Below are 57,671 nucleotides of genomic sequence, written 5' to 3'. Positions count from 1 at the left end.
GTTCGGAGATATAGGACAAGGCTTTGTGCTGTTTTTAGCAGGCTTGTTTGCTTGGCTTAAGCTTAAGAAAAATTTCGGACAGATGTTATCGTTGATAGGCCTTTCGTCAATTTGCTTTGGTTTTGTTTACGGAAGCTTTTTCGGATATGAGGATATTATTCACGGTGTTCTTATACCTATGAAAAATATAAATACAATGCTTTTCGGCGCAGTTGGGATAGGCGTAGTTATAATTGTCGCAGGAATGACAGTAAATGTTATAAACTGTATATTGAAAAAAGAGTACGCCAAAGCATTCTTCTCTTCAAACGGAATTGCCGGAATAGTGTTTTATACTTCACTCCTTGCAGGAGTTGCGCTGACACTTTTTATGGGAATAAATGTGTTTAGCTTAGCGTATATTTTAGGTCTTATAGTTTTACCGGTGCTTTTATTTGTATTGTGTGAACCCTTTGACCATATGATAAAGCACAAAACAGCATTTAAGCCTGAAAGCTGGGGAGATTTTCTTATTGAAGCATTTTTCGAGCTCTTTGAGATAGTGCTCAGCTTCGTAACAAATACAATATCGTTTATAAGAATAGGAGCCTTTGCTCTGTCCCACGCAGGTATGATGATGATTGTTCTTTCTCTTGCAGGAGCAGGGGAAGGACCCGGAAATATTCTGGTAATTATTTTAGGAAATGCTTTTGTTATGTGTATTGAGGGCTTAATAGTCGGAATACAGACTTTAAGACTTGAATTTTATGAAATGTTCTCTCGCTTCTATGAAGGTAACGGAGACGAATTTACACCTGTGAAAATACAATATTAAAAAAATCGGAGGAAAAAAATCATGTTAATTTATTTAGTAATAGCAGTACTTGTAGCTCTTCTTTTTGCACCCGTTGTTCCCCTTGTATCAAAAACCCTTAACGGTAAAAAGGCAAAATTATCTTTACTTTGTAATCTTGCTTCATTTTTCTCACTTTGTATAATACTTACTGTTGTAGTATTTGACGGCTCTGTATTTGCAGCAGAGGGTGAAGCTGTGGTAAAGGCTCTTGACCCCAGCGCAGGAATGGGCTTTCTTGCTTGCGGAATAGTTATGGCAGGCGCAACATTAGGCGCAGGTATAGCTGTTTCTTCTGCAGCTTCTGCCGCTATCGGCGCAACAGGTGAAAATCCCAAGAACTTTGCAAAATCTCTTATGTTCGTTGCTTTGGGAGAGAGTATTCCTCTTTATGCGCTTTTAGTTGTATTTATGATTATTGATAAACTTTAATTTTATAATTCGTAATTTTAAAAACGGAGGTGAAGCTTTATGAGATTTTTCCTTATAAGTGATAACGTAGATACGCAAGTAGGCTTAAGACTTGCAGGTATAGACGGTGTAGTTGTGCATGAAAGCCAAGAGGTAGAAGAGGCAATAGCAAACGCTCTTGAGGATAGCAGCATAGGTGTTATTTTAATAACTCAAAAATTAGTATCACTTTGCCAGAAAACAGTTTATGACATAAAGCTTCATAGACATATACCCCTTATAGTTGAAATTCCCGACCGTCACGGCGGCGGCCGTTCCGAAAGTGCAATATCGGAATATGTAAGAGAAGCAATCGGAATTAACATAGGGTAGAGAATAAAGAGAAGGGACAAAACAGCTGTTTTTAAGGCTGATTATCGGTAGTCATAATGAATGATAAAATTTTAGATAGCTTTCTTGAAAACGTAATTAAAGAAGCGCAGGAAATGTATAAGCTTAATATAACAGAGCTTGACAAACTCCGTGAAAAAAAGGTTGGAAAAGCAGAGGACGAAATTCTTAAAGGCGTTTATGATAAGATACAGTCTAATATTAACGATATAAAGCATAATGCCAGCCGTGAAATTTCAAATAAAACGGCACAGACAAGGCGAGAGCTCTTACAAAGACGTGAAGAAATAACGAAACAAGTTTTCGAAAAGCTTGAAATAAAGCTTGGAGAATTTGTAAACAGCTCGGAATACGATGTTTTTTTAAAGAAAATATTCTCTGATTACAAGAGTGAAAATCCCGTTGTTTACTGTCGTGAATGCGATGTGGAAAAAATCAAAAAAATGGGTTTTGAAAAAGTATATGCTGATGACAGCATAAAAATAGGCGGAGTTATTGTAGAAAAAAGTCAAGCGGTAAGAGTTAATCAGACTCTTGATGTAAGACTTGAAGAGCAATATGAATACTTTAATCTTATGTCAGGTATAAGTATTGTGTAGTCAGTACCGTACGAGAAAGGCGGAGCTTGAACAGCTATGAGCAAATTGACAATTTATAATATAAACGGTCCGGTTGTTACGGTTAATAATGCAAAAGAGCTTGCAGTGTCGGAAATGGTTTATGTTGGTAACGAGCGTCTTATAGGCGAGGTTATAAACGTAAAAGGCGATACTGCAGTTGTTCAGGTGTATGAAAATACAACCGGTGTTTATCCGGGAGAGCCTGTATACAGCACGGGAGCTCCTATGTCGGTTAAATTAGGACCGGGTATAGTTTCGAATATTTATGACGGAATTCAAAGACCTCTTAAAAAAATAGAAGAGGTTTCGGGAGAGTTTATTGCAAGAGGAATAAATGTTCCCGCTATCGACGAGCAAAAACTATGGGACGTAACTGTAACTGCTAAAGAAGGAGATTTTCTTAAAAGCGGAGAGGTATATGCAACAACAGTTGAAAGCTCTGCGATAGTTCATAAATGTCTTGTTCCCTCAGGTGTTAGCGGACAGGTTACTTATGCGGCGCCCAGTGGAAAATATAAAGTAGATGATATTGTTTTAAAAATAGGTGAGAGGGAACTCTCACTATGTCAGGTGTGTCCCATACGTGTTGGCAGACCTATTGAAAAAAGAATGTCTGTTGACCGTCCGCTTATAACGGGACAAAGAGTTATAGACTCACTTTTTCCTATTGCCAAGGGAGGTACTGCCGCTATCCCGGGAGGATTTGGTACAGGAAAAACAATGACACAGCATCAGATAGCAAAATGGTCTGATGCAGACCTTATAGTTTATATCGGTTGCGGTGAACGTGGAAATGAGATGACACAGGTTTTAAAAGAATTTTCAGAGCTTGTAGACCCAAAATCCCAAAAGCCGTTGACTGACAGAACAGTTCTTATAGCAAATACATCAAATATGCCCGTTGCGGCAAGAGAAGCATCTATATATACAGGAATTACCATAGCTGAATATTATCGTGATATGGGATATCACGTTGCTATAATGGCAGACTCTACATCCCGTTGGGCAGAGGCACTTCGTGAAATTTCGGGACGTTTGGAGGAAATGCCTGCAGAAGAAGGATTTCCTGCCTATTTACCTTCACGTCTTTCTCAGTTTTATGAAAGAGCAGGTTATGTAAAAACTCTTTCGGGACAAGAGGGATCTGTTACAATTATAGGTGCTGTTTCTCCTCAAGGCGGAGATTTTTCCGAGCCTGTTACTCAAAATACAAAAAGATTTATACGCTGCTTCTGGGCTCTTGATAAACAGCTTGCTTATTCAAGACATTATCCCGCTATAAATTGGAACGGAAGCTACAGCGAATATGCACAGGAGCTTTCTGAGTATTACAGCAAAAACGTAAGCCCTGACTTTTTGAATTGTTGCGGAAAAATATCAGCTCTGCTTATTGAAGAAAGCAGATTGATGGAAATAGTTAAGCTTATAGGTTCTGACGTTTTACCTGATGACCAGAAGCTTACAATAGAAATTTCAAGAGTTATCCGTTTGGGCTTTTTACAGCAAAATGCTTATCATGCTACTGATACGTATGTGCCTCTTAAAAAGCAATATAAAATGATGAAGGTTATACTTCATCTTTACGAAAAAGCAAAAGAGGTTATAAGCTTATCTGTTCCCATTTCTCAAATCAAGCAAAGGGATTTATTTAATAAGCTGATAAAGCTGAAATTTGAAATAGGAAATGATGAGCTTGAGCGTTTTGATGAATATGAAAACGACATTGATTTAACAATAAGTAAAATTAAGGAAGCTAACGGAATCAATTAACAGGTTAAATCGTGTGAAAGGAAAAGCTTTATGAGTATAGAATATATGGGTTTATCCGGTATCAACGGACCCCTTGTAGTTATAGATAATGTTAAAGATGTAGCCTTTGAAGAAATTGCTCAGATAACTCTTGCAAACGGCGAAAAAAGAATGGGCAGAGTTATAGAAGTGTCAGAGGATAAAGCTGTAGTACAGGTTTTTGAAGGTACATCGGGAATGTCCCTTTCCAATAATAAAACAACCTTTAAAGGACACTCTCTTGAAATGCCCTTATCCAAAGAGCTTTTAGGGCGTGTTTTCGACGGAGCAGGCCGTCCTATTGACGGCTTGGGAGATATTTTTCCTGTTAAAAAGCAGGACGTAAACGGAAGTCCTATAAATCCTGTTTCAAGAGAATATCCCAAAAACTTTATTCAAACAGGAATATCATCAATTGACGGCTTGATTACTCTTATAAGAGGACAAAAGCTTCCTATTTTTTCGGGAAGCGGTATGTCCCATAATAAACTTGCAGCACAAATAGTACGTCAGGCTCAGATTGCAGGAAACAGCTCTGATTTTGCAGTTGTTTTCGGAGCTATGGGAGTTAAAAACGATATTGCGGATTTCTTTATAAAAAGCTTTGAAGAAACGGGTGTTTTGCAAAGGGTTGTTATGTTTATGAATATGGCAAATGACCCTATAATAGAGAGAATACTGACTCCGAGATGCGCCTTGACAGCCGCTGAATATTTGGCTTATGAGTGCAATATGCACATTCTTGTAATTTTAACCGATATGTCATCTTATGCGGAGGCTTTGAGAGAGCTTTCCTCTTCAAAGGGAGAAATATCGGGAAGAAAAGGCTTCCCCGGATATCTCTATTCCGATTTGGCAGGAATATACGAGAGAGCGGGAATGATAGAGGGTAAGGAAGGCTCTGTAACGCAAATCCCGATACTTACAATGCCAAATGACGATATAACTCACCCCATACCCGACCTTACAGGATATATAACAGAAGGTCAGATAGTGCTCGACAGAGGCTTTGACCAAAACGGAATATATCCAAGTGTTTCTGTTCTTTCCTCTCTTTCAAGACTTATGAAGGACGGAATAGGTGAAGGCTTTACAAGAGAGGACCATCCCTCAGTTTCAGCTCAGCTCTTTTCAGCCTATGCAAAGGTTCAGGAAGCAAGAGCACTGGCTTCGGTTATAGGTGAAGAGGAGCTTTCGGAAACGGATAAAATGTATATAGAATTCGGAAAACGTTTTGAAAACGAATTTCTAAAGCAAGGCTTTTATGAGGAAAGGTCTATCGAGAGAACCTTAGAATTAGGCTGGCAAATGCTTTCAATGCTTCCAAAGGAAGAATTAGACAGAATAGACTCGAAACTGCTTTCTAAATATTATAAAAACTAATTTATTGAAAGGAAAAGACGCATGGAGTATGGCATAGTTCCTACAAAAGGAAATTTACTTTCTGCTAAAAAATCATATAAGCTTGCCCTTTTGGGATATGAGCTTATGGATAAAAAGAAGAATATTCTTGTGCGTGAAATGATGGGCCTTTTAGACAGAGCAAGTGAGATACAAAAGAAAATCAATGAAACCTTTTTGAATGCATATAAGGCTTTGCAAACAGCAAATATTTCACACGGCATATGCGAAAAAATAGCCTATACAACAGCGGAAGAAAAGGATTTAAATTTAAAATTCCGCAGTGTAATGGGAGTAGAGCTTCCTATGGTAGAGCTTGAGAGAAAAAGGATAGAGCTTCCTTACGGTCTTGCTTCTACCGATGCTATGACAGACGATGCCTATTGTTCTTTTATAGAGGTAAAATATTTATGCGCCGATTTGGCACAGGTTGAAAATTCTGTTTACAGATTGGCAATGGCAATTAAAAAAACGCAAAAAAGAGCGAACGCATTAAAAAATATAATTATCCCCAAATATGAATACACAATAAAATATATAACCGATTCTCTCGAGGAAAAAGAGCGAGAGGAGTTTACAAGGCTTAAGGTTATAAAAAATCAAAAAATGAAAATTGAGGAGAAATAATATGAAATATAACACAGAGGCGTTGATACAGCAAGCTCTTGATTGCGGTTTTACTCATGCTGGAGAATTGAATATAGAGGCTCTTGTCTTTATGCCTGAGGTGCGTGAAATGTGCAGTGTTGACAGATGTCATATGTACGGCAAGAACTGGAAATGTCCTCCCGGTTGTGGTAGCATCGAACAGGCAGCGGAACAAGCGGCAAAGTATTCTTATGGAATAATAGTTCAGACTGTTGCAAAAATGGAAGATGATTTTGATTTTGAAACTATAGCTTCTGCCTCTGAAGAACATAAAAATAACTTTTATAAGCTTGTAGACGAGCTAAAAAAAGAATTTGACGATATACTTCCTATGGGTGCAGGAACCTGTACTCTGTGCGAAAAATGTACATATCCCGATGCTCCTTGCAGATTTCCTGATAAGTCTATTTCGTCTATGGAAGCGTACGGACTTTGGGTAAGTAAGGTTTGTGAGCTTTCAGACATTCCGTATAATTACGGAAAGCAGACAATAGCTTATACAAGCTGTTATCTACTTAAATAACAATTAAAATCCCGTCTGTCAAACAAAATGACAGACGGGATTTTTTGCATATACCTATTATAAAGTTTGTAAAATTTCAGGAATTTTTATTATTGCTTCGTCAAGCTTCAGAATGTTCTTGACACCTGCAGTAGCGCTGTCGGGACGGCCGCCGCCGTTTCCTTCAAATATAGGAGCAATTTCTTTGATTATTTTTCCTGCGTGTGCGCCTTTTTTAACTGCATCTGCACCGCATATAATCAAAAGTGTTGCTTTGCCGTCTACAGAGCTTGAAAGAGCAGCAACAACGTCAGGAGTTTTATCTTTGATTATATCTCCCATGTTACGTAAAACGTCAACCTTTGTGCCTGTCATGCTTGCAGAGATGAACTTGAATCCGTTTATTTCCTTAGCATTTTCAAAAATACCTTCTATGCGGATATTGGCAATCTTTGTTTGAAGCTCGTCAATTTCATTTGCCTTTTCTTTAAGCTCAGAAACAAAAGAAACAGCCTTGCTTTCAAGCTCGTCAGGGTTTTGAATTTTCAATGTCTGGCAAACATTGAAAATTGTCTGGGTACGGTTATTGAGAAGCTCAAATACACCTTCACCCGTAACCGCTTCAATTCTTCTTACACCCGAAGCAGTTGAGCTTTCGCTGATAATTTTAAACATACCTAACTGAGCTGTGTTTGAAACGTGAGTACCGCCGCAAAGCTCTTTTGAAAAATCATCAACACTTACAACTCTTACTTTGTCGGAATATTTTTCTCCGAACAGAGCCATAGCACCTTCGTTTTTAGCTTCGTCAATATCCATAACCTTTGTGATGACATCGGAAGCTTCAAATATTTTTTCGTTTATAAGAGCTTCAATAGCCTTGATTTCATCCTGAGAAACAGGGGAGAAATGAGTAAAGTCAAAGCGAAGTCTTTTTGAGTCAACAAGCTGACCTGCCTGATGTACGTGGTCGCCTACAATTTGTCTTAAAGCGGCTTGTAAAAGATGGGCTGCAGTATGATTTCTTGCAGTTGCTTTTCTTGTTTTTGCGCAAACCTCAGCAGTTGCTGTCTGATTTTGCTCAAGAACACCGCTTTTAACGGTACCTGAATGTAAAAATGCACCGCCTGAAGCTTTCTTTACAGCAGTAACTTCAAAAATACCGCTATCAGTTTTAATTTGACCGATGTCAGCAACCTGACCGCCGCTTTCAGCATAGAAAGGAGTGTTGTCAAGAACTATTATGCCTTCTTCACCCTCAGAAAGTGTTTCGCAAATATCGGAATTTTTAGCAATAGCAATAATTTTGCCGTTGTCAGATAGCTTTTCATATCCGGAGAAGGTGCTGTTAAGCGCTGTAAGCTCTGAAAGCTCTCCGTCACTCCAGGCTGCCCCCATTGAGCTTTGACGGCTTTCTCTTGCAGTATCACGCTGCTTTTGCATACAATCCTTAAAGCCTTGCTCGTCTACAAGAATTTTCTTTTCAGCCGCAATTTCAATAATAAGGTCAATAGGAAATCCGTAGGTATCATAAAGCTTGAAGGTATCTTCACCGGAAATTGTATTTTTACCGGCAACCATAAGCTTTGTAATGATTTCACTTAAAAGCTCCATTCCGTTGTCAATGGTTGCAGAAAATTTTTCTTCCTCGGAAAGAATAACCTTTTTAATATAATCTGCATTTTTTAACAGCTCGGGGAAAACGCCTTTGTTTTCATTTATAACAGTATCACATACTTCAAATAAGAAGGGCTTGTTTACACCCAAAAGTCTGCCGTGTCTTGCAGCACGTCTTAAAAGACGGCGTAATACATAGCCTCTGCCTGTATTACTGGGTAAAACACCGTCGCCAATCATCATAACGGTACTTCTGATATGGTCAGTAATAACACGCAAAGAAACGTCGGTTTTATCGTTTTGATGATACTCTGCTCCTGTTATTTTGGAGATATGCTTCATTATGTTTGCAACAGTATCAACCTCAAAAAGATTATCAACACCCTGCATAATACAAGCAAGACGCTCCAAGCCCATACCTGTATCAATATTGGGGTTTGCAAGGCGTGAATAATTGCCTTTTCCGTCGCTGTCAAACTGAGTGAAAACAAGGTTCCAGAACTCAACAAAACGGTCGCAATCACAGCCGACCTTACAATCGGGAGAGCCACAGCCTTTTTCTTCACCACGGTCAAAATAAAGCTCTGAGCAAGGGCCGCAAGGACCTTCGCCGTGCTCCCAGAAATTGTCCTCTTTGCCTAAACGAACTATTCTGTCAGGAGAAACGCCGACCTTTTTTGTCCAGATTTCAAAAGCTTCATCATCATCTTCGTAAATTGAAACCCAAATACGATCCACAGGAAGCTCCATAACCTTGGTAACAAATTCCCAAGCCCAAGCAGTAGCTTCGTTTTTAAAATAATCTCCAAAGGAGAAATTTCCTAACATTTCAAAGAATGTGCCGTGTCTTGCGGTTTTGCCGACACGTTCAATATCAGGAGTTCTGATACATTTCTGACAGGTAGTAACTCTCTTTCTGGGAGGAGTAAGCTCGCCTGTAAAATATTTTTTCATAGGTGCCATACCTGAATTGATAAGTAATAAGCTGTTGTCGTTTTTAGGTACAAGAGAAAAGCTGGGCATTCTTAAATGCTCTTTGCTTTCAAAAAACGAAAGATATTTTTCGCGGATTTCGTTTAATCCCATATACTGCATTGTCGTTTCACTATCCTTTTTAAGATAATTTAATCTATATTCAATTATTCTAACATATTAAATAAAAAAGGTCAAGATTTTATTGATAATAAAGGTAATATTATAAGCTCTTAAATCATATCATTTGAATATAGCACGAAAGGAATTAAAAAAATGCAAAGCTTTGAGCAAGCAACAGAGCTGTTGCCGTTGAATTTGAGAGAAGTTATAAATAAAACGGATATTCAAACTAAAAAGAATACCCGTGAAATAAGACTTAGGATAAATCAGCCACTAAGTCTGACCTTGGCGCAAAGAAGTGTTTTTATCAGTCAAAACGGAATAACAACAGATGTAAATAAAGGTATAAAAGTTAATAAAAGTGATATAGATGAAACCTTTTCTTTATTGTGCAGACACTGTCTTTACAGTACACAAGAGCAGATAAGACAAGGCTTTATTACAGCAAAAGGCGGTCACAGAGCAGGAATTTGCGGTACTGCAACGGTGAAAAACGGGCAGATAGAAGCAATCAGAGATATATCATCAATAAATATAAGAATAGCAAGACAGATTATAGGCTGTGCCGATAAAATATATAATGATTTTTTTAATAATGAAATTTCTTCAACTCTTATAGCCTCAGCACCCGCAGGAGGAAAAACAACAATATTGCGTGATCTTGCAAGAACCCTTTCCGAAAAAGGAAAGAGAGTATCTGTAATTGATGAAAGGGGAGAGCTGGGAGCAGTTTTTTGCGGAGTGGCGCAAAACAGATTGGGAGCATTATGCGATATATTGGACAATTACCCCAAAGCACAGGGAATTACATATGCAGTGCGTTGCCTTAATCCTCAGGCTATAATTTGCGATGAAATAGGCGCATATGAAGATTATGAGGCGGTTTCAGAGGCTTTTAAATCGGGAGTTCCGCTTATAATGAGTGTCCACGCTTCAAGCCTTGAGGAGCTGAAAAAAAGAAGAAATATATACAGGCTGATTGAAGAAGCGCTTATAAAAAATATTATAGTCTTAGAAGGGGAAAAGGCACCCGGAAAAATTAAAGAAAGCATAATTATATAAAAGGGAGTTGAAAGTATGCTTAAACTGATATGCGCCTGTGCAGTAGTCAGCGGTGCATTTATTATAGGGAATATTAAAGCGGGCGAGCTTTTGAAAAGAGAAAAAAGCTTGCTTATGTTTATATATGCAGTTTCAGAAATCAAAAGTGCTGTAAATTATTGTGCAACACCGATACAAGAGCTTTTTAAAATGCTTGATGAAAGGGAAGTTTACAAAAAAACAGGAATATTTAAGCTTGATTTTTCTCAATATGATAAAAAAACATCTCAGCTTTTTGAAGAAAAAATAAAGCTTTCAGCAAAACAGCTTTGTCTTAATAAGGATGATTTGCAAATTATTTGCAGCTTTTTTGAAAATCTTGAACAAAGCGACCGTGACGGCGCAATTGCTATATGTGAACGTACACTTTCAAACCTTGAAAAGAATCGTATACAGGCATATGAAAAATCTCTTATAAACGGCAGATTGTACAGAACCTTAGGCCTTTTTACAGGAGTGATTGCAGTATTACTTTTCATTTAAAATAAAGAAAACGGAGAATAAAAATGGAAGTAGATTTGATTTTTAAAATTGCAGCAATCGGAATTTTAGTGGCTGTTTTAAATCAGCTTCTTATCAGGTCGGGCAGGGAAGAACAGGCGATGCTGACAACCTTGGCAGGCTTAATTGTTGTAATGCTGATGGTAATAAATGAAATAAAGGTACTTTTTGACACTATAAAGTCAGTGTTCGGACTGTGAACAGCTTGATTTTACTGGTTGCAACAGGCGCATTTTTTGCATTACTTGCTCTTTTTGTCAAGGAACAAAAAAGAGAGTACGGAATACTTTTGTCAGTAGTAGCAGTAATTTTATTTTTAAGTGCTGTTTTAAAAGATGTTCAGCCTGTAATTACATATGCAAAAGAACTTTTTGAAAAATCGGGGGCAAAGCTTGAAAGCTTTGAGATTTTAACAAAGGTTACAGCAACGGCAATCCTTACGGAAATTTGTGTGGGAATATGCAGAGACTGTAATGAAAATGCTCTTTCGGTTAAGGTGGAAATGTGCGGACGTCTTGCAATGCTTGTTTTTTCTATGCCGCTGTTTAAAGCGGTTTTTGAAATAATAACAAGTATATAAGAGGAGAAACAATAATGAAAAGGATGTTAACTTTTATTGCGGTTTTACTTGTTTTTTGCGTTTTTGCCTTTGCTGTAAACGCAGAAAACGCAGATGATATCATAAAACGTCATTTGGAAGGCTCAGGAGCTTTAGATTCCTATGAGCAAATACCTGATAAAACTGCAGATGAAATAGAAAAGTATTTTGATAAAGAATTAACAGTAGAAAACGTTGAAAGCTTTTTGGATTTTAAAAAGTTTTTAAATTATATATTAAAAAGCTTTTTTAAAGTTTTTAAAAACGAAGCTGTAATATTGGGAGTAATAGTAAGCATAATATTGCTCAATAAGTTTTTTAAAAGCATTTGCAGTACATATTTCAGTACAACTACTCAGTACATAGTAGATATTGCTTGTGTGCTTACTTTGGTAGTGTCTGTTTCTGTAAATGTAACCTCTGCCGCTTCGGAAATTTCAAAAATGATAGAACAAATCACAACCTTTACACAAGCACTTATGCCAGTTATGGCAACGCTTACGGCATCTTCGGGAGAAGTTGCATCTTCTGCGGTTGTAAGCGTATTTTTGTTTATGGGCTGTCAGATTTGTGCTTATATAGCTTCACATCTTTTGCTTCCGTTGGTAAATATTTATTTTGCCTGCGTAATATTTGAAAGCCTTATTTTAGATGTTAATTTTTCTGCAATAGGAAATTTAATAAAAAAGATAATTTCAATAGCTATGGGTACTCTTTTAACAGGCTTTATTGCTATGATGTCGTTACAGTCAGTGCTTTCGGGTGCAGGGGACACTCTTGCAAAAAGAGGAGTAAAATTTGCAGTAGGAGCACTTTTACCTGTGGCGTCGGGAATGCTGTCTGAGGCTATGGAATCTGTCTTTTCCTGCGCAAACGTTGCCCGTTCAATGACCGGTGTTTTTGGAATTGTTGTAATTATTTTTATTGTTATAACCCCTGTGCTTTTGGTGCTGTCAAAATATCTTTTGTTTAAGTTTTCAGCCTTTGCAGGTACAATTTTGTCAGAAGGAAAGATTACAGCTTTTTTAGAAGGTTGTTCGGGAGTTTTTGCTCTTTTGCTTGCATTGACAATGGTTTGCTGTATAATTCTTATTTCTGCGTTTACCCTCGTTGTAATAACAATTCCAAAGTGAAAAAGGAAGTGTAAAAATGATAGCTTTTTTAAAGGAATGGATTGTAAGCGTAGCAATAATTTGTACGGCGGGCGGTATCTATATGATGCTTTGTCCCGACGGACACGCTAAAAGAGGAGTTAAGATGTGCGTTTCGTTAATTGTAATGATAGGAATTGTTGCCCCGTTTTTTAATAGTTTTGATATAGAAGCACTTGATAATATAATACCTGACACTGAAAACTCTCAGCAAACAGCAATAAATGCATCTGCTTCGGAGGTGGCTTTGGTATTAGAAAATGAAATAAGAAGCTATTTTACCTCGGAAGGTCTTTTATATAGCTATGTAAAGGTTACTTTAGATGCCAAGGAAGAAAGCTACTCAATAATAGATATAACCCTTTATTCTAAAAAAGAAGAAATGGAGAAAGCTAAAAAAATATTGACAGATACCTTGGAAATAAAAGAAACGCTCATAAATATCAAGGAGCTTGAATAATATGAATAGTGAGATTATTAAAAAAATATTTAATAAAAAAGCAGCCATTGTTTTAATAGTAGCAGGAATAGTGATTTTAGCTGTTACAGGGCTGTTTGATTCTTCTGAAAAAGCCAAAAAAGAAGAGGGTAATAACCAAGTAAATTTAAAAGAATACATAAGTGAACTTGAAGAACGCTTGAAAAAAGTTGTGGAAAGCATAGACGGAGCAGGAAAGAGCCGTGTTATGATAACTTTGAGTGAAAGCAGTGAAAAATCCTATGCAACAGAGGAAAAAAACATAACTGATAGCCAAAACGACGGAGAAAAATACAGTAAAGATTACGAAAAGAAATACGTGATAGTCAATAACAGCGCTTTGCTTATAAAGGAATTTGCACCGAAAATCTGTGGAGTTGCAGTGGTTTGTGAAGGCGGAGCAGATGCGACTGTAAGCGCAAATGTAACGCAGGCTGTTTCGGTGCTTTTGGGAATACCCATGAAGGATATTTTTGTTACAAAAGGGGCTTAAGGCTCTTAAATATAAAAAACGGAGGAAAAATATGAAATTCAGTAAAAAAAATCTATTTGTAGTAGGACTTACAGTGGTAGTGTGTGCAGCAGTCTATGTAAATTGGCGTATGACATCGCCAACAGTTCCAACGGGTACAGATGATGTTTCGTCACAAATTCAGGATGATAAGGTTTTAGGACAGGCACAATTGGTAGACAACCAAAATGTAACGGATAATACTTATTTTCAGCAGGCAAGAGTTGAACGTCAAAAGTCCAGAGAAGAAGCAGCAACAGTTTTAAAAGAGCTTTATGAGAACGAAAATTCAGATAAACAGCAAAAAACAACTGCTCAGGCAGGACTTTTGAAGATAGCCGGCGATATTGAAAAAGAAGCAACGATAGAAACTCTTGTAAAGGCAAAAGGCTTTACAGAATGCGTAGCGGTAATAGGAGATAATAGTGTCAACGTAATAGTTAAAACGTCGGGACTTAAGGAAAACGAAGCTACAATAATCAAAGAAATAGCAGAAAACGAAACAAAAATCACGGCGAATAACATTAAAATTATTGAAATAAAATGAGAACTTAACCAATCTACGCATTTAAAATGTGGGCTGGTACCCAGAATCACAATAAGAGCTGTAAAAACAAAATGTTTTTACAGCTCTTATACTATTTTATATATTCAAATTCTATTCCATATATAACAACTATGTCGTTGTCCTGAACGCCTGCTTTTTCAAGCTCATCAAATACTCCGAAGTTTTTAAGAACTCTTTGTAAATATTGCAACGACTCATAGTCAGTATAGTTGATGGAATTGACAACTCTCTTAAGCCAAGGTGCTTCCACAACATAGCAACCGTCTTCAAAGGTGATTTTAATTTCACCGTCTGTTGCGCTTGAAGGCGTGTATGGCTCATATTGAGTTTCATATACTGCAACGGGAGGAAGCTTGGAAAGCTTATCGTAAATAGCTTGAATAAGCTCGTTAATTCCTGTGTGTGCAGCTGCAGAAATGAAGAAAATTTCCATATCTTTTTCTTTTGCAAAAGCTTTTAATCTTTCAAGACTTTCTTCGTCTGCCAAAAAGTCTATTTTATTTGCAGCTATAATCTGAGGACGCTGAGAAAGCTCCTCACTATATAGTCTTAATTCTTCAAAGATTTTTTCTAAATCGTCCACAGGGTCTCTGCCCTCGCAGCCCGAAGCGTCAACAACGTGAACTAAAAGACGGCATCTGTCTATATGTCTTAAAAATTCGTGTCCTAAGCCTGCGCCTGCGCTTGCACCTTCGATTATTCCTGGAATATCCGCCATTACAAAGCTTTTTTCTTCGCCTGCTGTAACTACGCCTAAATTGGGAGTAAGAGTAGTGAAATGATAGTTGGCAATTTTAGGACGGGCAGCGCTTACAACAGAAAGTAATGTTGATTTTCCGACGTTGGGGAAGCCTACAAGACCTACGTCGGCAATAAGCTTAAGCTCGAGGGTAAGCTGCAATTCATCACCCTCTACACCGGCCTTTGCAAAACGTGGAATTTGCCTTGTGGAGCTTGCAAAATGCTGATTTCCTCTGCCGCCTCTACCGCCCTTGGCAATAGTAAAGGGGGTATTGTCAGAAATGTCTTTTATTATCTGACCTGTGTTTGCATCTTTAATAATTGTACCGATAGGTACTTTTATATAAAGATTTTCAGCTGATTTGCCTGTCATTTTTTTAGAACGTCCGTCTTCACCGTTTCTTGCTTCAAATTTCTTTTTGTAGCGAAAATCAAACAAAGTGTTAAGATTGTTATCTGCAACAAAAACAATATCTCCGCCTTTGCCGCCGTCTCCGCCGTCGGGACCGCCTGCGGCAACATATTTTTCACGGTGAAAAGAAACGCAACCGTTACCGCCGTTGCCGGCTTTAACCGTAATTGTAACTGTATCTACAAACATATAAATTTCATTCCTCCGAATAAACGGCTGTTAATATTATATACAGAAAAATCACTGTAAAACTAAACAGCTTTACAGTAAAGCATATTTTACAAAAAAACGGGGCAGACAATCGTCTGCCCCGATTATATAAGATACTACTGAGCTATAGAGTATACGCTAACTCTTTTCTTATCCTTGCCAACTCTTTCAAACTTAACCTTACCATCTAAAAGAGCAAACAATGTATCATCGGAGCCGATGCCGACATTATTGCCGGGATGGATTTTAGTACCTCTTTGTCTAACCAAAATGTTGCCTGCTAAAACGAACTGACCGTCAGCTCTTTTAACGCCAAGTCTTTTGGACTCGGAATCACGACCGTTTTTGGTAGAACCCATACCTTTCTTATGTGCCATTAGAATTACACCTCACAATAAACAAGTAATAATTGTTTTAAGTTACACCGACAAATTAAGCGTTGATAGCTTCAATTTGAATTTTGGTGTAGGGCTGTCTGTGTCCCTGACGTCTTCTGTATCCCTTTTTAGGCTTGTACTTGAAAATCTTGATTTTCTTTTCTTTGCCTGACTTGATAACTTTTGCTACAACAGTTGCGCCTGCAACGGTAGGTTCGCCGATTTTGAGACCATTGTCATCAGATACTGCAAGAATGCTGTCAAAGGTAACCTGTGAGTCGTTCTCGGCATTCAACTTTTCAATGAAAAGTATATCGCCTTCCTGTACCTTGTATTGCTTTCCGCCTGTTTGTAAAATTGCGTACAAAACAAAGCACCTCTCTTTCGATAAAACTCGCTATACGGGGTAGACAAATAGCTGTCATTTATGACCCTTAATATGCGGCTTTGCAATTATATCACATAAAAATCGTTATGTCAACTGTTTTTGAAATAATTTTTTATTTGTGAACAAATTGAAAAAAGTTTAAATTAGCTATTTATTTTATTTAATATATATGTTATAATATAAGTTATGTTTGATATATAGAGAAATGAAAGGTGGGAATAGGCATAGGGCTTTGTCAGAGAAATTTGAACAAGCTATGCTTAGAAAAAATGAAAGCTGTTATAACGGTTATAGGAAAAGATACAACAGGTATTATTGCTAAGGTAAGTCAGGAGTGCTACAAGCTTAACGTAAATATTCTTGATATTACACAAAAGGTGCTTGATGATACCTTTGCGATGATAATGATGGTAGATACAAAAAATATGACAGGTGAGTATACTGTGCTTGTTGACAATATGAATAATCTGGCAAAGGAAACAGGACTTGTAATTCACACAATGCATGAGGATATTTTTAACTCAATGCACAGAATATAGTTTTTAAACCCTATCGAAAGGAAATTTTCTTATGATAAATGCATACGATATACTTGAAACAATAAAAATGATTGACCAGGAAGACCTTGATATAAGAACAATAACCATGGGTATATCTTTGACAGATTGTTGTGACACTAATGTTTCAAAAGCTGCAACAAAAATATACGATAAAATTACATCTAAGGCGCAAAGACTTGTAAGAGTCGGAGAGCAAATCGAAAAGGAATACGGTATTCCCATTATTAACAAGAGAATTTCCGTTACTCCTATCTCAATTCTTGCAGACAGCTGTTATGACCAGGATATAACTCTGCTTGCAAAGGCTTTGGATAAAGCGGCAACAGAGCTGGGCGTTAATTTTATAGGCGGTTATTCGGCATTGGTACATAAAGGCTTTACAAAGGGTGATACTGCGCTTATTAACAGTATTCCCAAAGCGCTTGCTGAAACTCAGAATGTATGCTCAAGCGTAAATGTAGCCTCTACCAGAGCAGGAATCAATATGGATGCCGTTGCTATGATGGGTAAAATTATTAAGAAAACAGCAGAGCTTACTTGGGACAGGTCCTCAATAGGCTGTGCAAAGCTGGTAGTTTTTGCAAATGCTGTGGAGGATAATCCTTTTATGGCAGGAGCTTTTCACGGAATAGGTGAGCCTGAGTGCGTAATTAACGTAGGTGTATCAGGTCCCGGAGTCGTAAGAAGCGCAATAAAAAGAGCAGGAAGCTGTAATATAACAGAGGTTGCTGACATAATTAAGCGTACAGCTTTTAAAATTACAAGAATGGGACAGCTTGTGGCTCTTGAAGCTTCTCAAAGATTGGGTGTTCCATTTGGAATAGTTGATTTGTCATTGGCACCGACTCCTGCAGTAGGTGATTCTGTGGCATACATTCTTGAAGAAATGGGTCTTGAGCAGTGCGGCGGCTGCGGTACAACAGCTTGTCTTGCTCTTTTGAATGATGCAGTTAAAAAAGGCGGAGTAATGGCATCGTCTCATGTTGGCGGTCTTTCAGGTGCTTTTATTCCTGTTTCGGAAGATGCGGGAATGATTGCGGCGGCTTCAAACGGAAGCTTAACGCTTGAAAAGCTTGAAGCTATGACGGCGGTTTGCTCTGTAGGCCTTGATATGATAGCAGTTCCGGGCGATACCGAGGCAGATGTAATATCTGCACTTATTGCAGACGAAGCGGCTATCGGTGTTGTAAACAGTAAAACTACAGCGGTAAGAGTTATTCCTGCAATAGGTAAAAAAGTAGGGGATAGCGTAGAATTTGGCGGTCTTTTGGGAAGCGCCCCGATAATGCCGATATCTTCTGTTTCACCTGCTAAGTTTATCGGCAGAGGCGGAAGAATACCCGCACCCTTACAAAGTCTTAAGAATTAGTTTTAGTGAGGTAATTTGTTTGTCGGAGCTTTTGGTTGGAATTGACGTAGGCTCTACTACCGTAAAAGTAGTGCTTACTGATGAAAAAAACAATATTATACATAAAGACTATAAAAGGCATATGTCTGCAGTGAGAGAAAAAGTGTGTGAAATGCTGAACGATATTTCTGCGCTTTGTCAGAATAAGCAGCTTAAAGTAAGTCTTACAGGCTCGGGCGCATTAAGTCTTTCCAAAATTGCAGGTTTGCCCTTTGTGCAAGAGGTTTTTTCTTGTGCGAAGGCTGTGCGACTTTATTATCCGCAGACAGATGCGGCAATAGAGCTTGGCGGTGAAGATGCCAAAATAATCTTTTTCGGAAATTCCTTAGAAGAGAGAATGAACGGCTCTTGTGCAGGAGGTACAGGCTCTTTTATAGACCAGATGGCAACACTTCTGAATGTTACAACAGATAGATTTGATGAACTCTATAAAGAACACGAGAAAATATATGATATTGCTTCCAGATGCGGAGTTTTTGCTAAAAGTGATATTCAGCCTCTTTTAAATCAGGGTGCCAAAAAGGCAGACCTTGTGGCAAGTGTATATGCGGCAGTTGTAAACCAAACTATTGCAGGACTTGCACAGGGCAGAAAAATAAAAGGAAATGTAATTTTCTTAGGCGGACCTCTTTATTATATGAGCGGCTTAAGAGAACGCTTTAAAATTGCATTAAATCTTGATGATAAAAGTGCGATTTTCCCTGAAAACGCTCTTTATCTTGTAGCTATCGGTGCGGCGTTAAGTGCTGCACAAAATAAAAATAGCTGTACCTTTGAAGAGTTATATGAAAAAATTTCAAATGCAACAGAGGTAACAAAAAAAGGCACAATAAGTCCTTTGTTTGAAAACGAAGAGGAATATACGGAGTTTTTAAACCGCCACAAAAAAGCAACTCTTGTAAAGGGTGATATTTCAACCTATAAGGGTAAGGCTTATTTGGGAATTGATGCGGGAAGCACTACTACCAAGCTTGTTTTGATTTCGGAAAACAATGAGATATTATTTGAATATTATAACAATAATAACGCAAATCCTGTAAAAACGGTTAAAAAGCAATTCGAAAAGCTTTTGCCGATGTTAGAAAACAGAATAGAAATTTGTGGCTCTGCAGTTACAGGCTACGGAGAAGAGCTCATAAAAAGTGCCTTTGGTGTGGATTTAGGGCTTGTAGAAACAATAGCGCATCTTACAGCGGCACAGTATTTTAAAAAAGACGTAGATTTTATTCTTGATATAGGTGGACAGGATATAAAATGCTTCTCTATAAATAACGGAGTTATTGACAGTATAATGCTCAATGAAGCCTGTTCGTCGGGCTGTGGCTCATTTTTGGAAACCTATGCAAAAGTCCTTTCTTTTACGGCAGAGGAGTTCGGCAAAAAAGCTCTTTTTGCTAAAAACCCCGTAGATTTAGGCTCAAGATGCACCGTGTTTATGAATTCTTCAATTAAGCAAGCGCAAAAAGACGGCGCACAGGTTGAGGACATTTCGGCAGGTCTTGCAATTTCAGTTGTAAAAAATGCACTTTACAAGGTAATAAGAATAAATAATCTTGCCGAAATAAAAAGCAACATAGTTGTTCAAGGCGGTACTTTCTATAACGATGCAGTGCTCAGAGCCTTTGAAAGAGAAATAGGTAAAAATGTTGTACGTCCCGATATTGCAGGACTTATGGGCGCTTTCGGCGCGGCTCTTTATGCTAAAAAGCATTCAAAAGGAAAAAGCTCTTTGATTACAGCTGATAAGCTTGCTGAGTTTACCCATACAACTAAAACAACAGTTTGTAAAGGCTGTACCAATCATTGTCCTCTTACCGTTAATTATTTTGGTGACAAAAAAGGATATATTTCGGGAAACAGATGCGAAAAGCCTTTGGGAAAAACAAGTGATAAAAATCTCATAAATCTTTATGATTTTAAATATAAAAAGCTTATGTCTTTAAAATCAGAGGGCAGCAGAGGAAAAATCGGTATTCCTATGGGGCTGAATATGTATGAAAATCTGCCTTTTTGGTTTGCTTTTTGGAATGAGCTTGGCTTTGAGGTTGTTATAAGTGAGCATACAACTAAGCAGACATATTTAAAAGGACAAAGCTCTATCCCGTCAGATACCGTGTGTTATCCTGCAAAGCTTATGCACGGTGCTGTTGAAAGCTTGCTTGAAAAAGGGATTACGGATATCTTCTATCCTTGTTTGCCTTATAATTTTGATGAGCATATGAGCGATAATTGCTATAACTGTCCCGTTGTTGCATATTATCCTGAGCTTTTAAATGCTAATATGGAATCTCTTTCGGGAATTCGTTTTATAAATCCTTATTTGGCAATTAACAGAAAGAAAACCTTTAAAAAAGGTGCTTATAACGAGCTGTCAAAATATTTTGATGTTACTAAAAAGCAAATAGAAAAAGCTACCGAGCAAGCATATAGTGCATACGATGCTTACAGAAAAGAAATTCGTGAGCAGGGCGAAAAGGCTTTAAAAATCGCAAAAGAAGAAAATTTACCCGTAATTATTCTTGCTTCACGACCTTATCATATAGACCCTGAGATAAATCACGGTATTCCTGCTTTGCTTACCTCTTTAGGCTTTATAGTTGTAAGTGAGGACAGCGTTTATCATCTTGTTGATAAAAAGGCAGAGGTAAAGGTACTTAATCAGTGGACATATCATTCAAGAATGTATAATGCTGCTAAGCTTACTACTACTCTTGAAAATGCACAAATGGTACAGCTTGTTTCCTTTGGCTGCGGTATTGATGCTATTACAAGTGATGAAATAAAAGAAATTTTAGAGAGTAAGGGCAAGCTTTATACACAGCTTAAGATTGATGAAATAAACAATCTGGGCGCTGTTAAAATTCGTTTGAGAAGCTTGCAGGCAGCTATGAACATAAGAGAAGACTAATAAAAGGTGAAACGGAGTACATATGGCAGACAGAGTTATATTTACAAAACAAATGAAAAAGGATTACACAATCCTTATTCCGAATATGCTTCCCGTTCATTTCAGACTTTTGCAGAGAGTTTTCTGGAAGCACGGATATAATGCAGAGCTTCTCACAACTTCCCACAGAGGCATTGTTGACGAAGGTCTTAAAAATGTTCATAACGATACCTGTTATCCTGCATTACTTGTTATCGGACAATTTATTGATGCCTTAAAAAGCGGAAAGTACGATAAAAACAAGGTTGCCCTTATGATAACTCAGACAGGCGGCGGATGTAGGGCGTCTAATTATATCAATCTTTTGAGAAAAGCCCTTAAAAAAAGTGGTCTGGAATATGTTCCTGTTATCTCCTTAAACCTTGCAGGACTTGAAAAAAATCCCGGCTTTAAGCTTAATTTTAAGCTTTTGAGTGAACTGATTTTTGCTCTTTTGTACGGAGATATTTTAATGCATCTTTCCCAATGCGTAAAACCCTATGAAAAGATAAAAGGAAGCTGTGATAAGCTCACGGAAGAATGGGTACATAAGCTTTATGAACAGTTTAAAAAGGGAAAAAGAATTTGTCAGAAAACCTACCGTGAAAACGCAATTAAAATAACAGAGTCTTTTGCTAAAATAGAGGTTAATAACGAAAATAAAATAAAAGTAGGTATAGTGGGAGAAATATATGTAAAATTTGCACCTCTTGGAAATAACGATTTAGAAGAATTTTTACTCAAAGAAGGCGCACAGCCTGTTATGTACGGCTTGCTTGACTTTATATTATATACCTGTGATGCTATGGTGGAGGACAGAAGACTTTTTGGTTCGGGTATTATAAAAGCAACTGTTGCAAAGTGGCTTAGAAAATATATGGTCAACTGTCAGAATATAATGCTTGAGGTGCTTAAGCCATATGAACGCTTTAATACTCTTACTGAGTTTTTCCATAAAAAAGAGCTTGTTAAAGGATATGTAGGAATAGGAAATAAAATGGGAGAAGGCTGGCTTCTTATTTCCGAGATGTTAGAGCTTATTGAAAGTGGAGTTCCTAATATAGTTTGTACTCAGCCTTTTGGGTGCCTGCCTAATCATATAATAGGCAAGGGTATGATAAAAAAATTGCGTGATAATTATCCTCAGTCCAATATTGTTGCAATAGATTATGACCCCGGAGCAACAAAAGCCAATCAGGAAAACAGGATAAAGCTTATGCTTGCAAATGCAAGAGAAACACAGCAGACAGAAAAAACTACGGATATGGAGAATGTAAATGCTTTTAAAAAGTCTTGAAATTCAGGGATTTAAGTCATTTCCCGACAAAACCGAAATACTGTTTACAGACGGAATTACAGCTATTGTAGGTCCTAACGGAAGCGGTAAAAGTAATATTGCCGATGCAGTGCGCTGGGTATTGGGTGAAATGTCCTCAAAAACCTTGAGAGGCGTCAAAATGGAGGACGTCATATTTGACGGCACTCAGGACAGAAAGCCTTTAGGTTTTGCAGAGGTTTCACTTACAATAGATAATTCTGACGGAGAGCTTCCTCTTGAATATAACGAAATAACCGTTACAAGACGTTATTACCGTTCGGGTGAAAGTGAATATTTTATAAACAGAGCACCGGTAAGACTAAAAGACATAAATGAGCTTTTTATGGATACCGGTTTAGGTAAGGACGGCTATTCTATTATCGGACAGGGCAGAATAGCTGAAATTTTGTCGGTAAAAAGCGAAGACAGACGTCAGATTTTTGAAGAGGCAGCGGGAATTTCAAAGTTCCGTTACAGAAAAGCGGAGACAGAAAGAAAGCTTCAGGCAACAGAAGAAAACTTACTGAGATTAAGAGATATCTTAACAGAGCTTGAGGACAGAGTAGAGCCTTTGAGAATACAGTCTGAAAAGGCACAGAAATATCTTATTTTACGTGACGAGAGAAGAATTCTTGAAATTAGCGTATGGCTTGACAATATTGAAAAAATCAAACAAGGTATTGAAAAGCTTGAAGCAGACTGTAAAAATGCCAAAAACCTGTTAGCTGACTCTGAAACAAAATTAGAGGCTATTGAACGTCAGATAGATAAAAGCTATGAAGCTACAAGACAAATAACTGTTGAAATAGATAATATAAGAAACGAAATACATCAGATTGAAGAAAAAAGCATCAATTTATCCTCTGATATTGCAATATTGAAAAATGATATTCTTCACAATAACGAGGGAATAGCAAGAATAGAGGAAGAGATAAACCAACAAGGGCAACAGGAACAGCAGATAAAATTACAAATAGAAGATAAAAAGACACAAATTGAAAAGCTTGAAAACGAAAAAGTCAATTTGGAAGCTCAGCTTAATACTGTTATAGCTGAAAGCACAAAATTAGAAAGTGCAAGTAAAGAGCAAGCGGCGGTAATTGAAGAAAAGAGTCAGCAGGCTATGGCTTTAAGCACAAAGCTTACCGACATTAAAATTGCAGAAAGCTCGGCAACTGCTAATTTTGAAGCTTCTAACAAGCGTTTAAATGAATTGGACGACGAAAAAGCAAACAAACAAGAGTCATTAAAAGCGCTTCTTGATAAAAAGAAAGAAACGACAGATGCTATTACTCAGAAAGAGAATAAGCAAAAATCGCTTTCCAATATAATAAACGGATATTCTCTTAAGCTGAAAAGCAGACAGGAAAAAGCTGTATCAATGCAAAAAAGCTATGATGCTTTAAATGTAGAGTTTATGACAGCTAATCAAAAAATAAAAATGCTTACCGATATGCAACGTCATTTTGAAGGCTTTTCGGGAAGCGTAAAGGCTGTTATGGAGGAGTATTCAAGAGGCGGATTAAAGGGAATTTACGGAACAGTTTCCTCAGTAATCAACGTTTCTGATGAAAATTCTCTTGCTATAGAAACGGCACTCGGAGCAGCAATCCAAAACATAGTTGTAGATACTGAAAATGATGCTAAGGCGGCAATCTATTTCCTTAAATCCAAAAAAGCGGGCAGAGCAACCTTTTTACCTCTATCTTCAGTAAATTCTTCAAGTGTAAATGAGAAGGATTTTGAAAAGTTTGAAGGATTTATAGGAATAGGCGCAAAGCTTGTAGAGTTTGACTCTAAGTTTTCAGGTGTAGTAAACTCTCTGCTTGGAAGAACGATAGTTGTTGACCATATTGACAATGCTATAAGAATGGCTAAAGCTACAGGCTATAAATACAGAATAGTAACTTCGGACGGTCAGCAGGTAAATGCAGGCGGTTCTTTAACAGGCGGTTCATCTGTTAAAAATGCGGGAATACTTACAAGAGCAAACGAAATCGGACGTCTTAAAGCCTCTGTTGAGGAGCTTGAGCAAAAGCTTGATACACAGGCTCAGAGCCTTAAAGATATTCAGGCAGAGGTGGCATCGCTTACAGCTTCTTTAGATGGCGCAAACGCTGAAAACCGTGTGCTTGATGATGAGCTGATTTTAGAAAGAAGCGAGCTTTCTCACATTGAAGGACTTGCTGCAGATTTGCAAAATGAGCTTGATAATTTTGAGAATGACCGTAAGAAATTAGAAGAAGATACGGAAAATCTTAAAAAACAAGGTTTGCAATTAAGAACTGAAATTGCTGAGCTTGAAACACAGGAAGCAAAGATTCAAGAGGCACTTGCACAGCTTACTGCAGGAACAAACGATATAGCTGCTCAAAGAGAACAGCTTAACAGCGGAATTTCTCAAAAACGCCTTGAAATTCTAAATGTAAGTAAGGATATAGAGGCAAATAAAGAGGCTATAATTGAGCTTAACAATACTCTTGAGCTTCAAGGTAAATCAAACGAAGCAAGATATGCTCAGATTGAACAGATAAAGCAAAATAATGAACAGCTTAACAATCAGATAATTGAGCTTGAAAAACAAGGTGTTACTTTTGCAGGCGAAATAAAAGCTAAAAAAGAGCAAACTCAACTCCTTATAAAACAGCGTGAGGATGCTGAAAAGCAGATAACTGTTGAGCGTGAGCGTGAAAAAGCAGAGGCTGAAATAAAGAGTAAATACGTTGCAGAGGTTGAGCGTTTAGAGGGTAAAAAAGCAAACGTACAAATGGAATGCGACGGCATTATTTTAAAGCTGTGGGACGAATACGAGCTTACAGTGTCAGATGCTCAGCCCTTCAGACAAGAGCTTGAGAGTGTTCCAAAAGCCAATAAGCGTATAAGCGATATAAAATCGGAAATGAAGAAAATGGGTGACGTAAATCTTAATGCGGTGGAAGAATATAAAACCGTAAAAGAGCGTTATGATTTACTTACAGCACAAATTTCTGATATAGATACAGCTAAAAACGAGCTCTTGAAAATAATAACAGAGCTTACCTCAAAAATGCGTGAAATCTTTACAGAGCAATTTAAAGTTATCAACGAAAACTTTAATCAGACGTTTATTGAATTATTTGGCGGCGGTACAGCAAAGCTTACTCTTTCCGATCCGACAGATGTGTTGACCTCGGGAATAGAAATAAACGTTGCGCCTCCTGGAAAAATAATAAAGCATCTTTCAGCACTTTCGGGCGGAGAGCAAGCCTTCGTTGCAATAGCGCTTTATTTTGCTATTTTGCGTGTACGTCCTACACCGTTTTGTCTGCTTGACGAGATTGAGGCGGCGCTTGATGATGTAAACGTCAACAGATATGCTGAATATCTGCGTAGATTAACGAATAAAACACAGTTTATTACCATTACTCACAGAAGAGGAACAATGGAAGAGGCTGACAGACTTTACGGAGTTACAATGCAGGAAAAAGGTGTCAGCAAGCTTTTGACAATCAATGTAAATGAAATGGTGGAAAAATTAAATCTCAATTAAGAAGCAGGGGATATAAATGGGTTTTTTTGAAAAAATCAAAAAAGGTCTCACTAAAACAAAAGACGGAATGTCAAATTCTTTGAATGGGCTTTTTGCAAATTTCCGTACAGTTGATGAGGATTTTTTAGAAGAGCTTATGGAAATTCTTATAACATCTGATGTGGGTTATGAGGTGTCCGAAAAAATAATAGATGAGCTAAGAAGTGCGGCAAAACTTGAAAAAATTAAAGATACTGAGGAGCTCAAACAACAGCTTGTTGAAATTTTGACCTCTCTTATGGATGATGAAAAAATACAGCTGGATATATCAAAAAAACCTGCTGTAATTCTTGTAATAGGAGTAAACGGAGTAGGTAAAACAACTTCTATTGCAAAGCTTGCAAATCACTTTAAATCACAGGGAAAAAAGGTTATTTTAGGCGCAGGAGATACCTTTAGAGCTGCCGCAATAGAACAGCTTGAAATATGGGCACAGCGTGTAGGTGTCGATATAGTAAAGCACACTGAGGGAAGTGACCCTGCAGCAGTTATTTTTGATACTGTACAGGCAGGAAAGGCAAGAGGAGCAGATTGTATAATTTGCGATACAGCAGGAAGACTTCATAATAAAAAGCATCTTATGGATGAGCTTGCCAAAATTTCAAGAGTACTTGACAGAGAATTACCCGATACATCAAGAGAAACTCTTTTAGTGCTTGATGCAACAACAGGTCAAAACGCTTTAAATCAAGCACGTGAATTTAAAAATTCTGCGGCAATAACCGGAATAATCCTAACAAAGCTTGACGGAACAGCAAGAGGCGGAATGGTTATTTCAGTTAAGGAAGAACTTAATGTTCCTGTTAAGTTTATAGGCGTTGGTGAAAAGATGGACGACCTTCAGCCCTTTAACGCAAGAGATTTTGCAAACGCTTTAATTGAGCCATAAAAGGAGAAAAAAGATATGCATAATTTTGTTATTGCTACAAATAATCAAAAAAAGCTTAAAGAGCTAAGCGCAATTCTTGATGAATTTAATATAAATGCAAAATCAATGAAGGAAGCGGGAATAAATACAGAAATAGAGGAAGATGGACTTACCTTCGAAGAAAATGCTCTTATAAAGGCAAGAACGGTTTGTAAGCTTTCAGGATGTCCTGCCGTTGCGGATGACAGCGGACTTTGTGTAGAAGCTTTGAACGGAGAGCCGGGAATATATTCAGCTCGCTACGGTGGCGATAAATGTCAAAATGATATTGACAGATACGAACTTTTAATTTACAATATGAAAAATATGGAAAATAGAAAAGCTTATTTTGTAAGCGCAGTTGCCTGTGTATTTCCCGACGGAAGAGAATTTACAGTAAGAGGCACAGTTGACGGTGAGATACTTTGTGCGCCTCAGGGTGAAAACGGCTTTGGTTATGACCCTATATTTTATATTGAACAATATAAAAAAACTATGGCAGAAATAGAGCCTGAAATTAAAAATAAAATTTCGCACAGAGCAAATGCTCTTAAGCTTTTTGTAAAAGAGCTTGAAAAATATATTTAAGGATAGGTATAATAAATGCTTACATCAAAACAACGTGCGTATTTACGCTCCCTTGCAAATACACAGACAGCTATTTTGCAGGTTGGAAAAATAGGAATAAATGATAACCTTATAAATCAGGTAAGAGATGCTCTTAATGCAAGAGAGTTAATTAAATTAAGCGTTCTTGAAACATCACCTGTAAGTGCAAAGGAAGCGGCAAATGAATTAGCTGAAATGATAAACTGCGATGTAGTACAGGTTATCGGCTCAAAATTTGTGCTTTACAAAGAGTCAAAAGATAAAAAGAAAATACAGCTATGAAAATTGGAATATTAGGCGGAAGCTTTAATCCTATACATTGCGGTCATATTTATCTGGCAAAAAAAGCTACAGAGCTTTTAAAGCTTGATAAGATGCTTATTATTCCTGCGGGAAATCCGCCGCATAAAAAGCTTGCAGGCGGTGCAGAGAACATTGACAGATTTAATATGACAGATATTGCATTTTCAGATAAAATAAATTATAATGTATTGGATATAGAGATTTTTAAAGATGTTCCTTGTTATACCTCTGATACTGTTACCGAATTGAAACAGCAGTATAAAAATGATACTCTCTATTTAATTATGGGTACTGATATGGTTTTAACCCTTCAGAATTGGTATAAGACGGAGAATATATGTAAAAACTGTGTAATTGTTGCGGCACCGAGAAACAAAGACGAGGCTGAAAAAATAAAAAAGCACAGTGAGTTTTTAAAAGAAAAATACAATGCTCGGCTTGAAATTCTTGATATTGAGCCTTTGAGCATAAGCTCAACACAGGTTCGTGAAAAAATTAAAGCAGGGGAAAGCTGTTTTGGCTTAATACCCGACGAGGTTTATGAGTATATTAAAAAAAGGGGGCTTTATAAATAATGGATAAAAAATTTTTATTAAGGCTTCTTAAGGACAGACTTTCGGAGAAAAAATATAAGCATACAATAGGCGTTGCAGAAACTGCAGTAAAGCTTGCAAAAATATATTCAGTTGATGAAGAAAAAGCTTATTTTGCAGGACTTTTACATGATATTACAAAAGAATTGTCTCCAAAAGAACAAATGGACTTTTGCATTGATTATAAAATCGAGCTTGATTTTGTTGAGAAAAACGAGCCCAAGGTTTTACATCAGCATACAGGGGCATACTATGTAAGATATCTTCTCAATATTGAGGATGAAGAAATTGTAAGAGCTGTAAGGTATCATACAACTGCAAATAAATATATGACAGAGCTTGATAAAATAATTTATATTGCCGATTGCGTAGAGCCAAACAGAACTTATGACGGTGTAGAGGAAATACGGCAGGCTTTAGAAGAAAAAGGGCTTGATTTTGCAATGCTTACAGCTTTACGCTCTTCTATTATCGAGGTTGCTAAAAAAGGAACATTGTTACATCCGGATACAATTGAAGCATACAATGTTTTTGTTGAAAATCAGAAAAATTAACTTATGAAAGGCTGACAGTGGCACAATGAATAAAGATGAAGTATTTAATTATGCAAAAATAGCATATGAAGCGCTTGACAGTAAAAAAGGTCAGAATATAGAGGTTTTAAAAATAGACCGTCTTACTGTGCTTGCAGACTATTTTGTTATTGCTGAGGGTACATCTACAACACAGATAAAAACTCTTGCAGATACAGTTGAAGCTATGCTTGAACAAACCGATTTACACCTTCTTCACAGAGAAGGCTACAATGACGGAAACTGGGTATTGCTCGATTACGGCACCTTGATAGTTCACGTATTCAGCAAAGAAACAAGAGAATTTTATAATCTTGAAAAGCTGTGGGCAGATGCCGAGAAGGTTACAATAGAGTTATAATAAATTGACATAAAAAGAGAGGCAAAAGAGTAATGAAGTACGATTTTAAAGCTATTGAGAAGAAATGGCAGGAAATTTGGGAGGAAAAAGGAGTTTTCCACGCAAAAAACGAATATGATAAGCCTAAATTCTATGCACTTGTAGAATTTCCTTATCCTTCCGGACAGGGCTTGCACGTCGGACACCCCCGTTCTTATACAGCGCTTGACGTTGTAGCAAGAAAAAGACGTATGGAAGGCTATAACGTTCTTTATCCTATGGGTTGGGACGCTTTTGGTCTGCCTACCGAAAATTTTGCAATTAAAAATAAAATTCACCCTGAGGTTGTAACTGAAAAGAATATTGCCAATTTCAAAAAACAGCTTCAGTCGTTAGGTCTTTCTTTTGACTGGTCAAGAGAAATAGATACAACAAACCCCGATTACTATAAGTGGACACAGTGGATTTTTATTCAGCTCTTCAAAAAAGGACTTGCTTACAAAAAGGAAATGTCAGTAAACTGGTGTACCTCCTGTAAGGTTGTACTTGCAAATGAAGAGGTTGTGAACGGTGTTTGCGAGCGTTGCGGAAGCGAAGTAGTTCACAAAGATAAAAGCCAATGGATGCTTAAAATAACAGAATATGCTCAGCGTCTTATTGACGACCTTGATACAGTAAACTACATCGAAAGAGTAAAAACTCAGCAGAAAAACTGGATAGGCCGTTCAACAGGAGCAGAGGTTGATTTCAAAATAACAAACGGAGACTCTTTAACTGTATATACAACACGTCCCGACACTCTCTACGGCGCTACTTATATGGTAATTTCTCCCGAGCATCCTATGATTGAGAAGAACAAAGCTCTTCTTAAAAACTATGATGAAGTAGTAAAATACAGAGAAATTGCAGCTAAAAAATCCGATTTCGAGCGTACCGAAATGGTAAAGGAAAAAACAGGTGTAAGGCTTGACGGAATAAGCGCAATAAATCCTGTAAATGAAAAAGAAATTCCGATTTTTGTATCAGACTATGTACTTATGACTTACGGTACAGGCGCTATTATGGCAGTACCTGCTCACGATACCCGTGACTATGATTTTGCAAAAACCTTTAATTTACCTATGATAGAGGTTGTTGCAGGCGGAAACATAGAAAAAGAAGCATATACCGATATTGAAAGCGGTACAATGATTAACTCAGGCATTTTGGACGGACTTTCCGTAAAGGATGCAAAAGAGAAAATAATTAAATTCCTTGAAGAAAAGGGAATAGGACACGCTAAAGTAAATTACAAGCTCAGAGACTGGGTATTCTCCCGTCAGCGTTATTGGGGAGAGCCTATTCCGCTTGTATATTGCGAAAAATGCGGTTGGGTACCTCTTGATGAGAGTGATTTACCCTTAAGACTTCCCGAGGTTGATTCTTATGAGCCTACAGATACAGGAGAATCACCCCTTTCTAAAATGACAGATTGGGTAAATACAACCTGTCCTCATTGCAAAGGTCCTGCAAAAAGAGAAACAGATACAATGCCTCAGTGGGCAGGCTCTTCCTGGTATTTCTTACGTTATACAGACCCCAATGAAACAAAAGCACTTGCAAGTGAAGAAGCGCTTAAGTACTGGCTTCCTGTTGACTGGTATAACGGCGGCATGGAGCATACAACTCTACATCTTCTTTATTCTCGTTTCTGGCATAAGTTCTTATATGATATCGGCATTGTTCCCACAGCAGAGCCTTACGCAAAGCGTACCTCACACGGTATGATTTTAGGTGAGAACAATGAAAAGATGTCCAAATCAAGAGGAAACGTAGTAAATCCCGATGAGATTGTAAATGAGTACGGAGCAGATACCTTACGTCTTTATGAGATGTTTATAGGCGATTTTGAAAAAGCGGCTCCTTGGTCCTCTTCAAGTATAAAAGGCTGTAAGCGTTTCCTTGAGCGCTCCTGGTCACTAATGGATATTGCAACTGACGAAAGCGGATATTCAAAAGAACTTGAAAACAGTATGCATAAAACAATTAAAAAGGTTACCGAGGATATAGAAAGCCTTAAATTCAATACAGCAATAGCTTCTCTTATGTCTCTTTTAAATGAATTTTATGACAAGAAAAAGATTACAAAAGACGAGCTGAAAACTTATATTTTATTGCTTAATCCCTTTGCTCCTCATATCACTGAGGAAATGTGGGAAGCTATGAAATTTGAAGGTATGGTAACCGGACAGCAATATCCTAAGTTTGATGAAAGTAAGACTAAGGATAGCTTTACCGAAATAGTTGTTCAGGTGAACGGAAAGCTTAAATCAAGAATAAGTGCAGCAGCAGGCGTTTCTCAGGATGAAGCGGTAGCAATTGCTAAAGCCGATGAAAAAGTAGCGGCAGCACTTGAAGGAAAAGAAATAGTTAAAATTATTTATGTTCCCAATAAGCTTTTAAATATCGTAGTAAAATAAGGTTTGTCAATACGTTCAAAAACGGCAGATGCACTCAGCATCTGCCGTTTTTATATGTAAAGAGATATAACTTTACAGCCATTAGATGTTATTTTGCTTCTTTGCGGCTGTAACAGTATTTTTCATAAGAGTAGCTATTGTCATAGGACCAACTCCGCCGGGAACAGGGGTAATAAAGGAAGCTTTTTTAGAAACATTTTCAAAATCAACGTCGCCGCAAAGCTTGCCGTTTTCGTCTCTGTTTATTCCTACGTCTATTACAACAGCGCCTTCCTTAACCATATCTGCAGTTACGAACTTAGGCTTTCCGATAGCAGCAACAAGAATGTCAGCTCCTGCGCAGATTTCTTTTAAATTCTTTGTTTTTGAATGACAAATAGTTACTGTTCCGTTGGAATGTAAAAGAAGCATAGCCATAGGCTTGCCTACAATATTACTGCGTCCGATAACAACACAGTTTTTGGAGCATATATCAATATTGTATTCTTTCAAAAGCTCCATAACACCTGCAGGGGTACAGGGAAGGAAATCGTAATCGCCAATCATAATCTTTCCAACGCTTTGGTCGGAAAAAGCATCAACGTCTTTAATGGGAGAAATTCTGTCAATAACAGCTTTATCGTCAAGTCCTTTAGGTAAGGGAAGCTGAACAAGAATACCGTTGATTTTTTTATCCTCGTTTAAACGGTCAATAAGGCTTAAAAGCTCTTGTTGAGTTGTGTTTTCATCAAGGGCATATTTTTCAGAGTAAATTCCTGTATAAGCACAAGCCTTTTCTTTGTTTGCAACGTATGTCTGAGATGCAGGGTCATTTCCTACTATAATAACTGCAAGTCCGGGAAAAATATTTTTTTGATTAAGCTCTGTAACCTCAGCTTTAACTTGGTCTTTGACGTGCTGAGAGGTTAATTTTCCGTCAATTATTGTCGCCATTTTCATCTTCCTTTTCTATTTTAATTTCATTTTGCAATTCGGTAGCGGGAACATCAAAAACTTTAACATAGTTTTTAGTCTCTTTATTCTTTTTTGTAAGAACTATAAGAATAATTAAAGCAACTATGGCTGATATGAAGCCTAAAATCTGAGAAACATAGCCGCCGAAAAGTCCTTTAATAATAAATTCCTGCTGTCTTAAGCCTTCTAAAAAGCCACGTCCGAAGCCGTACCAGATAACGTACATTAAAGCAACCTGACCGCTGAAACGCTTTTTAGCTTTCTTAACAAATATAAATAAAAGAATAAAGCCTAATAAATTCCAAAGACTTTCATATAAGAATAAAGGATGAACGCCATTCTTAGTAGCGTAATCGTTTTCAATAACCATTCTCCAGGGGAGAGATGTTTCAACTCCGTAAACCTCACCGTTGAAGAAATTGCCCCATCTGCCGATGCATTGACCTATAAGGAAGCCCATTGAAGCAACATCAAGAAGAGAGGAAAATTTAATTTTCTTAATTTTGCAAAGAATAAGTCCTCCGAAAAAAGCACCTATAATACCGCCGAAAATAGCAAGACCGCCTTTTCTTAGGTTGAAAATTTCACCAAAGGACTCGATATCTCCTAAAGTGAAGATAACATAATAAAGTCTTGCGCCGACAATGGCACAGGGAAGTCCAAAAAGTAAAGCATCATATATATTGTCCGAAACAAGATTGAATTTTTTGCAGTTTCTTAAAGCAAAAATAAAAGCAAGAACTATACCTATCGTTATAAGAATAGCATACCAATAAATAGCAAAGCTGCCTATTTTTATAAAGACTCTCGGTACTTCAACATTATTTATCCCAATACCGGGAAAAGAAATATTCATTGAGCATCCTCCTAACATATAGAAATAATTATACTATGAAAGTATATGAATGTCCAGTTGTTTTTTTATTTTAAAAATTTTTTAAGAAAAAAGAAAAAAATGCTTGCAAATGGAAATAATTTATGTTATTATATAGTGCAGTATGGTATTTATGCGATTTTTTAGGATATGGGGTGAAACATAATGAGAGAAGGAATACATCCGGAATACCAGGACGCAGTTATCAAATGTGCTTGCGGTGAGGTTATCAATACCAAATCCACAAAGAAGGAAATTAAGGTTGAAATTTGTTCAAAATGTCATCCTTTCTATACCGGAAAGCAGAAGCTGGTTGATACAGGCGGACGTGTTGACAGATTTAATAAGCGTTTCGGTCTTGGTAAATAGTTTTTAACGAATAAAGAGGCTGTAAAAAAACGAAAGTTTTTTTACAGCCTCTTTTTACCAAAAATAAATAAATCTCTTGACATTGGTAAAAATATACTATATAATTTGTCTTGTTAAAAGGGAGTAGTTTTTTTGCAAAGTCAACATACCGATGATTTTTCATCTGGCTTTGCGCCTTTCGTTTAAAGGAACAAGACTTTTAATGTGGAATTTCCATATTAAAGGTCTTTTTTTATATAACTTAGAAAAGGAGTTATACAAATGAGAGAATATTTAGAAAGCGCTCAGCAAATTTTAGAAAATCAGAAAACTGATGCTTTAAAAGGCTTAAGCGCACAGCAAGCGTCTGAAAGACTTGAAAAATACGGAAAGAACAAGCTTGCAGAGGGGAAAAAGACATCTATTGCAAGAAGATTTTTAAATCAGATTTCCGACCCGATGATAATTATTTTAATAATTGCGGCGGCTATTTCAGGCGTTACTGCGGTTTTTGAAGGCGAATCGTTGGTAGATGTATTTATAATTCTTTTTGTTGTAATTATAAATTCCGTGCTTGGCGTTCTTCAGGAAAGCAAGGCAGAAAAAGCCATTGATGCCCTTAAAGAAATGACTGCGGCAACTTCAAAGGTTCTACGTGACGGAACTGTGCATATTATAAAGAGTGAAGAGTTAGTTTGCGGCGATATAATTTTATTGGAAGCGGGAGATGCTGTTCCTGCAGATGCAAGAATTATAGAATCGGCTTCTTTAAAAATTGAAGAGGCAGCACTTACAGGAGAATCTGTACCTGTAGATAAAAAAGTGGAAGCTCTTGAGCTTAATGGTGCTAAAGACGTTCCTTTAGGCGATAGAAAAAATATGATGTATATGGGAAGCACCGTTGTTTACGGAAGAGGTAAAGCTGTTGTTGTTGCAACGGGAATGGAAACAGAAATGGGTAAAATTGCAAATGCACTTACCCAGGCACAAGAGTCTCAGACTCCTTTACAAATAAAGCTTTCACAGCTTAGCAAAATATTAACCTTCATAGTTTTGGGCATCTGTGTTTTTATATTCGGCTTCAGCGTTATCAAAAACGGTAGCTTTGAGCCCTCTGTTATGATTGATAGCTTTATGGTATCAGTTTCTCTTGCTGTTGCCGCTATACCCGAAGGTCTTGCGGCAGTTGTAACGATTGTTTTGTCTATGGGCGTTACTAAGATGTCAAAGAGAAACGCTGTTATAAGAAAGCTGACAGCGGTTGAAACCTTAGGCTGTACGCAGATTATATGCTCAGATAAAACAGGAACACTTACTCAGAACAAAATGACTGTTGTAGAGCATTTTACAGAGGATGAAAAGCTGCTTGCTTCTGCTATGGCTCTTTGTTCGGATGCAGAATTGGATGACAATAAAGAGGCAGTAGGAGAGCCTACTGAGTGTGCTCTTGTAAATTATGCTTTTAAGCTTGGTCTTGAAAAGAATGATTTAAAAGCAAACTTCCCCAGAATAGGAGAAGCTCCTTTTGATTCTGTAAGAAAAAGAATGTCAACAGTTCATAAATATAAAGACTCATTTGTTCAGTATACAAAGGGCGCTCCCGATGAGGTTTTGAAGCTATGTACTCATATTTTTTCAAATGGTCAAAAAATCGAGCTTACCAATGAGAAAAGAGAGCAAATACTTGCCCAAAATAAAGCGATGGCAGATAAAGCTTTGCGTGTTTTGGCAGCAGCCTATAAAGAGTATTCAACACAGCCACAGGAATTTTCACCCGAAAGCTTGGAAAATGAGCTTGTATTTATAGGACTTACAGGAATGATTGACCCTGTGCGAGAAGAGGTTTGCGATGCTATTGCAGAATGTAAAAGCGCAGGAATACGTCCTATAATGATTACGGGTGACCATAAGGATACAGCGGTTGCTATTGCTATGCAGTTAGGAATAATAACCTCTGCATCGCAGGCAATAACAGGCGCTGAATTAAATGAAATAAGTGACGAAGAATTTGAAAAAAAAATCAAGCAATATTCCGTATATGCCCGTGTTCAGCCTGAACACAAGGTAAGAATAGTTACCACATGGAAAAAATTAGGTATGGTAACTGCTATGACAGGCGACGGTGTAAATGATGCTCCTTCTATAAAAAGCGCAGATATCGGCGTAGGAATGGGAATTACAGGTACTGACGTTACCAAAAACGTTGCTGATATGGTACTCGCTGACGACAATTTTGCAACTATTGTAGATGCCGTAAAAGAAGGCAGAAGAATTTACGACAATATAAGAAAAGCTATACAGTTTTTATTGGCTTCAAACTTAAGCGAAGTTTTAAGTATTTTTATTGCAACAATATTCGGCTTTGTAATCTTAAATCCTGTTCATATTCTTTGGATAAACCTTATAACTGATACTTTTCCTGCTTTGGCATTAGGTCTTGAAAAGGGAGAGCCTGATATAATGAAGCGCAGTCCTAGGTCTACCAAAGAGGGAATTTTCTCCAACGGCTTGGGAATTAACGTAGTATATCAAGGAATAATGGTTACAATTTTAACTTTATCAGCATATTTTATAGGCCATTTCTTAGAAACAGGGGAATGGGCAATAACAAACAGCGATGCAGGAATGACAATGGCATTTTTAACAATGTCAATGGCGGAGATTTTCCATTCGTTCAATTTAAGGTCAAGTAAGAAATCTATCTTTTCTCTTAAAGGACACAATTTCTATTTGTTCGGAGCAATGATACTGTCCTTAATTTTAACAACAGCTATAATATATATTCCTGGCATTTCGGATATGTTTGGCTTTGCGCACATTTCTCTCTTAGAATACGCTGTTGCGATGGGACTTGCGATAAGTGTTATTCCTATTGTTGAATTAGTAAAGCTGATTATGAAAATAGCAGAAAAAACAGATAAGCGGTGATTAGAGTATGGAAATAGCTTTAATTATTTTTCTTTTTGCAATCGGCGTTGTTTTGATTGTAAAGGGAGGAGACTTTTTTGTTGATGCGGCAAGCTGGTTTGCCCGTATAAGTAAAATTCCTAAATTTGTTGTGGGAGCGACAATTGTAAGCTTAGCAACAACTTTGCCTGAAATTATCGTATCAAGCCTTGCAGCCTTTGAAGGAAAGGTTGATATGGCAACAGGAAACGCCATAGGCTCTGTTACTGCCAATACCGGTATGATTATGGCAATAGGAATATTATTTATGACAGTTGCCGTAAATAAAAAACTTTTTATTCCTAAAGCAATTTTGCTCATATCAATAATAGTTCTTTTAATTTTATTAAGTCTTAGCGGCGAGCTTACTCTTGTAAGCAGTATAATATTGTTTGTTCTGTTTGCAGTATTTATTTTCCTCAATATAAAAGAAGCTAAGCAGGCAACACAGGAAGCGGAGGAGGAGAGACCTCAGCTTGCAACTAAAACAGTAATAGTAAACGTATTGAAGTTTGTTTTCGGTGCAGCGGGAATTGTTCTTGGCTCACAGCTTCTTGTAGATAACGGAAGCGAAATAGCACTTATGCTGAATGTTCCTGAAAATATTATTGCTCTTACTGCTATCGCAATAGGAACATCTCTTCCCGAGCTTGTTACAACAATAACTGCGATAGTTAAGAAAGAGTCATCTTTATCTGTGGGAAATATTATAGGTGCAAATACTATTGATATGGCACTTATATTACCTATTTGTTCTATTATTTCCAAAGGCTCAATTCCTGTAAATGCACAAACGATAGCTGTTGATATTCCGGTATGCTTAGCAATAACACTTGTTATGCTTGTGCCTACGATTTTCACGGGAAAATTCCAAAAATGGCAGGGAATAACAGGACTGGTCATTTACGCAAGCTATCTCACATATATATTTATAGGTTAAAATAAATAAGCTGAATAATACGGTATAATTGTCTGCTCGTGTCAGATATTTTATCCGTCTATTCAGCTTATTTTTTAATATACGTTAAAAGTGCGATAGAATATTGTTAGAAATCCTGCTTTGACTTTTTGTTTTTCTGATTTTTGTTTTGCTTCTTGTTTTGATTGTCTTTAAGCATAGGAAATTCCTGAGTTTCAGAAAATTCAGTTCTGGAATTTCTTGAGTTTTGGCTGTTGTTCTGGCTATTGTTGAAATTGTTATTTCTCTGATTTTGATTGTTGTTAGACATAATTTTAATACCTTTCTTTTTAAAATATATTATTAAGCACTTGTTACCGTGCAACAATAGTTTTAGCTTTTTAAAAAAATATATGCTTATAAAAAAATAGGTATATTTAACTATTTTTAAATTTAATACAGCATAAACAGTATAAGAAAATAATATATTTTAATGTAATGAGGTGGTGCTTTGAAAAAGAAAAAAACAATTTTAAAAATTATAATATTTTTAATTTTAATAAATGCTTTCACAATAAAAAGCTTTGCAACACAGGTAAGTGCGCAAAGCGCAATAGTTATTGAAGCCAAAAGCCGTAAAATTATTTTTGCAAAAAACGAAAACAAAATTTTACAAATGGCAAGTACAACAAAAATAATGACAGCATTAACAGTTATTGAGGAATATCCCGACCTTGAAAAAATTGTTGCTGTGCCACAAAAAGCCGCAAACACAGAAGGTTCATCTATGTATTTAAAAGCCAATGAAAAAATATCGGTAAAAAGTCTTCTTTACGGTCTTATGTTAGTTTCGGGAAACGATGCCGCAAATACTTTGGCATTGACTTTAGGCGAAAATGAAGAAAATTTTGTAAATAAAATGAATGAGAAAGCAAAAGAAATAGGACTTAAAGATACAAATTTTAAAAATCCGTCAGGACTTCCCAATGAAGAGCATTTCACAACTGCAAAGGAGCTTTCTTTAATTGCAGCAAGAGCTATGGAAAACGAAACGTTTTGCCAAATAGTCAAAACAAAAAGTATTCACGATAATAACAGAACTCTTGTAAACCATAATAAGCTTTTAAGCCTTTATGATAGCTGTATAGGGATTAAAACAGGCTTTACCAAAACAGCGGGAAGATGTCTTGTTTCTGCAGCTCAAAAGGACGGAATAACGCTTATAGCAGTAACCTTAAATGCTCCTGATGATTGGAACGACCATATAAATATGTTTAACGAATCCTTTGATAAAACACAGAGAATAACGCTTTTAAAGCCAAATGAGTTAAGCTACGAAATTGATGTGGGCGGCGGTATAGAAAATAAAGTAAGGGTTACTAATACACAAGAAGCAACTGCTGTTATTGTAGACAATGAAAACAATTTCGAAACTAAGGTGTTGTTGCCAAGCTTTGTTTTTGCACCATTGGAAAAAGGAGCTCAAATTGGAGCTGTAGAGTATTATCAAGAAGGAAAGCTTGTTTTTCAAGTGCCTCTTTGTACTCAAGATGAAGTAAAGGCAGCAAAAAAACCGCCTTTTTCAAGACGGTTTATTTTAGCTTTGTATGATATTTTTAATTGCATATAATTCCGCCGCCTACAATGCCGAAATTATCGTAAATAACGGCAGATTGTCCCTTTGTAGCGGCACGCACGGAATTGTCAAAAACTATTTTAATTAAATCATCTTCCAACCGTTCAACAGTACAGGGCTCAGATATGGCGCTAAAGCGTATCTTGGCTCTGTATTTTTCTTTGCCCTGTATAATTTTTCTTTGAAAAACAAGGTTGTTTGCATAAATTTCTTTACAATTGGTAACGTCTTCAAAGGATAAAATTATATTATTGCTTTGTGCATCAATCTCTTTGACAAATACAGGTTTTCCCAAAGCTACACCTAAGTTTTTGCGCTGACCTATAGTGTAATTCAAAATCCCCTTATGAGTACCGACTTTTTCACCGCTTGTTAAAATGAAGCTGCCACTTGGAGAAGAAGCTCCTGTTTTTCTGAATATATAATCGGTATAATGCTCGTTCTTTATAAAACAGATTTCCTGAGAATCTTTTTTATTAAAAACAGGAAGCTCATTTTCCTTTGCAATAAGACGGACCTCGTCTTTTGATTTGTTAAAAAGAGGGAAGATAAGCTTGCTTAATTGTTGCTGTGTAAGCCTGTAAAGAAAATAACTCTGGTCCTTTTTATCGTTGGAGGGAATAATATACCAACGCTCATCAAAAGCCACTCCTGTATAATGTCCCGTAGCAATATTTTCAATATTGTTTTTTTGAGCAAAATCCAAAAGGATTTGGAATTTAACGGTAGGATTGCAAAAAATACAGGGGTTGGGAGTTCTTCCGCTAAGATAGGTATCACAAAAATATTTTTCAACGTTTTCTTTAAAAATATCGTAGGCATCAACTGTTAAAAAGGGGATATCTATTTTGTTACATACAGCCCTGGCATCTTCAATACCGTCAGCAGAATGCTCGTGCATCATAATATAAGCGCCAAAAACATCATATCCGGCTTGCTTTAACAACAGTGCGGAAACTGCACTGTCCACACCGCCTGAAATTCCAATAACAACGGATTTAGCCAAAGCCATTTCCTCAACTTTCTTATCTGAAATTAAAAAGATAACATTTAATCATTCCGTTATACAGCTTACGGTTTTTAAACTCTTTTTTGCCGTACAGCTTGGGGAAATCTTCAAATGACGTTAAAACAAAGGTACGAAATCCCCCAAAATCCCTGAAAACCTTGCCCATATCAATATAAAGCCGCTCAGCTTCCTTTTGCTCCAAAAGACGCTCGCCGTATGGTGGATTACATACTATAACACCTGTTTTATCAAAAGCGTTTTTTAAATTGCGAACATCGCCTTGTTTTGCCTTTATATACTGACTTACACCTGCTCTGCGAGCATTTTCCATTGTAAGCCCGATACATTTTTCATCTATATCAAAGGCGTATATATCATTGTCGGCTTTTCTTATTAAATCTGCAGCATCACGGCGTTCCTGTTGCCATATGCTTTTGTTTATTTCTTTAAAGCTTTCTGCAGCAAATTGACGGTTAAGTCCGGGAGCAGTTCTTGTGGCATATAAAGCCGCTTCAATGGGAAGAGTTCCCGAACCGCAGAAAGGATCTATCAAAATTTCGCCCTTATTAAGTCTTGAAAGAGAAATAATAGCAGCAGCTAAGGTTTCTCTCATAGGAGCAACGTTTGCATTGGGACGGTAGCCTCTTTTATGAAGACCTGTTCCTGTAGTATCTATCATAAGAACTACATTATCCTTCATAATTGAAAACTGAATTTGCTTTTTAGCACCTGTTTCGTTAAACCAGGAACAGCCGTATTTGGATTTAAGACGCTCAACAATAGCTTTTTTTATAATACTCTGACAGTCAGGGATTGAAAAAAGCTTTGATTTAAGGCTGTGTCCTTTAACGGGAAAGGCATCATCCTTGCGAATAAACTCTTCCCAAGGCAAAGCTTTTGTGCACTCGAAAAGCTCATCAAAGGTTGTTGCATTAAATGAGCCTATATTGATTAAAACTCTTTCTGCGCATCTAAGACGTATATTAGCCATAGCCATAGTATTATAATCACCCGAAAACATAACACGGCCGTCAAAAACACGTACATTTTGAGCATTCATAGCTCTTAATTCGTCACCGACAATTCCTTCAAGTCCAAAAAGACAGGGCGCTGTAAAATCAAGCATTATTTATCTCCTAATAAAATATATTGTTTACTTAATCAGTATTATATCAAATTATAGGAAATTTGCAATCAAAACTTGAAATTTAATTGAAAATAGGTTAAAATAAAAGCTATAATATATGAAAGATAGTGAAGGAGCAATTATGAAAACAAGGAATAAAAATAATATATCGTTAATTTTGTCAATAGCAACTGTGAGCATTGTTATTATTCTTATAATAGCGCTTACGATTTCCAATGTGTTGAATAAAAAACCTTCGGATTCAAGCTCAGATATACACAATGAAAGCAGTGAAATACACTCAGACATATCTTCAGAGCAACAAATAAGCTCCGATACATCTGTTATAAGCTCTGAGCCTTCAAGCTCTGAAGCTTCAAGCTCAAAGCCCTCATCATCAAGCAGTCCCTCTTCATCGCAAACTACACCTTCACAAAAGGAGTATCCCGATACTCCTGAAGGAAGGCTTCAGGAAATTGAGGACGATTTAAACAGCGACTATTTAAGAGTAGTATCAGCAAAAAGTCCTTTACCCGAAAGCTTTACTGCAAAAACTACAACCTTTAAATTTGAAGGCTTTAATGTTACTGTAGACCCTCGCATAAAGGATGCTTTGCTTTCATTTTTGCAAGCGGCAAAAAAGCAAGGCTATGTTCCAAATACAATTTCATCATACAGAAGCCACGCAAAACAAACTCAAAACTATAATAATAAAGTACAGCAGTATATAAATAAGGGTTATTCTCGTGCAGAGGCAGAAAAGGTAGCGGCAACAATAGTTGCAATCCCCGGAACAAGTGAGCACGAATACGGAATGACGGCAGATATTTGTATAAATACAAGAGATGCTCTTTATCCTGAAACTATAGAGAAAATGAAGGATAATATATGGAACAGAGAGCATTGTGCAGAATACGGCTTTATAGTCAGATATCCTAAGGGAAAAGAGGAAATCACGGGAATAATGTATGAGCCGTGGCATTTCAGATATGTAGGCGTAAAGCACGCAAAGATAATTATGGAAAAGAATTTATGTCTTGAAGAATATGTTGAAATGCTTGAAAAAGAAAGAGATGAGCTTAAAAAGCAGTTAAGCTAAAGCGGAGGAATTTTAAATGCTGAACTTTATTTTGGGAAGAAATAATACCGCAAGAGAAAGAGCTGCTGTAGATGCGGCTGTTAAAGCATCTGAAAATGCTGATGTTATATTGCTTGTGCCTGAACAGTTTACAGCACAAATAGAAAGAGAAATAGCTAACAGATGCAAAAATACTCAGCTTGCCAAAATAGAGGTATGTAATTTTTCAAGACTTGAAATAATTGTATCAAATAAAACAGGAGTGCGCCGTCCAAAAGCTTTGAGTGACGGCGCTCGTTTTATTTTAATGTCAAAAGCTCTTGACGCTGTAAGGGACAGATTGGAAATATACTCGTCTGTAAAATCAAAAGATTTTATTATAAGACTAACAGATTTATATGACGAGCTTACAATGTGGGGGATTGACTTTGAAAATGACAGAGAAAAGCTTGAAAATATAGCAAATACAGATACAGCAAAGAAAATAAAAGAGCTGTTTATGATAATGAGCTGCTATAACGCTGTTAAGGAAAATAGCTTTACAGATACAAGTTCTGAATTGATAAGATTGAAGCAACAGCTTTTAGATAATTTTGACGGTTTTAAAAATACAGTATTTGTTCTTTCGGAATTTGATTTTCTAACTCCTCAGGAAATAGAGGTAGCAGGGGCACTTATGAAGTGCTGTAAGGATATGAGAGTAGCTCTTTGCTGTGATACTCTGAAAGATACAGAGGGTGGATACGGACTTTTGTCAGAGGTCAAAGCTTTTGCCTTAAAGCTTAAAGCTCAGGCAAAAAAATACTCAATTCCCGTAGGGGAGGATGTTATTCTTAAAGAAGATGAGAAGATTTCCCGGGAAATATTGGAGCTTGAGAAAAATATATTTACAACTAAAAGCTCTGATATGAATATTTCGGATATTCAGCTATATGCGGCAAAGGATATGTATGATGAGGCAGAATTTATAGCTTGTAAAGTAAAAGAGCTTGTCAGAGAACAAAACTACAGATATAGAGATTTTCTTGTTATAGGTCGAAATATAGAGGATTATAAGGGAATTTTAGATATAAAGTTTAAAAAGCACAATATTCCGTGCTTTGACGACAGAAGAAGCGAGCTTTTGTCTAAGCCTCTTGTAATACTTATAATCTCAATTATAAATACAGCTTTATACGGCTTTGAAACAGATAGACTATTGTCTATCTTAAAATCAGGTCTTCTTGATATTGACTATGAGGACATATGTCTTTTGCAGGGATATGTTTACGTTTGGAATATAAATTACGGGAAATGGATACAGGATGGTAATTGGATATACAATCCTGACGGCTTTGTTGCCGAGATTACAGAGGAAGGCAAAGAAGAATTAGAAAAGGTAAATAAGATAAGATTTGCTCTTATTAACCCTCTTAAAGAGTTTTGCAACGCTGTTAAAAAAGAGAAAAGCTCGTTGAATATAGCAAAAGCATTATACGAAATACTTTGCAAATACAATGTTCCCCAAAGACTTTATGAGCAGACAAAGGAATTTAATGAAGGGGAAATGTTTGAACTTGCACAGGAGCAAGAACAGCTATGGAGTCTTTTTGTAGAGCTGTTAGAACAGCTGATTGATGTATCAAAAGACGATGAAATTGACTTAGAACGCTTTAAAGAGTATCTTGAGCTTTCCTTTTCGGGTACTACAATAGGTAAAATACCTACATCTCTTGATGAAATAGCCATAGCTAATGTAAACAGAGTAAGAGCCTATGAGCCAAAAGTCGTATTTGTTTTGGGGGCAAATGACGGAGTTTTCCCAAAAGATTTTTCCGATGACGGTATTTTGTCCGATATTGACAGAAAACGTTTATCTGAATGTGGGTACGAGCTTACAAGAACTACGGAGGATTATACATACGAAGAAAGATTTTTATGCTACCGTGCGTTAACCTATGCAAGAGAAAAACTCTTTGTAAGCTATTTTAAAGTTTCTCTTGACGGAAAGGAAGCTATGCCTTCCTATATGATTTCAGCAATTGAAAATGCATTTCCTTCATTAAAAATAAAGGATTTTTCAAGCATAGAGACCTCTGAAAGAATACAAAGTGTGGCGCCTGCATTTGATATTCTTGCTTTATCAAAGGAAAAAATCCCTGAGCTTGAAGAATATTTTGCAAATAATCCCGAATATGCAGACAGATATTTTCAAATGAAAAATATAAACAGCTTTGGAAATGACGAGTTTCTTAAGGAAAAGAAAAACATTGAGAAGCTGTTTGGAAAAAATATCAGAATGTCTGCTTCTAAAATTGAAAGCTACTCAGAGTGTGCTTATAAATATTTTTGTAAATACGGTCTTTGCGCTAAGAAAAAGCAAAGAGCGCAGTTAAATGCGCCTCAGATAGGCACTTTTGTTCATAATGCTTTGGAAATTGCGGTAAGTACAGCAGCTAAGGAGGGCGGAATAGAAAAGCTTTCAGATGAGCAAATTAAAAAGCTTTGCGCAAAGATATGTAAGGATTACCTCACAGAAAAGATAGGAACGGAGAACAACGCAAGATTTAAGTACATTTATCGAAAAGTTTCCGAAACGCTGACAGCGCTCATTATCAGTTTGAGAGATGAGTTTATACAAAGTCAGTTTAAGCCTGTAGATTTTGAATTGCCTATAAACGAAAAATCACAGATAAAGCCTATAACAATAGAGCTTGACGGCGGCGGAAGTATAATGCTGACGGGAATTGTAGACAGAGTAGATATATACGAAAAAGACGGTGTAAAATATATACGTGTCGTTGATTATAAGACGGGTAAGAAGGTATTTAATTTATCGGATATAGTAAACGGACTAAATTTACAAATGCTTTTATACCTGTTTTCTATATGGCAAAACGGTGGAGAAAAATACAATTCAGAGCTTTTGCCTGCAGGTATTTTGTATTATCCGGCTCGCAGAAATATTATTGAAGTAAAAAGAGAAATAACGGAGCAAGAGCTTGACAAAAAGAGAACTAAGGAGCAGTGTACTAACGGCTTGCTGCTTTCAGATGCTGAAATTCTGAGAGCTATGGAAAATGATTTGAATAAACGGTATATTCCCGTAAAAGAAGGGGATTTGCAGAAAAGCTCGTCTTCTCTTGCGACTCTTGAAGAGTTTTCTAAGCTTAAACAAAAGATAGAGCATCAGCTATATAAAATAGGCTCTCAGATAACCAAGGGCGATATTCAAATAAACCCAATTAAAGGCACTAAAGAGCAGGATGCGTGTAAATACTGTGAAATGAAGGCTATTTGTGGCTATGATTCTAAAAGAAATAGGGCAAAAGCATATATAAAAAAGACTAAGGATGAAATTTTAGGAGAGGAGGAAGTGACAGATGAGCAGGGAATGGACAGCTGAACAAAAAAAGGCAATTGAAATATCTGACGGAAATATTCTTGTAAATGCAGCGGCAGGCTCAGGAAAGACGGCAGTGCTTGTTGAACGAGTAATTCAAAAGATTTTAAACGGCTGTTCTGTTGAACGAATGCTCATCGTTACCTTTACAATAAAAGCCGCAAGAGAAATGAGAGACAGAATTTCTCAGGCTATAAAAAAAGCATTGGCACAGGACCCCGACAACCGCCATTTGCAAAGACAGTCTTTACTTATAAGAAAGGCGCAAATATCAACAATAGACTCCTTTTATAGCCATTTAGTAAAAAACAACTTTCACTTGCTTGGCATTTCTCCTGATTTTCGTATTGCAGACGAAGTGGAATTAAAGCTTTTAAAAAGCAAGCTTATTCAAGAGCTTGTGGACGAAATGTATGAAAGAGAAGAGGAAAAAGAAGAATTTTTAAGGTTTGCAGATGTTTTTTCAAAAGAAAATACTGATGTATCAATAGAGAATATTATCTCAGAGGTAAGTGAATTTATTGAAGCCATACCCTTTGAAAAACTATGGTTTGAAAAAGTCAAGAGCTTTTATAGTTATTCAGACGACTTTTTAGCAACGGTATGGGGACAGGAGATGGGAAAGTATCTTTCGCAGGGAATACGCTTTTATATAAACGGATATAACGATATTCTTATAAACCTTTCCGATGAACCCGAGCTTTATGATAAAACATATGAAATTGTAAATAAGGAAATAGAAACTCTCGAACAAATGGCGCAAAGCCTGAAAGCGCATAACTGGGATGACTTTGTTAAGTGGGCTACTACAATTAAATTTCCCGCTTACAGAGTCCAAAATAAATTTACTTCAAATCCTTTAAAGCTTAAAATGACAGCATACCGTAATTGCGTGAAGGAGTTTTTAAGCTCAATAGAGGGCTTTTATATTAAAAGTAATGACTTCAAAAACGATTTAAAAAGCTACGTACCTATTATAAATATACTTTCCAATATAGTGCTTGAGCTTGAAGAAAAAATGCTTGAATTGAAGACGCAGCAAAATATTTATTCCTTTGCGGATATTTCAAAATTTGCTTTAAAGCTTTGCGTAAATGAGGACAAAACCCCTACTGATTTAGCAGTTAATCTTTCACAGCAGTATGACGAAATTATGATTGATGAGTATCAGGATACAAATGAGATACAGGACTTGATATTTACCTCTATATCAGACAATTCAAAGAAGCTGTTTTTAGTGGGCGACGTTAAGCAAAGCATTTACGGCTTCAGAAACGCTTGTCCTGATATCTTTTTAAAAAGAAAAAATGAAGGTTTTTTAAAAGACAGTACTTCTACAACCTTAAATCTTTCCAAAAATTTCAGAAGCCGTTATCAAGTGCTTGACTTTACTAACTTGCTTTTTGAAAAAATTATGCTTCCTGAAATTGCGGGATTTTTATATAATAAGGATGAAAAGCTTTATCAGGGCAAAGCTTTTGATTCCTCTGATTTGTGTAGTGCTGAAATAGTTGTTATTGACGGTAAGGATAAAGCCTATTCCGATGATGACGAGCAGGAGCTTTCAAGAATTGAAAAAGAAGCATCCTTTGTAGCTTATAAAATAAACAAAATGCTAACGGAAGACTTTGAAATTACAGATAAAAATACAGGACAAATAAGAAAAGCCGTGCCAAGCGATTTTGCTGTGCTGTTAAGAAGCACAAAGGATAACGGAGATATTTTTATAAATAAACTGAAAAAGTATAAAATCAGCGCATATTGTGAGGAAAATGAATCTTATCTTGATTCTTATGAGGTATTGACAGCTCTTTCTATAATGCGTGCAATAGATAATCCTTATGACGATATATCTCTTATATCAACAATGCGTTCTCCCGCATTTTTCTTTAGCGCTGATGAATTGGCAGCAATCAGAGTGCTTGAGCCTAATGCTGTATTTTTTAAAGCAGTAAAGAAGGATGAAAACGCAAAAACAAAAAGCTTTCTTTTGGCAATTGAACGTTTCAGAAAGCTGTCAAGACAGGTTCCGGTTTACCGCCTTTTATCACAAATTTATTCAGAAACAGGTATTTTTTCTCTTTTTGGCGGAATGGAAGGCGGAGAAATTCGTCAAAACAATTTAAATCAGCTTTTGCGTCAGGCGAAGCTGTATGAGGCAAATGGGGCTAAAGGCCTTTACGGATTTATAAGCTTTATTGACAGGCTGATTGAAGATAAAAAAAGCGATATGGCAGGGGTAAAGCCTTCCCCTGAAACCGATTGCGTTATGGTATCTACTATTCATAAATCCAAGGGCTTGGAATATCCTGTATGTATAATTGCCGATGCGGGCAAAAAATTCAATACCAAGGATTTAAATAAGCCTTTTCAATATCATAAGGATTACGGCTTCGGCTTTTATTTGGTAGATACTTCTTTGGTAACTAAATACACAACTCTTCCCAGGCAAACTATTAAAACAATAAAAGCAGATGAGCTCTTGGCTGAAGAACAAAGAATTTTATACGTAGCACTTACAAGAGCAAGAGAAAAATTGATTGTCGTAGGCTCCTTACAAAACGCAGAAAAAAAACTAAAGGAACATTACGACAACAGTGAAAACGGAATGGACTTAACTCAGATAAGAGGGGCAAGCAATTATTTTGATTGGATTTTGCCCGCTGTTATAAGAGATAAAAAGAGTCAGCGTTTGCTTGACAAAATAGGGGAGCAGGGAGTAAATCAAAGCAGTATTGATTTTATTGCTTACTCAATAGACGTAGACCAGATAAAAGAAGAATATGCTGAGGAACAGGTTAAGAGCCAAGAAAAGTTTCAGGTAGTTTCAGAGCTTTCTCGAAGGCTCGAGTATAAGTATCCTTATGAACAGCTTTCTAAGGTTCCTATAAAGGTAAGCGTTTCTGAACTTAAGGGAACAAGGCAAAACGATGAGGATAGCGAAAAATTGCTTAAAAATACTTTATTTAGAATTCCCGATTTTGAAATAAAAAAGAAGATACAAGCAGCAGCTAAAGGTACTGCAATTCATAGAGTGCTTCAATATTTGCCCTTGAAGGAATATGATAGCATACAAAGCTTAGAAAAAGAAATAGAAGAGCTTTATTTTAAAAATATAATAGACGATATTGAAAAAGAAGCTATAGATAAAAATAAAATAATGGATTTTCTAAGCAGTAATATTTATAAAAAAATGCTGAGTGCCGATACACTTGAAAGGGAATATAGATTTACAGCGCCTCTTCCTGTAAGCGAATACGATGCCACTATTCAAGATACAGAAGAAACAGTGCTTTTGCAAGGTGTAATAGACTGCTTCTTCCAAAAGGGTGAAGAGGTATATATAGTGGATTATAAATCCGACAAAATAAAAAACAGCTCTGCAAAAGAAGAGCTGTCTGAAAAATATTCAATTCAACTGAAATATTATAAATACGCATTGGAAATGTTACTTAATAAAAAAGTTACCAAATGCATAATATATTCAATTGATAAATCAGAAGAAGTAGAGCTATAAGCCCTACTTCTTTTAATTTGATATTTAATTATGCCTTGGGAAGAGTTGCAAGGTCCTGCATAAACTTTTCAAGACCAGACTTGGAAAGAGGATGATTGATCATCTGCATAATGATCTTGAAGGGAACTGTTGCGATATCACAGCCGCATTTAGCAAGCTCGTTGATGTGTACGGGATGACGTGTTGAAGCAGCAACGATTTGAACATCAATACCCTGAGCATCAAAGATTTCACGGATGCCGGAAACTAAAGAAAGTCCGTCCCAACCGATATCGTCAACTCTGCCTACGAAAGGAGCAACGAAGGAAGCACCTGCGTTAGCAGCAAGAATAGCCTGAGATTCAGAGAACATAAGAGTAATACATACTCTGATGCCTTCCTTAGAAAGAGCCTTACAAGCCTTAAGACCTTCTTCACACATAGGGATTTTGATAATCATTCTGTCGTTAAGAGAAGCAAGCTTCTTGCCTTCTTCAACCATTGTAGGAGCATCAAGAGCAGTAACCTCAGCAAAGATATAACCGTCTGTCATTATTTCTGTTATATCGTCGATAGCAGACTCATATTTTTTGCCTTCTCTTGCGATGATGGAGGGGTTAGTTGTTACGCCGGAAATAACTCCTAAAGCGTTAGCTGTTTTGATTTCTTCAATGTTAGCTGTGTCGATAAATAATCTCATTTTAAAAATCTCCTTGTTTTTAATTTATTAGTAGTGTTAAAAGCGTTGCGTTTGAACAACCGCTTATATACTCGTCTATTTTATACTTTTCTAATGCTTTTGTCAATTCATTTATAGCGTGTTTTTTACCTATAATTTCATTTTCGATAATAAAAATATCTTTTTTACCGAAAAAATCTCCTCCGATTTTAGCTTTTGTTATGATACCGTTTTCAATTTCAAGATAAATTTCTATAAGTCCGAAATCGAATTTTTTACAAGCTTTAAAATTATAATCGGGAGAATTACCGAAATTCCAGTCCCAAGAGCTGTATTTTGAATCAGCTAAAGCTTGAATCTCTGCTTTTTCAGCTTCAGAAAGATAAATAGGTGTGTATCCGTGTCTCTGTGCTACAAAGCTTTCGAAACCGTTAAGAAAATCAAATGCTGAAAGCTTGTTTTTCATATGGTCGATAACATTTGTAACACGTGAACTGACAGATTTAATGCCCTTGCTCTGAATTTTAGCGGGATTTACTTTGAGGGCATTGGTAAGTGTAGAAAGGTCAGCGCTGTATAGAATACAGCCGTGGTGCATAATATTGTTGTTTTTTATGCATTGGGCATTACCGCAAAATTTCTTACCGTCAATGAGAAGGTCGTTTCTGCCGGAAAGCTCAGCATTAACGTTTAAGGTTTTGAGATAATCAATAAGGTCATTTGTAAAATAAGAATAGTTATTAAAATTACCCGATTGAGAAGGCTCAATATAAGTATAATTTATATTTCCTAAATCATGAAATACTGCGCCGCCGCCTGTTAAACGGCGTATTACCGAAATGTCATTTTCTTTGACATACTGTAAATCAATCTCATTCAAGGTGTTTTGATTTTTTCCGACAATTATACTGCGCTTGTTTTGCCATAGAGTAAAGGTAGGTTCCTTTACAGTGCAGAGTAGATATTCTTCACAGGCAAGATTAAATGCAGGATCTGTATTGTCGTTTTTAATCAAAAGCATAGCAAGAAAACCTTTCCTTTTAAAAACAAAAGCAATTAAATACTTATAAAGCAGAGCCCAACCCAACAAAATGGATTGGGCTCTGCTCAAAATTAAATGTTAAGCGTAAAGAGGAAATTTAAGATTAAACGCCCTTCTTAGCCTTTCTGAGCTGCTCATTAGGAGTATAGTTCTTTGTGCTTACGTGTCCTGCAAGAGGAATAAGCTTTTCATTGATTGCATCTAAAATCCAAGAAGGCTGCGGGAAGAACTGAGCATCGTACTCGAAAGCAGGAGTAATCCAGTTTTCAGAAGCAACGATTGCAGGAGGAGCATCAAGATAATCAAATGCAAGCTCTGTGATGTTGCGAGCCATATCGTTAAGGATAGAACCACGGCCAACAGCGTCGGAAGTAAGAAGAATCTTACCTGTCTTCTTAACAGACTCGATAACCTTTTCATAGTTGAAAGGAACAACGCTGCGAGCGTCAATGATTTCAGCGGAAATACCGTATTTCTCTTCTAATTCCTTAGCTGCATCAATAGCACGGTAAAGAGTAGCACCGATTGTAAGGATAGTGATATCTTTACCCTCTTTCTTGATGTCGGGCTCGCCGATTTCGATTTCATAGTTGCCCTCGGGAACGCCTTCCTTGTGGAAGAGCTCGCCCATATCGTAAATTCTCTGGCTCTCGAAGAATACAACGGGGTCAGTTCCGTTAAGAGCGGAGGTCATAAGACCCTTAGCATCGTAAGGAGTAACAGGGAATACAACCTTAAGTCCGGGGATATGTGCGCAAAGAGCAGTCCAGTCCTGAGAGTGCTGTGCACCGTATTTAGAACCAACGGAAACACGAAGAACAACGGGCATCTTAAGACCGTCAGCACTCATAGCCTGCCATTTAGCTAACTGATTGAAGATTTCGTCGCCTGCGCAGCCGATAAAGTCAGCATACATAAGCTCAACGATAGCACGACCGCCTGCCATACCGTAGCCAACAGCTGTACCAACGATAGCGGACTCAGCGATAGGAGAGTTGAATAGTCTGTGATAGGGGATAGCTTCTGTAAGTCCTCTGTAAACGGAGAAAGCACCGTTCCAGTCTCTTACGTCCTCACCGTATGCAATAAGGGTAGGATCAACATAGTATTTGTCAAGAATAGCCTCGAAGATACCGTCACGAATGTTGTAAGCTTTTGCTTTGGAATAAGGCTTGCCGTTAGCGTCAAGACCAAAACGAGCCTTAAGAGCAATTTTCTGAAGCTGGGGATTGTCAGCCTTGTTAGGAATAAGAACGTCGCAAGCTCTGTCTTCCATCTTTTCAACTTTCTCGTTGGAGAACATAAGGTCTTCAAGGAAGTTGGGGTTAGCTTCGTAATCTGTATAAGGTGAAATTTCAAGGTCAGAAGCAAGCTCAAACATAGCTCTGTTACGAGCAGCAACTTCATCTCTTACTGCCTGAAGCTCAGCTTCTGTAGCAACCTTAGCTTTAAGAAGAGACTCAGGGAACTTAACGATAGGATCGTACTCTTTCCACTCTTCAAGCTCTTCCTTGGTTCTGTAAGTCATAACGTCAGAAGTGGAGTGACCGGAAAGACGATAGGTAACAACGTCAAGAAGAACAGGACCCTTACCCTTAGCAAGAAGAGCCTTCTTTCTCTTGTAGCAATCAATAAGAGCAAGAGGATTCCAACCGTCTACTCTTTCAGCGTTCATGCCGTTCTCAGCCATAGCGCCAAGACGAGCAAGGTCGCCGTAAGCCATTGTTTCGCCTCTGGTCTGACCACCCATACCGTAGCTGTTATTGTTGAAGTTGAAGATAATGGGAAGTCCTCCGTTGTGGTCTTTATCCCAAAGCTGTCTTAACTGGTCCATATTAGCAAAGTTCATTGACTCGTAAACAGGACCTCTTGCAGCAGCACCGTCACCTGCGTTAGCAACAACGATACCCTTCTTCTTGTTAACTTTCTTAAACAAAGCAACACCTGTACCTACAGGAGCAGAGCCACCAACGATAGCGTTGTTGGGGAAAATACCGAAGGGAAGGAAGAATGCGTGCATTGATCCGCCCAAACCTCTTGAGAAGCCGTTATCCTTAGCAAAAAGCTCAGCCATAAGGCCATAAAGGAAGAAATCCTTTGCAAGAGCTTTTGTTGTTTTAGCAGTTGATTTTGATTTGATTAAATCATAAATTCTGCCGCCCTGAACGCCCTTCATAATTTCGGTAAGCTTCTTATCAGAAAGCTTCTTAATAGCAGAAAGACCTTTTGCGATAACTTCGTGATGGCTTCTGTGAGTACCGAAAATAAAGTCGTTTTCGTCGAGGCAGTAAGCCTGACCTACAGCAGTAGCTTCTTCGCCGATAGCAAGGTGAGAAGGACCGGGATATGTGAAGTTTTTGCCGTTGTAGTTAGCTTCCTTCTTGATTGTCTGAAGCATTTCTTCAAACTCACGGATAGCAAGCATATCAGCATAAATTCCAAGAAGGTCCTCTTTTGTGTAGTTGCCTTCTTTCATCTCTTCCTTAATTGTCTTTTTGTACTGACAAACAGGAATTTCAGCAAAAGTAATTTTTCTTGATTCAAACATTTTGTCATAAGACACGTGTTGACTCTTTGGCATTTTAATTTCTCCTTTAATTTTTTTATTTTAAAATAAAATTTTAATCGTTATATCATAAACAAAGCTTCTCTGATAATTTCACAAACTGTAGGATGAGGGAACACAAGCTCTTTGATATCATCAATCTTCATTTCGGTTTCAATCATCATAGCAGCGCCGTAAATAATTTCAGAGGAATAGTTACCTATCATATGAACACCTAAAAGTCTGTTGTTCTTTGTATCAACAACAAGCTTGCAGATGCCGTCTCCGCCCTCATTTTCAGCAACATATCTGCCTGAGAACATCATACTTGTAGTAACTGTTTTAACTTCGTAGCCTTTAGCTTTTGCAGCTTCTTCAGTCATACCTACAGAAGCAACCTCAGGGTTTGTGTAGATAACAGAGGGGATAGCGTTGTAACGCATAATATCCTTCTTGCCTGTTATGTTGTTTATAGCAACTTCACTTTCACGGTAAGCTGTATGAGCAAGCATAAGAACACCGTTTACGTCACCTGTAGCATAAAGACCGGAAATGTTTGTTCTGCCCTGGTCGTCTGTCTTGATAGCAGCTCTGTCCATTTCAACGTTAAGAGTTTCAAGACCGAAGCCCTTTGTAACAGGACGTCTGCCGATGGAAAGAAGAACCTTATCAGCTTTAACTGTTTTCTTCTCGCCGTTTTCTTCGTACTCAACGCTGTCTGTACCGATTGAAGTAACCTTACAGGAAAGCTTAAAGGTAATTCCTTTTTTCTCATAGTTCTTTTGAAGGATAGAGGAAATTTCTCTGTCGGTATTACCTGCAATATGGTCAAGCATTTCGATAACAGTTACTTTGCTTCCTACGGAATTAAAGTAAGAAGCCATTTCAAGACCTATAACACCGCCGCCGATAACAACAAAGTTTTCGGGGATAACTTCAAGGTCGAGAACTTCTCTGTTTGTAAGTCCGAAGCCGGATTTGTATGCTTCCATAAGACCGGGAATAGGGGGAAGAACAGGCTCAGAGCCTGTAGCTATGATAAGCTTTTTACCGATAAACTCTTTATCGTTTACCTTAAGCTTAAAGCCTTCAGCTGTTTTGCCGAGGATTTGACCCTCTCCCATTTCAACTGTAACGTGGTTTTTCTTAAGCTGCATTCCAACACCGCCAACGAGTGTTGCAACAACTTTATTCTTTCTTGCAATTACTTTCTTTTGGTCGATTTTTGCATTTTCAGCGGTAACACCGTATTTTTCACCGTGACCGTTGCAATAGTCAAAAATCTTTGCGCTGTAAAGCAGTGATTTTGAAGGAACGCAACCTTCGTTAAGACATACACCGCCCAAAGCACGTTTTTCAATTACAAGAGTTTTAAGTCCTGCGTGACCTGCGCGCTCACCTGCAAGATAGCCTGCAGGACCGCCACCGAGAACGATTAAATCAAAAGTTTCCATTATATACTCTCCTTTCAATTAAAGAGCTAAAAGAGCTGTAAAGTTTTCAAGGTTTTTCTTAAGCTCTTGAATGAAACGAGCAGCAGGAGCACCGTCAACAGCTCTGTGGTCGTAGGTAAGAGAAAGACCCATTGAAGGATAAAGCTTAATCTGTCCGTCAACCATCTTGGGTTTCTCAACTATTGAGCAAACGCCGAGAATACCTGTTTGAGGAGGATTGATAACAGGAGTAAAGCTTTCTACGCCGAGAGAGCCGAGATTTGTAATGGTAAATGTAGCGCCTGTAAGAAGGTCAGGAGAAATGCTTCCGGACTGAGCTTCTTTGATAAGAGCTTTTGCCTTTACTGAAATTTCAGCAAGGGACATCTTATCAGCGTTGAAAAGTGTGGGAACAAGAAGTCCTCTGGGAGTATCAACAGCGATACCTAAGTGAACACTCTTGTAGTAATGCATTTCATCATTGATGAGTAAAGCATTTAAATCTTTATGGTTTTTGATTGTTCTTGAAACAGCATAAAGCATAATGTCATTAAGGGTAATCTTCTGAAGACCTAACTCTTCGTCAGTAGCCTTAAGCATTTTTCTGTAATTCATTATGTTTGTAGCATCGAAAGAGCTGCTGTTTGTAAGCTGAGCCATACTTGAAAGAGAGTTAAGCATTGATTTAGCAATAACCTTACGGATATTGGTAAACTTAACAACCTCAACCTCGCCCTTGTCATCAGCTGCAACAGCTGCAGGAGCAACAGCTGCGGGAACCTCTCTTGTTGTAAGGTCTTCAATAGTAACTCTGCCGCCAACGCCTGTACCTGTAATACCTGCAGCGCTCTGACCTGTAGCCAAAGCAGCGCCTGTCATAACAAGACCGTTGTCAATAGCAGCCTGAATATCTCTTTCAATAATTCTTCCGTAGGGGCCTGTAGGAGCAACAACTCTTACATCAACACCTTTTTTAGCAGCTAAAGCTTTTGCACGAGGAGAAATCTTAATAAAGCCTTCGTTTACTACTGTTGCTGCAACGGGAGCTGCAGGAGCAACAGGAGCTGCGGGAGCTGCCTTGGGAGCCTCTTCAACTGCGGGAGCTGCAGGAGCTTCAGCAGGAGCGTCTCCTTCTTTCTTGGGAACAAGAGCTGAATAATCCTCGCCTGCATTACCTATAACGGCAATTCCTTCAAGACAGGGAACATCGTCGCCCTCAACAGCGAAAATGTCAAGTAAGATACCGGATTCAACTGCTTCTTCATCAACAGAAGCTTTGTCTGTCTCATAAGAGAAGAGGATTTCGCCGGCTTTGACTTCATCGCCTTTTTGCTTGTGCCACTTTGTGATAATACAGCTTTCAACTGTAATACCAACCTTAGGCATTAAAACTAATGATGCCATATGTTAACATTCCTTTCAAATAAGATATCAAAATTATAATTATTTTAGTTTGTCAAAACGCTTTTCAGCGCTTTGACAAACATAATTACCGAAATTAAAGTGCTTTTGCATTTGCAAGAAGATATTTCTCAGCCTCTGCACACCATAAGCCGTTTGCTTTCTTAACAATTTTATCAAGCTCTGCAAACATAGGATCTGTTTTACCTTTTTCTTCGAAATCTGCAATAGCAGTTAAAGGTAAAGAAATTTGAGTGTAGATAAGCTTCTTACCGCCGGGAATTTTGGGAAGGTTAAGAGTAGCTTCCTTTGCACAGTCAAGACCGCCGATGTGAGTAATCATAGCAGCAGGATTGATAATGCCTTGCTCCATCATTCTGATAGATTCTCTCATATCATCGGTGTTACCGCCTGTGTTGCCGGCAATATGTGTGAAGCTGTAGTGAACGTTATAGAAATTGAAGTTTGCTGAGAAAGCAGGGTTTGTAGGACCTGCAAAGAAGTTAAGACAACCGTCCATAGCTAAAAGAGCATCGCCCATCTCAACAACAGGAGCAACGGGAGCGTATACATAAACATCGTTGTAGCCTTCGCCGTTAACTAATGATTTAAGATACTCAACGGGATTTTCAACCTCGTTTGTATTTACATAAACAAGCTCAACACCGTTTTTCTTAGCTTCGGACTCGGGAAGAAGCTGTTTTGCTCTCTCAATACGAGCATTGTCGATATCTGTAACTGCAATAAATTTAGGCTTTCTGTCACAGTGGATAGCATAGTCTATAGCACCTAAGCCCATAGGACCAACACCTGCAAGGATAGCCATATTTCCGCCTTCAACAATTCCCATGTTGTGAACGTATTTACCTGCTTCGGTGTGGTAGTTTACATGGAAACCGCCAACGATACAGGACATAGGCT

At 37.4% G+C, this 57,671-nt stretch carries 50 protein-coding genes (1 of these 50 running past the window's edge); 35 read left to right on the top strand and 15 right to left on the bottom strand.

The features are described from left to right. The 8 genes in view from E7480_02020 to E7480_01985 are tightly spaced (at most 56 nt apart) and all read left to right on the top strand, a layout consistent with a single transcriptional unit that may run on beyond the window. Positions 1-814 carry the 3' end of a hypothetical protein gene (locus E7480_02020; GenBank protein MBE6903367.1) on the top strand. It extends 1,112 nt beyond the left edge of the window, so 814 of the gene's 1,926 nt are visible here — the last part of the coding sequence; its start codon lies off the left edge, out of view; it ends in the stop codon at positions 812-814. A 21-nt stretch (positions 815-835) separates the two neighbouring features. After that, entirely contained in the window at positions 836-1,264 is a 429-nt protein-coding gene (locus tag E7480_02015) for an ATPase (GenBank protein ID MBE6903366.1), read from the top strand. 39 nt (positions 1,265-1,303) lie between these two features. Continuing rightward, on the top strand, positions 1,304-1,615 hold the full coding sequence (locus tag E7480_02010; GenBank protein MBE6903365.1) for an ATP synthase subunit F: 312 nt from the start codon (positions 1,304-1,306) through the stop codon (positions 1,613-1,615). 56 nt (positions 1,616-1,671) lie between these two features. Beyond that, complete coding sequence (locus E7480_02005) at positions 1,672-2,232, top strand: hypothetical protein (GenBank protein MBE6903364.1); 561 nt, start codon at positions 1,672-1,674, stop codon at positions 2,230-2,232. 36 nt (positions 2,233-2,268) lie between these two features. Further along, positions 2,269-4,023, top strand: a complete 1,755-nt coding sequence (locus E7480_02000) for a V-type ATP synthase subunit A (protein ID MBE6903363.1) — start codon at positions 2,269-2,271, stop codon at positions 4,021-4,023. Between the two features lie 30 nt (positions 4,024-4,053). Continuing rightward, the gene (locus E7480_01995) at positions 4,054-5,424 is read left to right on the top strand and encodes a V-type ATP synthase subunit B (GenBank protein ID MBE6903362.1); all 1,371 of its coding nucleotides are present in this window, start codon (positions 4,054-4,056) and stop codon (positions 5,422-5,424) included. Between the two features lie 21 nt (positions 5,425-5,445). Beyond that, entirely contained in the window at positions 5,446-6,069 is a 624-nt protein-coding gene (locus E7480_01990) for a V-type ATP synthase subunit D (protein ID MBE6903361.1), read from the top strand. A 1-nt stretch (position 6,070) separates the two neighbouring features. Continuing rightward, positions 6,071-6,613, top strand: a complete 543-nt coding sequence (locus E7480_01985; protein ID MBE6903360.1) for a DUF2284 domain-containing protein — start codon at positions 6,071-6,073, stop codon at positions 6,611-6,613. A 57-nt stretch (positions 6,614-6,670) separates the two neighbouring features. Here the strand turns inward: E7480_01985 and alaS are convergent, their stop codons facing one another. After that, on the bottom strand, positions 6,671-9,304 hold the full coding sequence (gene alaS, locus E7480_01980; protein ID MBE6903359.1) for an alanine--tRNA ligase: 2,634 nt from the start codon (positions 9,302-9,304) through the stop codon (positions 6,671-6,673). A gap of 153 nt (positions 9,305-9,457) precedes the next feature. Between alaS and E7480_01975 the strand changes: the two genes are divergently transcribed. From E7480_01975 to E7480_01940, 8 genes are read left to right on the top strand one after another with little or no spacing between them, the layout of a single operon-like run. After that, complete coding sequence (locus tag E7480_01975; GenBank protein MBE6903358.1) at positions 9,458-10,366, top strand: stage III sporulation protein AA; 909 nt, start codon at positions 9,458-9,460, stop codon at positions 10,364-10,366. 15 nt (positions 10,367-10,381) lie between these two features. Continuing rightward, positions 10,382-10,888: a hypothetical protein gene (locus E7480_01970; GenBank protein MBE6903357.1), complete on the top strand. Its 507-nt coding sequence runs from the start codon at positions 10,382-10,384 to the stop codon at positions 10,886-10,888. Between the two features lie 23 nt (positions 10,889-10,911). After that, positions 10,912-11,106: a stage III sporulation protein AC gene (gene spoIIIAC, locus E7480_01965; GenBank protein ID MBE6903356.1), complete on the top strand. Its 195-nt coding sequence runs from the start codon at positions 10,912-10,914 to the stop codon at positions 11,104-11,106. After that, positions 11,103-11,486 carry a hypothetical protein gene (locus tag E7480_01960; protein ID MBE6903355.1) on the top strand — a complete coding sequence of 128 codons (384 nt, stop codon included), beginning with the start codon at positions 11,103-11,105 and terminating at the stop codon, positions 11,484-11,486. Before spoIIIAC ends, E7480_01960 begins: the two co-directional genes overlap by 4 nt. Before the next feature lie 14 nt (positions 11,487-11,500). Continuing rightward, positions 11,501-12,637, top strand: a complete 1,137-nt coding sequence (locus E7480_01955) for a hypothetical protein (GenBank protein MBE6903354.1) — start codon at positions 11,501-11,503, stop codon at positions 12,635-12,637. 16 nt (positions 12,638-12,653) lie between these two features. Further along, positions 12,654-13,115 (top strand): hypothetical protein, encoded by a 462-nt coding sequence (locus E7480_01950; GenBank protein ID MBE6903353.1) that lies wholly within the window; start codon positions 12,654-12,656, stop codon positions 13,113-13,115. Between the two features lies 1 nt (position 13,116). Further along, on the top strand, positions 13,117-13,626 hold the full coding sequence (locus E7480_01945; GenBank protein ID MBE6903352.1) for a hypothetical protein: 510 nt from the start codon (positions 13,117-13,119) through the stop codon (positions 13,624-13,626). Between the two features lie 31 nt (positions 13,627-13,657). After that, complete coding sequence (locus tag E7480_01940) at positions 13,658-14,191, top strand: SpoIIIAH-like family protein (protein ID MBE6903351.1); 534 nt, start codon at positions 13,658-13,660, stop codon at positions 14,189-14,191. Positions 14,192-14,282: 91 nt separating this feature from the next. On the opposite strand, the gene obgE is transcribed toward E7480_01940, so the two are convergent. From obgE to rplU, 3 genes are all read right to left on the bottom strand, one after another. Continuing rightward, positions 14,283-15,554: a GTPase ObgE gene (obgE, locus tag E7480_01935; GenBank protein MBE6903350.1), complete on the bottom strand. Its 1,272-nt coding sequence runs from the start codon at positions 15,552-15,554 to the stop codon at positions 14,283-14,285. A gap of 137 nt (positions 15,555-15,691) precedes the next feature. Then, on the bottom strand, positions 15,692-15,952 hold the full coding sequence (locus E7480_01930) for a 50S ribosomal protein L27 (GenBank protein ID MBE6903349.1): 261 nt from the start codon (positions 15,950-15,952) through the stop codon (positions 15,692-15,694). A 55-nt stretch (positions 15,953-16,007) separates the two neighbouring features. Next, entirely contained in the window at positions 16,008-16,319 is a 312-nt protein-coding gene (gene rplU, locus E7480_01925) for a 50S ribosomal protein L21 (GenBank protein MBE6903348.1), read from the bottom strand. A gap of 290 nt (positions 16,320-16,609) precedes the next feature. On the opposite strand from rplU, the gene E7480_01920 reads away from it, so the two are divergent. From E7480_01920 to E7480_01865, 12 genes are read left to right on the top strand one after another with little or no spacing between them, the layout of a single operon-like run. Further along, the gene (locus E7480_01920; GenBank protein MBE6903347.1) at positions 16,610-16,879 is read left to right on the top strand and encodes an ACT domain-containing protein; all 270 of its coding nucleotides are present in this window, start codon (positions 16,610-16,612) and stop codon (positions 16,877-16,879) included. Positions 16,880-16,910: 31 nt separating this feature from the next. Further along, positions 16,911-18,269 carry a PFL family protein gene (locus E7480_01915; protein MBE6903346.1) on the top strand — a complete coding sequence of 453 codons (1,359 nt, stop codon included), beginning with the start codon at positions 16,911-16,913 and terminating at the stop codon, positions 18,267-18,269. A 13-nt stretch (positions 18,270-18,282) separates the two neighbouring features. Further along, complete coding sequence (locus E7480_01910; GenBank protein MBE6903345.1) at positions 18,283-21,216, top strand: 2-hydroxyglutaryl-CoA dehydratase; 2,934 nt, start codon at positions 18,283-18,285, stop codon at positions 21,214-21,216. Between the two features lie 22 nt (positions 21,217-21,238). Further along, entirely contained in the window at positions 21,239-22,531 is a 1,293-nt protein-coding gene (locus E7480_01905) for a 2-hydroxyglutaryl-CoA dehydratase (GenBank protein MBE6903344.1), read from the top strand. After that, on the top strand, positions 22,512-26,081 hold the full coding sequence (smc, locus tag E7480_01900) for a chromosome segregation protein SMC (protein ID MBE6903343.1): 3,570 nt from the start codon (positions 22,512-22,514) through the stop codon (positions 26,079-26,081). Before E7480_01905 ends, smc begins: the two co-directional genes overlap by 20 nt. Positions 26,082-26,097: 16 nt before the next feature. Beyond that, positions 26,098-27,009, top strand: coding sequence for a signal recognition particle-docking protein FtsY (gene ftsY / locus E7480_01895; GenBank protein ID MBE6903342.1), 912 nt, complete (start codon positions 26,098-26,100; stop codon positions 27,007-27,009). 15 nt (positions 27,010-27,024) lie between these two features. Continuing rightward, on the top strand, positions 27,025-27,615 hold the full coding sequence (locus tag E7480_01890; GenBank protein ID MBE6903341.1) for an XTP/dITP diphosphatase: 591 nt from the start codon (positions 27,025-27,027) through the stop codon (positions 27,613-27,615). 15 nt (positions 27,616-27,630) lie between these two features. After that, entirely contained in the window at positions 27,631-27,918 is a 288-nt protein-coding gene (gene yhbY / locus E7480_01885; protein ID MBE6903340.1) for a ribosome assembly RNA-binding protein YhbY, read from the top strand. Beyond that, positions 27,915-28,514 (top strand): nicotinate (nicotinamide) nucleotide adenylyltransferase, encoded by a 600-nt coding sequence (gene nadD / locus E7480_01880; GenBank protein ID MBE6903339.1) that lies wholly within the window; start codon positions 27,915-27,917, stop codon positions 28,512-28,514. The genes yhbY and nadD overlap by 4 nt, the downstream gene beginning before the upstream one ends. Beyond that, entirely contained in the window at positions 28,514-29,086 is a 573-nt protein-coding gene (locus E7480_01875) for an HD domain-containing protein (GenBank protein ID MBE6903338.1), read from the top strand. Before nadD ends, E7480_01875 begins: the two co-directional genes overlap by 1 nt. Positions 29,087-29,111: 25 nt before the next feature. Further along, complete coding sequence (rsfS, locus tag E7480_01870; GenBank protein MBE6903337.1) at positions 29,112-29,465, top strand: ribosome silencing factor; 354 nt, start codon at positions 29,112-29,114, stop codon at positions 29,463-29,465. A gap of 32 nt (positions 29,466-29,497) precedes the next feature. Then, positions 29,498-31,903, top strand: a complete 2,406-nt coding sequence (locus tag E7480_01865; protein ID MBE6903336.1) for a leucine--tRNA ligase — start codon at positions 29,498-29,500, stop codon at positions 31,901-31,903. A gap of 81 nt (positions 31,904-31,984) precedes the next feature. On the opposite strand, the gene folD is transcribed toward E7480_01865, so the two are convergent. Beyond that, positions 31,985-32,836 (bottom strand): bifunctional methylenetetrahydrofolate dehydrogenase/methenyltetrahydrofolate cyclohydrolase FolD, encoded by an 852-nt coding sequence (gene folD / locus E7480_01860; protein MBE6903335.1) that lies wholly within the window; start codon positions 32,834-32,836, stop codon positions 31,985-31,987. Beyond that, positions 32,820-33,731: a prolipoprotein diacylglyceryl transferase gene (gene lgt, locus E7480_01855; protein ID MBE6903334.1), complete on the bottom strand. Its 912-nt coding sequence runs from the start codon at positions 33,729-33,731 to the stop codon at positions 32,820-32,822. The genes folD and lgt overlap by 17 nt, the downstream gene beginning before the upstream one ends. Before the next feature lie 165 nt (positions 33,732-33,896). Between lgt and rpmE the strand changes: the two genes are divergently transcribed. The 3 genes from rpmE to E7480_01840 all read left to right on the top strand — a co-directional run bounded on the left by rpmE (position 33,897) and on the right by E7480_01840 (position 37,965). Further along, positions 33,897-34,100, top strand: a complete 204-nt coding sequence (rpmE, locus tag E7480_01850) for a 50S ribosomal protein L31 (protein ID MBE6903333.1) — start codon at positions 33,897-33,899, stop codon at positions 34,098-34,100. A gap of 261 nt (positions 34,101-34,361) precedes the next feature. After that, the gene (locus E7480_01845) at positions 34,362-37,007 is read left to right on the top strand and encodes a calcium-translocating P-type ATPase, PMCA-type (GenBank protein MBE6903332.1); all 2,646 of its coding nucleotides are present in this window, start codon (positions 34,362-34,364) and stop codon (positions 37,005-37,007) included. A gap of 7 nt (positions 37,008-37,014) precedes the next feature. Next, the gene (locus tag E7480_01840) at positions 37,015-37,965 is read left to right on the top strand and encodes a calcium/sodium antiporter (protein ID MBE6903331.1); all 951 of its coding nucleotides are present in this window, start codon (positions 37,015-37,017) and stop codon (positions 37,963-37,965) included. A 106-nt stretch (positions 37,966-38,071) separates the two neighbouring features. Here E7480_01840 and E7480_01835 read toward each other — a convergent pair whose 3' ends face one another. Continuing rightward, entirely contained in the window at positions 38,072-38,254 is a 183-nt protein-coding gene (locus E7480_01835; protein ID MBE6903330.1) for a hypothetical protein, read from the bottom strand. Positions 38,255-38,434: 180 nt separating this feature from the next. Here E7480_01835 and E7480_01830 point away from each other — a divergent pair, with 180 nt between their 5' ends. Further along, positions 38,435-39,553 (top strand): D-alanyl-D-alanine carboxypeptidase, encoded by a 1,119-nt coding sequence (locus tag E7480_01830; GenBank protein MBE6903329.1) that lies wholly within the window; start codon positions 38,435-38,437, stop codon positions 39,551-39,553. On the opposite strand, the gene mnmA is transcribed toward E7480_01830, so the two are convergent. Beyond that, entirely contained in the window at positions 39,540-40,571 is a 1,032-nt protein-coding gene (gene mnmA / locus E7480_01825; GenBank protein ID MBE6903328.1) for a tRNA 2-thiouridine(34) synthase MnmA, read from the bottom strand. The genes E7480_01830 and mnmA overlap by 14 nt on opposite strands. 13 nt (positions 40,572-40,584) lie before the next feature. Beyond that, positions 40,585-41,694 (bottom strand): class I SAM-dependent RNA methyltransferase, encoded by a 1,110-nt coding sequence (locus tag E7480_01820; protein MBE6903327.1) that lies wholly within the window; start codon positions 41,692-41,694, stop codon positions 40,585-40,587. Positions 41,695-41,812: 118 nt separating this feature from the next. On the opposite strand from E7480_01820, the gene E7480_01815 reads away from it, so the two are divergent. From E7480_01815 to addA, 3 genes are read left to right on the top strand one after another with little or no spacing between them, the layout of a single operon-like run. After that, positions 41,813-42,793, top strand: coding sequence for a D-alanyl-D-alanine carboxypeptidase family protein (locus tag E7480_01815; GenBank protein MBE6903326.1), 981 nt, complete (start codon positions 41,813-41,815; stop codon positions 42,791-42,793). Between the two features lie 16 nt (positions 42,794-42,809). Then, positions 42,810-46,157: a hypothetical protein gene (locus E7480_01810; protein MBE6903325.1), complete on the top strand. Its 3,348-nt coding sequence runs from the start codon at positions 42,810-42,812 to the stop codon at positions 46,155-46,157. Continuing rightward, entirely contained in the window at positions 46,135-49,671 is a 3,537-nt protein-coding gene (gene addA / locus E7480_01805) for a helicase-exonuclease AddAB subunit AddA (GenBank protein MBE6903324.1), read from the top strand. Before E7480_01810 ends, addA begins: the two co-directional genes overlap by 23 nt. Before the next feature lie 28 nt (positions 49,672-49,699). Here the strand turns inward: addA and fsa are convergent, their stop codons facing one another. From fsa to E7480_01775, 6 genes are all read right to left on the bottom strand, one after another. Then, positions 49,700-50,350: a fructose-6-phosphate aldolase gene (gene fsa / locus E7480_01800; GenBank protein ID MBE6903323.1), complete on the bottom strand. Its 651-nt coding sequence runs from the start codon at positions 50,348-50,350 to the stop codon at positions 49,700-49,702. A 19-nt stretch (positions 50,351-50,369) separates the two neighbouring features. Then, positions 50,370-51,350 (bottom strand): lipoate--protein ligase, encoded by a 981-nt coding sequence (locus E7480_01795; protein ID MBE6903322.1) that lies wholly within the window; start codon positions 51,348-51,350, stop codon positions 50,370-50,372. A 124-nt stretch (positions 51,351-51,474) separates the two neighbouring features. Then, positions 51,475-53,952 carry a dehydrogenase gene (locus E7480_01790; protein MBE6903321.1) on the bottom strand — a complete coding sequence of 826 codons (2,478 nt, stop codon included), beginning with the start codon at positions 53,950-53,952 and terminating at the stop codon, positions 51,475-51,477. Between the two features lie 47 nt (positions 53,953-53,999). Continuing rightward, positions 54,000-55,370: a dihydrolipoyl dehydrogenase gene (gene lpdA, locus E7480_01785; GenBank protein MBE6903320.1), complete on the bottom strand. Its 1,371-nt coding sequence runs from the start codon at positions 55,368-55,370 to the stop codon at positions 54,000-54,002. Between the two features lie 18 nt (positions 55,371-55,388). Then, the gene (locus E7480_01780) at positions 55,389-56,753 is read right to left on the bottom strand and encodes a 2-oxo acid dehydrogenase subunit E2 (protein MBE6903319.1); all 1,365 of its coding nucleotides are present in this window, start codon (positions 56,751-56,753) and stop codon (positions 55,389-55,391) included. Between the two features lie 94 nt (positions 56,754-56,847). Then, positions 56,848-57,671, bottom strand: an 824-nt coding sequence (locus E7480_01775; GenBank protein ID MBE6903318.1) for an L-sorbose 1-phosphate reductase, incomplete at its 5' end; no start/stop codon positions are given.

It is taken from the genome of Oscillospiraceae bacterium, assembly GCA_015067255.1.
Taxonomy (GTDB): domain Bacteria; phylum Bacillota; class Clostridia; order Oscillospirales; family SIG519; genus SIG519.
The sequence above is the reverse complement of the archived record's forward strand: the minus strand, read 5'-3'. Positions and strand labels throughout refer to the sequence as shown.

Bases quoted from the DNA above. Each gene is read 5' to 3' on its own strand.
- E7480_02015 (MBE6903366.1), top strand. From the start codon at position 836: ATGTTAATTTATTTAGTAATAGCAGTACTTGTAGCTCTTCTTTTTGCA.
- E7480_02010 (MBE6903365.1), top strand. From the start codon at position 1,304: ATGAGATTTTTCCTTATAAGTGATAACGTAGATACGCAAGTAGGCTTA.
- E7480_02005 (MBE6903364.1), top strand. From the start codon at position 1,672: ATGAATGATAAAATTTTAGATAGCTTTCTTGAAAACGTAATTAAAGAA.
- E7480_02000 (MBE6903363.1), top strand. From the start codon at position 2,269: ATGAGCAAATTGACAATTTATAATATAAACGGTCCGGTTGTTACGGTT.
- E7480_01995 (MBE6903362.1), top strand. From the start codon at position 4,054: ATGAGTATAGAATATATGGGTTTATCCGGTATCAACGGACCCCTTGTA.
- E7480_01990 (MBE6903361.1), top strand. From the start codon at position 5,446: ATGGAGTATGGCATAGTTCCTACAAAAGGAAATTTACTTTCTGCTAAA.
- E7480_01985 (MBE6903360.1), top strand. From the start codon at position 6,071: ATGAAATATAACACAGAGGCGTTGATACAGCAAGCTCTTGATTGCGGT.
- alaS (MBE6903359.1), bottom strand. From the start codon at position 9,304: ATGCAGTATATGGGATTAAACGAAATCCGCGAAAAATATCTTTCGTTT.
- E7480_01975 (MBE6903358.1), top strand. From the start codon at position 9,458: ATGCAAAGCTTTGAGCAAGCAACAGAGCTGTTGCCGTTGAATTTGAGA.
- E7480_01970 (MBE6903357.1), top strand. From the start codon at position 10,382: ATGCTTAAACTGATATGCGCCTGTGCAGTAGTCAGCGGTGCATTTATT.
- spoIIIAC (MBE6903356.1), top strand. From the start codon at position 10,912: ATGGAAGTAGATTTGATTTTTAAAATTGCAGCAATCGGAATTTTAGTG.
- E7480_01955 (MBE6903354.1), top strand. From the start codon at position 11,501: ATGAAAAGGATGTTAACTTTTATTGCGGTTTTACTTGTTTTTTGCGTT.
- E7480_01950 (MBE6903353.1), top strand. From the start codon at position 12,654: ATGATAGCTTTTTTAAAGGAATGGATTGTAAGCGTAGCAATAATTTGT.
- E7480_01945 (MBE6903352.1), top strand. From the start codon at position 13,117: ATGAATAGTGAGATTATTAAAAAAATATTTAATAAAAAAGCAGCCATT.
- E7480_01940 (MBE6903351.1), top strand. From the start codon at position 13,658: ATGAAATTCAGTAAAAAAAATCTATTTGTAGTAGGACTTACAGTGGTA.
- obgE (MBE6903350.1), bottom strand. From the start codon at position 15,554: ATGTTTGTAGATACAGTTACAATTACGGTTAAAGCCGGCAACGGCGGT.
- E7480_01930 (MBE6903349.1), bottom strand. From the start codon at position 15,952: ATGGCACATAAGAAAGGTATGGGTTCTACCAAAAACGGTCGTGATTCC.
- E7480_01920 (MBE6903347.1), top strand. From the start codon at position 16,610: ATGAAAGCTGTTATAACGGTTATAGGAAAAGATACAACAGGTATTATT.
- E7480_01915 (MBE6903346.1), top strand. From the start codon at position 16,911: ATGATAAATGCATACGATATACTTGAAACAATAAAAATGATTGACCAG.
- E7480_01905 (MBE6903344.1), top strand. From the start codon at position 21,239: ATGGCAGACAGAGTTATATTTACAAAACAAATGAAAAAGGATTACACA.
- smc (MBE6903343.1), top strand. From the start codon at position 22,512: ATGCTTTTAAAAAGTCTTGAAATTCAGGGATTTAAGTCATTTCCCGAC.
- ftsY (MBE6903342.1), top strand. From the start codon at position 26,098: ATGGGTTTTTTTGAAAAAATCAAAAAAGGTCTCACTAAAACAAAAGAC.
- E7480_01890 (MBE6903341.1), top strand. From the start codon at position 27,025: ATGCATAATTTTGTTATTGCTACAAATAATCAAAAAAAGCTTAAAGAG.
- yhbY (MBE6903340.1), top strand. From the start codon at position 27,631: ATGCTTACATCAAAACAACGTGCGTATTTACGCTCCCTTGCAAATACA.
- nadD (MBE6903339.1), top strand. From the start codon at position 27,915: ATGAAAATTGGAATATTAGGCGGAAGCTTTAATCCTATACATTGCGGT.
- E7480_01875 (MBE6903338.1), top strand. From the start codon at position 28,514: ATGGATAAAAAATTTTTATTAAGGCTTCTTAAGGACAGACTTTCGGAG.
- rsfS (MBE6903337.1), top strand. From the start codon at position 29,112: ATGAATAAAGATGAAGTATTTAATTATGCAAAAATAGCATATGAAGCG.
- E7480_01865 (MBE6903336.1), top strand. From the start codon at position 29,498: ATGAAGTACGATTTTAAAGCTATTGAGAAGAAATGGCAGGAAATTTGG.
- folD (MBE6903335.1), bottom strand. From the start codon at position 32,836: ATGGCGACAATAATTGACGGAAAATTAACCTCTCAGCACGTCAAAGAC.
- lgt (MBE6903334.1), bottom strand. From the start codon at position 33,731: ATGTTAGGAGGATGCTCAATGAATATTTCTTTTCCCGGTATTGGGATA.
- rpmE (MBE6903333.1), top strand. From the start codon at position 33,897: ATGAGAGAAGGAATACATCCGGAATACCAGGACGCAGTTATCAAATGT.
- E7480_01845 (MBE6903332.1), top strand. From the start codon at position 34,362: ATGAGAGAATATTTAGAAAGCGCTCAGCAAATTTTAGAAAATCAGAAA.
- E7480_01840 (MBE6903331.1), top strand. From the start codon at position 37,015: ATGGAAATAGCTTTAATTATTTTTCTTTTTGCAATCGGCGTTGTTTTG.
- E7480_01835 (MBE6903330.1), bottom strand. From the start codon at position 38,254: ATGTCTAACAACAATCAAAATCAGAGAAATAACAATTTCAACAATAGC.
- mnmA (MBE6903328.1), bottom strand. From the start codon at position 40,571: ATGGCTTTGGCTAAATCCGTTGTTATTGGAATTTCAGGCGGTGTGGAC.
- E7480_01820 (MBE6903327.1), bottom strand. From the start codon at position 41,694: ATGCTTGATTTTACAGCGCCCTGTCTTTTTGGACTTGAAGGAATTGTC.
- E7480_01815 (MBE6903326.1), top strand. From the start codon at position 41,813: ATGAAAGATAGTGAAGGAGCAATTATGAAAACAAGGAATAAAAATAAT.
- E7480_01810 (MBE6903325.1), top strand. From the start codon at position 42,810: ATGCTGAACTTTATTTTGGGAAGAAATAATACCGCAAGAGAAAGAGCT.
- addA (MBE6903324.1), top strand. From the start codon at position 46,135: ATGAGCAGGGAATGGACAGCTGAACAAAAAAAGGCAATTGAAATATCT.
- fsa (MBE6903323.1), bottom strand. From the start codon at position 50,350: ATGAGATTATTTATCGACACAGCTAACATTGAAGAAATCAAAACAGCT.
- E7480_01795 (MBE6903322.1), bottom strand. From the start codon at position 51,350: ATGCTTTTGATTAAAAACGACAATACAGATCCTGCATTTAATCTTGCC.
- E7480_01790 (MBE6903321.1), bottom strand. From the start codon at position 53,952: ATGCCAAAGAGTCAACACGTGTCTTATGACAAAATGTTTGAATCAAGA.
- lpdA (MBE6903320.1), bottom strand. From the start codon at position 55,370: ATGGAAACTTTTGATTTAATCGTTCTCGGTGGCGGTCCTGCAGGCTAT.
- E7480_01780 (MBE6903319.1), bottom strand. From the start codon at position 56,753: ATGGCATCATTAGTTTTAATGCCTAAGGTTGGTATTACAGTTGAAAGC.